The organism is Caballeronia pedi, from assembly GCF_001544915.2.
Taxonomy (GTDB): Bacteria; Pseudomonadota; Gammaproteobacteria; order Burkholderiales; family Burkholderiaceae; genus Caballeronia; species Caballeronia pedi.
The window spans coordinates 1-57,671 of record NZ_FCOE02000041.1 but is presented as its reverse complement, the minus strand read 5'-3'; the positions used below and the strand labels follow the sequence as shown (position 1 = coordinate 57,671).

Annotated in this window: 52 protein-coding genes and 3 pseudogenes (1 of these 55 running past the window's edge); 15 read left to right on the top strand and 40 right to left on the bottom strand. The window is 60.0% G+C overall.

The genetic code is table 11. The annotated features are described in order from the left end of the window. Positions 1-54, bottom strand: the start of a protein-coding gene (locus tag AWB80_RS35430) for an LssY C-terminal domain-containing protein (RefSeq protein WP_061179304.1). The gene continues 1,236 nt to the left of window position 1, outside the view; only the first 54 of its 1,290 coding nucleotides appear in the window; it begins with the start codon at positions 52-54; the stop codon falls past the left edge of the window. 511 nt (positions 55-565) lie between these two features. Beyond that, positions 566-1,810 carry a hypothetical protein gene (locus AWB80_RS35425; RefSeq protein ID WP_061179303.1) on the bottom strand — a complete coding sequence of 415 codons (1,245 nt, stop codon included), beginning with the start codon at positions 1,808-1,810 and terminating at the stop codon, positions 566-568. Positions 1,811-2,313: 503 nt separating this feature from the next. Between AWB80_RS35425 and AWB80_RS35420 the strand changes: the two genes are divergently transcribed. Beyond that, a complete protein-coding gene (locus AWB80_RS35420) occupies positions 2,314-3,495 on the top strand; it encodes a porin (RefSeq protein ID WP_061179302.1) in 1,182 nt (393 codons plus the stop codon). 266 nt (positions 3,496-3,761) lie between these two features. Here the strand turns inward: AWB80_RS35420 and AWB80_RS35415 are convergent. From AWB80_RS35415 to AWB80_RS35340, 16 genes and pseudogenes are all read right to left on the bottom strand, one after another. Further along, positions 3,762-3,962: pseudogene (locus AWB80_RS35415) on the bottom strand (chromate resistance protein ChrB domain-containing protein); the annotation flags it as partial. Next, a pseudogene (locus tag AWB80_RS35410) lies at positions 3,958-4,644 on the bottom strand (transposase); the annotation flags it as partial. The pseudogenes AWB80_RS35415 and AWB80_RS35410, both read right to left, overlap by 5 nt. A gap of 127 nt (positions 4,645-4,771) precedes the next feature. Continuing rightward, positions 4,772-5,539 carry an MBL fold metallo-hydrolase gene (locus tag AWB80_RS35405; protein ID WP_061179301.1) on the bottom strand — a complete coding sequence of 256 codons (768 nt, stop codon included), beginning with the start codon at positions 5,537-5,539 and terminating at the stop codon, positions 4,772-4,774. A 277-nt stretch (positions 5,540-5,816) separates the two neighbouring features. Continuing rightward, positions 5,817-7,346 carry a DUF1254 domain-containing protein gene (locus AWB80_RS35400; RefSeq protein WP_087131840.1) on the bottom strand — a complete coding sequence of 510 codons (1,530 nt, stop codon included), beginning with the start codon at positions 7,344-7,346 and terminating at the stop codon, positions 5,817-5,819. 38 nt (positions 7,347-7,384) lie between these two features. Beyond that, the gene (locus tag AWB80_RS35395; RefSeq protein WP_087131838.1) at positions 7,385-8,770 is read right to left on the bottom strand and encodes a DUF1254 domain-containing protein; all 1,386 of its coding nucleotides are present in this window, start codon (positions 8,768-8,770) and stop codon (positions 7,385-7,387) included. A gap of 725 nt (positions 8,771-9,495) precedes the next feature. Beyond that, the gene (locus tag AWB80_RS35390; protein ID WP_061179299.1) at positions 9,496-10,425 is read right to left on the bottom strand and encodes a LysR family transcriptional regulator; all 930 of its coding nucleotides are present in this window, start codon (positions 10,423-10,425) and stop codon (positions 9,496-9,498) included. Positions 10,426-10,492: 67 nt separating this feature from the next. Continuing rightward, positions 10,493-11,770: an MFS transporter gene (locus tag AWB80_RS35385; protein WP_061179298.1), complete on the bottom strand. Its 1,278-nt coding sequence runs from the start codon at positions 11,768-11,770 to the stop codon at positions 10,493-10,495. 351 nt (positions 11,771-12,121) lie between these two features. Beyond that, a complete protein-coding gene (locus tag AWB80_RS35380; protein WP_061179297.1) occupies positions 12,122-12,613 on the bottom strand; it encodes a PaaI family thioesterase in 492 nt (163 codons plus the stop codon). A gap of 3 nt (positions 12,614-12,616) precedes the next feature. Then, positions 12,617-13,798 carry an acetyl-CoA C-acyltransferase gene (locus tag AWB80_RS35375; protein WP_061179296.1) on the bottom strand — a complete coding sequence of 394 codons (1,182 nt, stop codon included), beginning with the start codon at positions 13,796-13,798 and terminating at the stop codon, positions 12,617-12,619. Positions 13,799-13,871: 73 nt separating this feature from the next. Continuing rightward, entirely contained in the window at positions 13,872-15,140 is a 1,269-nt protein-coding gene (locus AWB80_RS35370) for an MFS transporter (protein WP_061179295.1), read from the bottom strand. 55 nt (positions 15,141-15,195) lie between these two features. Continuing rightward, positions 15,196-15,951, bottom strand: a complete 756-nt coding sequence (locus AWB80_RS35365) for a maleate cis-trans isomerase family protein (protein ID WP_061179294.1) — start codon at positions 15,949-15,951, stop codon at positions 15,196-15,198. Beyond that, positions 15,948-16,427, bottom strand: coding sequence for an acyl-CoA thioesterase (locus AWB80_RS35360; protein ID WP_061179293.1), 480 nt, complete (start codon positions 16,425-16,427; stop codon positions 15,948-15,950). Before AWB80_RS35360 ends, AWB80_RS35365 begins: the two co-directional genes overlap by 4 nt. Further along, positions 16,424-17,581 carry an FAD-dependent monooxygenase gene (locus AWB80_RS35355; RefSeq protein ID WP_061179292.1) on the bottom strand — a complete coding sequence of 386 codons (1,158 nt, stop codon included), beginning with the start codon at positions 17,579-17,581 and terminating at the stop codon, positions 16,424-16,426. The genes AWB80_RS35360 and AWB80_RS35355 overlap by 4 nt, the downstream gene beginning before the upstream one ends. Further along, the gene (locus tag AWB80_RS35350; protein ID WP_061179291.1) at positions 17,578-18,447 is read right to left on the bottom strand and encodes a VOC family protein; all 870 of its coding nucleotides are present in this window, start codon (positions 18,445-18,447) and stop codon (positions 17,578-17,580) included. The genes AWB80_RS35355 and AWB80_RS35350 overlap by 4 nt, the downstream gene beginning before the upstream one ends. A 3-nt stretch (positions 18,448-18,450) precedes the next feature. Next, positions 18,451-20,145, bottom strand: coding sequence for an AMP-binding protein (locus tag AWB80_RS35345; RefSeq protein ID WP_244206899.1), 1,695 nt, complete (start codon positions 20,143-20,145; stop codon positions 18,451-18,453). Positions 20,146-20,178: 33 nt separating this feature from the next. Next, positions 20,179-21,435: an alpha/beta hydrolase gene (locus AWB80_RS35340; RefSeq protein ID WP_208635732.1), complete on the bottom strand. Its 1,257-nt coding sequence runs from the start codon at positions 21,433-21,435 to the stop codon at positions 20,179-20,181. A 116-nt stretch (positions 21,436-21,551) separates the two neighbouring features. Here AWB80_RS35340 and AWB80_RS35335 point away from each other — a divergent pair, with 116 nt between their 5' ends. Then, the gene (locus tag AWB80_RS35335; protein ID WP_061179290.1) at positions 21,552-22,388 is read left to right on the top strand and encodes a TetR/AcrR family transcriptional regulator; all 837 of its coding nucleotides are present in this window, start codon (positions 21,552-21,554) and stop codon (positions 22,386-22,388) included. Here AWB80_RS35335 and AWB80_RS35330 read toward each other — a convergent pair. The 5 genes from AWB80_RS35330 to AWB80_RS35310 all read right to left on the bottom strand — a co-directional run bounded on the left by AWB80_RS35330 (position 22,376) and on the right by AWB80_RS35310 (position 29,087). After that, positions 22,376-23,605 (bottom strand): porin, encoded by a 1,230-nt coding sequence (locus AWB80_RS35330; protein ID WP_061179289.1) that lies wholly within the window; start codon positions 23,603-23,605, stop codon positions 22,376-22,378. The genes AWB80_RS35335 and AWB80_RS35330 overlap by 13 nt on opposite strands. A gap of 715 nt (positions 23,606-24,320) precedes the next feature. Beyond that, positions 24,321-24,833 carry a hypothetical protein gene (locus AWB80_RS35325; protein ID WP_061179288.1) on the bottom strand — a complete coding sequence of 171 codons (513 nt, stop codon included), beginning with the start codon at positions 24,831-24,833 and terminating at the stop codon, positions 24,321-24,323. A gap of 48 nt (positions 24,834-24,881) precedes the next feature. Beyond that, positions 24,882-25,409 (bottom strand): hypothetical protein, encoded by a 528-nt coding sequence (locus tag AWB80_RS35320; protein WP_061179287.1) that lies wholly within the window; start codon positions 25,407-25,409, stop codon positions 24,882-24,884. 9 nt (positions 25,410-25,418) lie between these two features. After that, positions 25,419-27,470, bottom strand: a complete 2,052-nt coding sequence (locus tag AWB80_RS35315; RefSeq protein WP_087131843.1) for an alkyl/aryl-sulfatase — start codon at positions 27,468-27,470, stop codon at positions 25,419-25,421. 792 nt (positions 27,471-28,262) lie between these two features. Beyond that, a complete protein-coding gene (locus AWB80_RS35310) occupies positions 28,263-29,087 on the bottom strand; it encodes a GntR family transcriptional regulator (RefSeq protein ID WP_087131841.1) in 825 nt (274 codons plus the stop codon). 302 nt (positions 29,088-29,389) lie between these two features. Between AWB80_RS35310 and AWB80_RS35305 the strand changes: the two genes are divergently transcribed. From AWB80_RS35305 to AWB80_RS35290, 4 genes are read left to right on the top strand one after another with little or no spacing between them, the layout of a single operon-like run. Continuing rightward, on the top strand, positions 29,390-30,742 hold the full coding sequence (locus AWB80_RS35305; protein WP_061179285.1) for a GntT/GntP/DsdX family permease: 1,353 nt from the start codon (positions 29,390-29,392) through the stop codon (positions 30,740-30,742). A 43-nt stretch (positions 30,743-30,785) separates the two neighbouring features. Continuing rightward, on the top strand, positions 30,786-32,153 hold the full coding sequence (locus tag AWB80_RS35300) for an NAD(P)H-dependent oxidoreductase (RefSeq protein WP_061179284.1): 1,368 nt from the start codon (positions 30,786-30,788) through the stop codon (positions 32,151-32,153). A 42-nt stretch (positions 32,154-32,195) separates the two neighbouring features. Beyond that, positions 32,196-33,125: an amidohydrolase family protein gene (locus AWB80_RS35295; RefSeq protein ID WP_208635731.1), complete on the top strand. Its 930-nt coding sequence runs from the start codon at positions 32,196-32,198 to the stop codon at positions 33,123-33,125. Between the two features lie 24 nt (positions 33,126-33,149). Next, complete coding sequence (locus AWB80_RS35290) at positions 33,150-34,472, top strand: MFS transporter (protein WP_061179282.1); 1,323 nt, start codon at positions 33,150-33,152, stop codon at positions 34,470-34,472. Positions 34,473-34,972: 500 nt separating this feature from the next. On the opposite strand, the gene AWB80_RS43615 is transcribed toward AWB80_RS35290, so the two are convergent. From AWB80_RS43615 to AWB80_RS35245, 9 genes and pseudogenes are all read right to left on the bottom strand, one after another. Beyond that, entirely contained in the window at positions 34,973-35,161 is a 189-nt protein-coding gene (locus tag AWB80_RS43615; protein WP_143328196.1) for a hypothetical protein, read from the bottom strand. Between the two features lie 262 nt (positions 35,162-35,423). Beyond that, a complete protein-coding gene (locus AWB80_RS35285) occupies positions 35,424-36,278 on the bottom strand; it encodes an SDR family NAD(P)-dependent oxidoreductase (protein WP_244206898.1) in 855 nt (284 codons plus the stop codon). Between the two features lie 98 nt (positions 36,279-36,376). Beyond that, positions 36,377-37,293: pseudogene (locus tag AWB80_RS35280) on the bottom strand (LysR family transcriptional regulator). Positions 37,294-37,713: 420 nt separating this feature from the next. After that, a complete protein-coding gene (locus AWB80_RS35270; RefSeq protein ID WP_143328195.1) occupies positions 37,714-38,145 on the bottom strand; it encodes a hypothetical protein in 432 nt (143 codons plus the stop codon). 62 nt (positions 38,146-38,207) lie between these two features. Continuing rightward, on the bottom strand, positions 38,208-38,783 hold the full coding sequence (locus AWB80_RS35265; RefSeq protein WP_061179278.1) for a hypothetical protein: 576 nt from the start codon (positions 38,781-38,783) through the stop codon (positions 38,208-38,210). Positions 38,784-38,817: 34 nt separating this feature from the next. After that, positions 38,818-39,063, bottom strand: a complete 246-nt coding sequence (locus AWB80_RS35260) for a hypothetical protein (RefSeq protein WP_061179277.1) — start codon at positions 39,061-39,063, stop codon at positions 38,818-38,820. Positions 39,064-39,077: 14 nt separating this feature from the next. Continuing rightward, positions 39,078-39,548 (bottom strand): RES family NAD+ phosphorylase, encoded by a 471-nt coding sequence (locus AWB80_RS35255; protein ID WP_087131837.1) that lies wholly within the window; start codon positions 39,546-39,548, stop codon positions 39,078-39,080. After that, on the bottom strand, positions 39,545-40,000 hold the full coding sequence (locus AWB80_RS35250) for an antitoxin Xre-like helix-turn-helix domain-containing protein (protein ID WP_061179275.1): 456 nt from the start codon (positions 39,998-40,000) through the stop codon (positions 39,545-39,547). The genes AWB80_RS35255 and AWB80_RS35250 overlap by 4 nt, the downstream gene beginning before the upstream one ends. Before the next feature lie 663 nt (positions 40,001-40,663). Further along, complete coding sequence (locus AWB80_RS35245; protein WP_061179274.1) at positions 40,664-41,572, bottom strand: LysR family transcriptional regulator; 909 nt, start codon at positions 41,570-41,572, stop codon at positions 40,664-40,666. A 263-nt stretch (positions 41,573-41,835) separates the two neighbouring features. On the opposite strand from AWB80_RS35245, the gene AWB80_RS35240 reads away from it, so the two are divergent. The 7 genes from AWB80_RS35240 (at position 41,836) to AWB80_RS35210 (ending at position 48,453) form a co-directional block, all read left to right on the top strand. After that, on the top strand, positions 41,836-42,729 hold the full coding sequence (locus tag AWB80_RS35240) for an NmrA family NAD(P)-binding protein (RefSeq protein WP_061179273.1): 894 nt from the start codon (positions 41,836-41,838) through the stop codon (positions 42,727-42,729). 245 nt (positions 42,730-42,974) lie between these two features. Then, a complete protein-coding gene (locus AWB80_RS35235; RefSeq protein ID WP_061179272.1) occupies positions 42,975-43,853 on the top strand; it encodes an NmrA family NAD(P)-binding protein in 879 nt (292 codons plus the stop codon). A 76-nt stretch (positions 43,854-43,929) separates the two neighbouring features. Next, complete coding sequence (locus tag AWB80_RS35230) at positions 43,930-44,676, top strand: SDR family NAD(P)-dependent oxidoreductase (protein WP_061179271.1); 747 nt, start codon at positions 43,930-43,932, stop codon at positions 44,674-44,676. Positions 44,677-44,715: 39 nt separating this feature from the next. Continuing rightward, positions 44,716-45,276 (top strand): carbonic anhydrase, encoded by a 561-nt coding sequence (locus AWB80_RS35225; RefSeq protein WP_061179270.1) that lies wholly within the window; start codon positions 44,716-44,718, stop codon positions 45,274-45,276. 764 nt (positions 45,277-46,040) lie between these two features. Continuing rightward, positions 46,041-46,670: a hypothetical protein gene (locus tag AWB80_RS35220; protein WP_061179311.1), complete on the top strand. Its 630-nt coding sequence runs from the start codon at positions 46,041-46,043 to the stop codon at positions 46,668-46,670. Between the two features lie 148 nt (positions 46,671-46,818). Then, complete coding sequence (locus tag AWB80_RS35215) at positions 46,819-47,013, top strand: hypothetical protein (protein WP_061179269.1); 195 nt, start codon at positions 46,819-46,821, stop codon at positions 47,011-47,013. A gap of 267 nt (positions 47,014-47,280) precedes the next feature. Continuing rightward, the gene (locus AWB80_RS35210; protein ID WP_061179268.1) at positions 47,281-48,453 is read left to right on the top strand and encodes a glutamine amidotransferase-related protein; all 1,173 of its coding nucleotides are present in this window, start codon (positions 47,281-47,283) and stop codon (positions 48,451-48,453) included. A 47-nt stretch (positions 48,454-48,500) separates the two neighbouring features. Here AWB80_RS35210 and AWB80_RS44170 read toward each other — a convergent pair whose 3' ends face one another. After that, positions 48,501-48,644, bottom strand: coding sequence for a hypothetical protein (locus AWB80_RS44170; RefSeq protein WP_160147504.1), 144 nt, complete (start codon positions 48,642-48,644; stop codon positions 48,501-48,503). 107 nt (positions 48,645-48,751) lie between these two features. Here AWB80_RS44170 and AWB80_RS45105 point away from each other — a divergent pair, with 107 nt between their 5' ends. Beyond that, complete coding sequence (locus AWB80_RS45105; RefSeq protein WP_087131834.1) at positions 48,752-49,207, top strand: aldehyde dehydrogenase family protein; 456 nt, start codon at positions 48,752-48,754, stop codon at positions 49,205-49,207. 60 nt (positions 49,208-49,267) lie between these two features. On the opposite strand, the gene AWB80_RS35200 is transcribed toward AWB80_RS45105, so the two are convergent. From AWB80_RS35200 to AWB80_RS35180, 5 genes are all read right to left on the bottom strand, one after another. Continuing rightward, positions 49,268-50,260 carry an ABC transporter substrate-binding protein gene (locus AWB80_RS35200; protein WP_061179267.1) on the bottom strand — a complete coding sequence of 331 codons (993 nt, stop codon included), beginning with the start codon at positions 50,258-50,260 and terminating at the stop codon, positions 49,268-49,270. A gap of 2 nt (positions 50,261-50,262) precedes the next feature. Next, positions 50,263-51,456, bottom strand: a complete 1,194-nt coding sequence (locus AWB80_RS35195; protein WP_061179266.1) for a Gfo/Idh/MocA family protein — start codon at positions 51,454-51,456, stop codon at positions 50,263-50,265. Continuing rightward, entirely contained in the window at positions 51,456-52,781 is a 1,326-nt protein-coding gene (locus AWB80_RS35190) for a Rieske 2Fe-2S domain-containing protein (RefSeq protein WP_061179265.1), read from the bottom strand. Before AWB80_RS35190 ends, AWB80_RS35195 begins: the two co-directional genes overlap by 1 nt. A 41-nt stretch (positions 52,782-52,822) precedes the next feature. Beyond that, on the bottom strand, positions 52,823-53,797 hold the full coding sequence (locus AWB80_RS35185; protein ID WP_061179310.1) for a PDR/VanB family oxidoreductase: 975 nt from the start codon (positions 53,795-53,797) through the stop codon (positions 52,823-52,825). A 200-nt stretch (positions 53,798-53,997) separates the two neighbouring features. Next, positions 53,998-55,350: an MFS transporter gene (locus AWB80_RS35180; protein WP_061179264.1), complete on the bottom strand. Its 1,353-nt coding sequence runs from the start codon at positions 55,348-55,350 to the stop codon at positions 53,998-54,000. Positions 55,351-55,585: 235 nt separating this feature from the next. Here AWB80_RS35180 and AWB80_RS35175 point away from each other — a divergent pair, with 235 nt between their 5' ends. Then, positions 55,586-56,173: a MarR family winged helix-turn-helix transcriptional regulator gene (locus tag AWB80_RS35175; protein ID WP_061179309.1), complete on the top strand. Its 588-nt coding sequence runs from the start codon at positions 55,586-55,588 to the stop codon at positions 56,171-56,173. A 401-nt stretch (positions 56,174-56,574) separates the two neighbouring features. On the opposite strand, the gene AWB80_RS35170 is transcribed toward AWB80_RS35175, so the two are convergent. Both AWB80_RS35170 and AWB80_RS35165 read right to left on the bottom strand, forming a co-directional pair. Then, positions 56,575-56,826 (bottom strand): hypothetical protein, encoded by a 252-nt coding sequence (locus AWB80_RS35170; RefSeq protein WP_143328194.1) that lies wholly within the window; start codon positions 56,824-56,826, stop codon positions 56,575-56,577. 73 nt (positions 56,827-56,899) lie between these two features. After that, positions 56,900-57,580, bottom strand: coding sequence for a molybdopterin-binding domain-containing protein (locus tag AWB80_RS35165; RefSeq protein ID WP_061179262.1), 681 nt, complete (start codon positions 57,578-57,580; stop codon positions 56,900-56,902). Positions 57,581-57,671 lie beyond the last annotated feature (91 nt).

Sequence of the window (57,671 nt, the reverse complement as noted above, 5' to 3'; positions counted from 1 at the left end):
TAATATGCAGCCAACGATGATGGCAAACAGCATTTGCATCACGATGCGGTTCATAGACGTCTCTTCGCGGGCATTCCGGGGTGCAGTCGTGTTTGAGAGGCGCTTGCGTACCTCCTGTTGCGGGACGCAACAGGGGCGCGGCGCGCGCACAGAAGTGCGCGAAATGTACTGCAAAGTTTAGTTGATGGGGGCCGCACCAGTCATGATTCGCCTGACGTCAGGCGAGCATCATTTGGCATATGAACACCAGTAACCTGTGGATCGTGAAAGTCCGAAACTTGAACGCTGCTGCCGCTCGATGGTCCCCGTGACGTCGTTGACGAATGATGCTTCGTGGCCGAGAGCGCCAGTTCGATGAGAGTTCGAGAGAGCCGAGATAGCCGATTCGCGACATCAGCCTTCCGGCGAGTGGCTCGAACGCGAACTGACGACCCCTTGCGGACGGTCGAGCCGTCAGAGGTGCAAGGGTAGATATCAGATCTGAGCGGTCGCTCACTATGGCCGCTCCAGCCAAGTACGCAGGTCGCCACGGTTACTCATGGAACTTGGCAAGGAAGGCCAACGCCTAGAATACCAATCCGAACAGTCGCTTCAGCAGTTCTTCTAGGGACATCATCGTCAATGCGAGCGGCACGATCGGGATAAGTACCGCAGCCGCGAGACGTATGATTGCATCTTTGGTGATGGGAGCAATACGCATCGTCCGGACCACGTCGAAACTATTGGCAAGATCCGCAAGCGACTGGATGTCGGCACTGCCCACCAACGCCTCGCCCGTAGGCAAGCTTCCCCTCAACCACTTGCTGTCGAATTCGCGCACGTACCGTTCCGCCAATGCGCCGTACTCACTCAGGCCCGTCCGCTTCGCCCGGGCCAGCTGAGGCGCGAAGACCAGCAAAGGAGCGAAGACGAGGCACAGCAGGAAGAGGACCATCGCTCCCACCTCGATCTTGAATTCCGTGAGTGCCGCCCCGGCGAAGAAAATTCGATTGGCGAATTGTGCGGCGAGCATTGCGCCGTGCGCGACCAGGAGGGTCATGAACGCGTAGACCGTATTGGCAAGAAATCCCAGTCCGCCGACGCGGTCAGGGTGAGTAGGAACGAGGCTCAGTTCGATGCGCGATACGTGCCACAGAAACCGCGTCCAGATGAACAGCCGGAAGTACCAGCGGATCAAGAGGAACTGGAAGATAGGCACACTCACATAGCCATACCAAAATCCGGCGAGCGAAAGCGACAATCCGTCAGCGCCGGGTACGGCGTACCATGACGTCGTCGTTTGCATCGCGGTGTATTGGCGCCAGACAACGAAGATACCCACGCCGTACACAAAAGCGATCATCAGTAGCTCGGCGGCTACCGAATTGCGGAGCCGGAATGCCGACCTGATGGCCTCGTCGAACCGTGTGACGAACCCTTCCGGAATGATCTTCCGGTCGAGGAATGCCCGCGCGATCGGACGCAGGCGCCGGTGCACAACCAGTTCGGCGAGGATCAGCAGGGGCACGGCCACGAGAAAACGGATGTGAACTTCAAAATCAACCAAGAACGGTACTGCCACGGAATGACCGAGCAGATGTCCGTCGAGCGCAGAAAGCGCCAGCAGTGGCAGCCAGGCCACAAGCGAGATGACGAGAATCCGCTGGCGGACCAACTCCAATGCATCGTCGGCCATGTGCGCCCTGCGCAGCAATTGGAAGAGCGGGCCGCCAAGAACTAGTGAGAAATTCTGCGTATCGCGCAGGATCTCTTCTGCGGTCGGGGCGGTATGGTCTGTTCTTTCTGGTCTTAAGCCCAAATAGCGATTCATGGCCTCGGTGCCTCCATCCCCTTGATTCCGCCGGCAAGGTGACGCAGTGCTGCACCAGTCGATGGTTATGTAGCCTTGCCCACCGTCCCGAGAGAACTGCGGTACCACAAACGACTCGCGCGCGCGGGTCAGTGGCCGCACATCCCTCCTCGACTCAAATCTCATCGTATGCCGGGAGAATTCTCTAGAATTAATCTAGGTCATCTTCTCGCAATATAAGCACGGCTATGTCCAAAGAAAAAACGGGAAATCCTCCATTGCTGCCGGCCTCGGAGCCCAGACGTTAGCTGCGTGCGTCTTGCAAAGCATGGTTCGCCTGACAGCCTATGTTCGAAAGGCTTTTCTTAAGTTGCCGGATCTGACTGTGGTCGCATAAAGTGCGTGGAGCACATCGCGCCTTTTCGTATCGATGATTCGCACGGCTGCGTGCTGGCAGACATCAAGGTCTGTGTAGAAAGCGTTCCAGGAGAACCGTATCTCCCGGACTTGGCTGGAGCAGGCAAATGAACAAGATGCTTATAACCGGCGCTACGACGATCATCACACTGGCCGGCGCAGCGCATGCGCAAAGCAGTGTTGCGCTTTACGGGCTAATCGACGCGGGCCTGACCTACACGAACAACCAGATCACCGGGACGGGAGGCGGACACAGCAATTGGGAGATGACAAGCGGTGCGGTTCAGTACAGCCGCTGGGGCTTGCGCGGGGCTGAAGTCCTCGGCGCAGGGTTGAATGCCATCTTCACCCTGGAGAGCGGCTTCAACCTGAACAACGGGCAGTTCTCGTCGAGCAACCGCATTTTCAATCGCCAGGCTTATGTCGGCTTGTCGAGTCGCGACTACGGCGCGCTCACGCTGGGCCGCCAAACCGACGGCATGGTCGATTTTGTCGCGCCGCTTTCATTGACCGGCACGGAGTTCGGCGGCACGCATTTCGCGCACCCGTTAGACAATGACAACCTGAACGATTCGTTTCAGATAAACAACTCCGTGAAGTACCTGAGCCCGTATTTCGCCGGCTTCAAGTTCGGCGCGCTTTACGGCTTTTCCAATCAGGCAGGTGGATTCACGAACAATCGCGCCTATAGCTTCGGAATGTCGTATGTATCGGGAGCGTGGAGCGTCGGGGCCGGTTACCTCCAACTCAACAGTGCCGCGCGCACGCCAGCACAGCTGAACACGAATGGTGCAGTCACCGATACGACCGGCTCGTCCCTGCAGGGCGCCCTCACACCGACCGCTGTTCCTTTAGGCGTGCTGGCCAGCAGTCAGAAGACCTTTGGCGCTGGCGTGAACTACACCTTCGGCCCGGCTGTGGCGGGCTTCGTGTATTCGCACAGCAAGTTCGCCCAATTTTTTCAGAATTCGCTGAGTGGAACTTTCCAGAACTTCGAGGGCAACATCCGCTACGCGCTGACGCCGGCGGTCGAATTATCGGGCGGGTATACCTATACGCGCGCTGGCGGAAATGGAGGCGCCGGCGGAATTCCCCATTGGAACCAGGTAAGTGCGATGGCCGACTACCGCGTCTCGCGCCGCACCGATGTTTACATTCAGGGCGTGTGGCAACGGGTGAGTCCAAGCGGCAATTCGCCACTGGGTGTGGCATGGATTAACGGCGTCACCGCCCCGTCTTCCACGACCAATCAGCTTGAGGGGGCCGTCGGCTTGAGGCATCGCTTCTAATGCCTTAGGGACGTCCGAATTGCCTGCAAGTCCATAGTCACTATGGATTCGTTCGCCGGCTGAGAAAACGCATTTGTTGCGCGCGCGTCACCCTTGACGTCCGCCACCTTTCTCAGGGGCGGCTCCAGGATCGAGAGAAGACCTTCAAATGACCGAATTGCCGGATTGCTCGGCGACTGATCGTGGCCGACCACGGAAGCTGGTTGGACGCCAACGGTAGGCGTGATCCATCGATGCGCGTGCTTCCGTAGCCGACCCGTTGCAGCAAACAACCCGCGGAATTCAACGTCCTGCTCGGCATCGAGGCTCGGCGCGCGGAGCAGATAGGCGGTGCCGCCGGCCTCTCCGATCGCAACCGAGAGTTCGCGCAGCGTCGCCTCCCGCTCTACCGAATAGGGGAGCAGGTAGATACCGTCACGCAGCACGCCACAGCCCTTGGCTTTCAGTGCGCGCCAGAAGCGCGAGCGATATCTGTCCGTCGGGTGCCGCCTTGAACTGGACCTCGATCTCCTTGAGACGTTGCATCTGCTCCTTCAAGGCTGCAATCTTGTCCTGCAGTCGCTCCGTCCTGGCCTTCGCGATTGCAGGCTCCTGACGATCGGCTGTGTCCATCGCCTGAAGATATCGAGCAATACTTGACTCGATGTCGCGCATGCGCCGTTCGAGCTTGGCGTTCGTGAAGTTGCGGTCGCGATGGTTCACCGCCTTGAACTTGCTGCCGTCGATCGCGACGATTGCTTCAGCAAAAAGGTTCAGACGTTGGCATAGCATCACAAACTGACGGCAGACGTTGCGGATAGCTTTGCCGTTGTCTTTACGGAAACGAGCTATGGTTTTAAAGTCCGGAGCCAGTCGACCAGTAAGCCACATGAGCTCGATATTTCGCTGCGCTTCGCGTTCAAGACGACGACTGGACTGGATGCGATTGAGATACCCGTAGATATAGATCTTAAGCATCACCTCAGGATGATAAGCCGGTCTTCCAGTCAACGCAGGCTGGACTCCCTCGAACCCCAGATCACTAAGATCAAGTTCTTCTACAAAGACATCGATCACGCGGACCGGATTTGTGTCCGTCACGTAATCATCAAGTGCTTCGGGAAGGAGAAAGCTCTGGTTACGATCATCGCCTCGAACGAACCGCTTCATCTTGCTTGTCCTCCGCCGTCGGATAGCAAAATTTTAGCGCTCCAAAAATGCGTTTTGACACAATCTGGGCCGCGAAGGGACCAAGGGTGATAGCTTATTGCCGTTCCACGCTACGTTCCAGTAACGATCATCCGCGCTTCGCCAGATAGGCGTCGATCAGGGCGACCAGTCGGTCCCGTCCGAAGCTCGCGTCGTGTCCCGCGTGGACGACCTGCACGGGCAAATCGCGCAGACGCTTCATCGTACGCACATAGGTCGGGATATCGGCACCGCCGATCTCGTCCAGCAGCGGGCCATCGTAGATCGCATCTCCGGAAAACAACGTGCCGGTGCTCGGCTGCCAAAGACCGATGCTCCCCGGTGAATGGCCGGGCAGATGGAGGACTTCGAAATGCCGGTTACCGAGATCGACCATATTCCCTTCCTTGACGATTTCCGTGACGGACGCAGCTCGCACCCGGTAGTCAGACATCTGGTAATCGGCATTTGGAAGGGCGGTGATCAAGTCGCCATCGAACGGATAGCCCCATTCGTGGTATCTACGAATCGCGGCCTCGCCCAATACCGACGCCAAAAGCGTGCCGTGCTGGCGCGGCGAGCGCAGGTTGTCGGCCTCGAGTTCGTGGACAAGCGTGTGCTCGAACTCGTGATGCCCGCCAATATGATCCGAGTGCGTGTGTGTCGCGACTGCGATCACCTTCTTTTGCAGCAGATGCCGGGCCGCGTCACGCAGACTGGCGATGCCCATTCCGGTGTCGATCATCAGGTCCCGGTCGCGGCCCCGCACGTGCCAGATATTGCATCGCATCAGCGGTACGACATGAGGTTCCCACAGCAGGGTGATTTCGTCACTGATGCGCTTCAGTTCGAACCAGCGGTCGGCAATCGGTAGCATAGTCGTAAAAAGTCACCCCAAACTAACGGAAGCTATCGAAGGGCAGGAGATCTTGATGCATGTTCAGGACCTGCTCGAGTTGGAGTATAGCGACCTGACGTAAGCGGAGCACCTCTGCAAACCGCCGGCTGTCCGACGCGGAGCGACCCTCGGCGGCCGCTCGGGTTAAGACCACCACGACGTCGGAAAACAATTTAGCAACAGACATTGAATCGTCGCAATCTGCGTCGTACTAGCGTTCTGGTGTACTGCCGTCGTGTGCGGTTGCGTCGAGGGCTCACCCCGACTTCCGAACCTTCGGTGGCTTCCACGAGCCGTTCAGAATCGGCTGTTGCCCCCAATACGCCCGGATATACAGCGAGAACGTGCCGGCTGGCGCGGGTAACCAGTTGGATTCGCGCTCGGTGCCCGGCGACTTCGAGCCGGCGTAGAGCGTCAGCGAACCATCCGGATTGCGCTTCAGTGTCGTATTTTTCGTGCCTAGCGAATAGCGCTTGAGGTCATTGGGGTGGAAAAGATGCTTGTCGTTATAGAGCGTCAGCGACCAGAAGCCGTTGACGGGAGGCTCCTGCTCTTTTGCGAATTCGATCGCGTACGTGTTCGCGCCGTCGAGGGCCGCGCCCGTATCGTCGAAGTCCGTGTAGAAGTATTGCGTCTCGTTGGGCCGGTTGTCGAACATGTTGGACTTGGCGGTGCCCGTCCGATCGAAATAGTCGAAGCCGGTCTGCGCATTGTTCGTCGAGCGGTTCCAGTTGTTTCCCGCCTGCAGTCCGTTATGCCGCCATTCGAAGAAAGGCGCGATGACATTCCGTTCCGTATCGACGGCCGTTGAAACCAGGAGCTTCTGGATCTCGGGATCGCGCTTCGCCGCCTCCATCATCGACCTGAACTGAGCGTAGAGCGCTTCCTCTCCGGGCAACGGCGCAAGGGTATCGAGCACCTGATCTAACTCATCGAAAAACTTCTCCGGAATGACCCACTTCGTTTCCCCGCCGCCATCGCCTTGCGGTCCCGGGATGGTGGGTGCCTGGCTCCAGTCGATCGTCTTCTTGCGGCCATCGAATTGCTTCAGCGGATAGAAGACGATGTGGTTGAGCACCGCCTGAATCGCCTGCTTATCCTCTGGCGTGTCGTTCTGGAACACGCGCGGAATGGCGTTGGCAAGCGCAGTCGGGCATCTGATGACCGACGTGATGCCCGCAGGCTTCGAGCCTTTCCAGTTGGGTCCCACGAGCAGATAAAAGCCCGGCCGTGACTTGTAGGGCTTGCCGAGATGCCCGAACTGGTTGGTCCGCGCGTCGTACAGTGCGTAGACCCAGAAGCGGCTGCCGAAATCGGGCACCTGCGCGACCACCGGTTCCTCGTCGAGCGAGAAAAAGCCGAGCCCGTAGACCACATCTTGATTCGGGCAGGTCACGAAGGTTTCGGCGGGATCGATGTAATCGTGCAGCATGCCCACCTGTCCGCGCGGCGCCGCCGGCAAAACGCCGTTGATGAGCCCGGGGTGCGGCGCCTGCGTGATGCGTGCGTTGCGGTTCAGCATGTTCACCATCGGCCAGCCCCACACATAGGCCATGCGGGCGATCACCTGAACGTATCCGGGGTGCATGAGCAAACCGGGTGGCGGCATCGTTTCGGACTCAGCCGGAATCGCGGTCGAATCTGTTTTCGCCGCTGCACCGCCCTTCGTGTTCGCAGCGGCTGCACTCCGCGGCAGCGTCGACAGTGCTGCACAGGCGAGCGGCAGAGCCGCGCCCATCAGCGTGAGGTTGCGTCGGGAGGCGTTCACGTCGTCCTGATCGCTCATTTTCCTGTCTCTCCATGCATACCGTGTCGGAGGTCCGGCTACTTCACGCGTGCGATATCGTCGGGCTTCCAGGTCTGGTCGTAGAAAGCGTCTTCGGCGCCGTACAGCCGCAGCGCCACGAGGAAAGCCCGGCCGGGAACGGTTTGGATGAAAGCCGCATCCGCCACATCCTGCGGCTTTTGCGGACCGAACCAAATTTCGATGGAACCGTCTGTCTGCTTCGGAATGTCGTAGTAACCGTTCGTCGACGGCAGCAGTTGTGGCGTTTCCGGCATGGTGCCGTCGGTCACGTTGTAGGCCGTGACGGCCCAGAACAATGCCGCGGGCGCGTTGGGCGGCAAACGCAGCTTGTAGGTGTTCGAGCCGTTGAGAAGATTGCCGCTGCCGTCGCGCGCGGTGTAGGGATACTTCGAGCCCGCGCCCGTCGTCTTCATGACCATTGCCGGCGCGGACGAGTACGCGTACTGAAAAAAGCCGGCGCGCTGGTTTACGTCCAGATAACTTTCCTGCATCCAGTCAGCCGTGCCGCCGGCCCATGCGGTTTCCCATTGACGGTCCTTGTAATAGCGATTGCGACCGTCGTCACGACCGAGCTGACGCAGCGCGATGATCATCTTCGGCGCAGTCTGAATCGCTTTCTGGAGCGCCGTCTGTTGATGGCTGTCCGGCTTGAACGGCTCGCCCTTGACGATGCCGATCGACGCGAGCACGCCGCGCAACTCCGGATCGATCGCCGAAACCGGCTCGTAGTCGACGAACTCCTTGAGCTTGGTCCAGTACGCCTGATCGGTCGGATACATCATGTTCACGCGCTTACCGCTCGCGTCGGGGAACTCCATCGGTTTGATTTCCTTCTCCGTAGCCCACAGCGGATAGACGCGGGTAGATTCGGCCGCCTTCACGGCGGGCGTGGGGTCCGGCTTGCCGTCACCCTTAGCCATGATCGTGCGGAAGAACAGGAAGACGTTATAGGTCGATGACTTGAACGCGAAGTAACTGGCCGGAATCGGCCCGGTGTAGTCCGGCGGCAGCAACAGGTACAGCCCGCCGCGGGCGCGGTCCGGGCCAATCGCTCCTACGTCGGTGATCGTGCGCTGGAAGAAATCCGTGAACATGCCGATAACGTTCGGCGGCGCTTTCACGACAAGCGGACCGGTCTTCTTCAGGTCGAGATAGCTCATCGAGTAAATTACGTCCGCGTTCGGCGTGGGCACCATGGTGCGCGAGTCCATGCGCTGCTTCCAGATCGGCAGTACGTTGTACCCGCCGCCAAAAGCCTTCTCCGAGCCATCGCGCATGCCGATCACGTTGAGGGCCGGCAGCATCGTCATGTAGGCATAGACGGCGCGCTGATAGACGAGTTCATCGCGCAGGCTTTCGGCCTCTTTGGCATCGAGCCAGTTGCCGTTGTTGATCTGCTTCATGAGCGGCGAGGTCGTTGCGTCGCTCTGCGCCCAGGTCAGAGGTGCAACACACAGCGCCCGCCAGGAGGCAAGTCGCCATCTGCCATTTCATCGCTGCAAACATGTTGTTGCTCCAAGGAATGGTTTCTCCTGTTGAGAACTCCCGCATCAACTCTATGCAGCTATTAACCGCCCTACCGATCGTCGCGCTGAAACGCGAACGTGAAGCATCTCCAAACCTGAAGCGATAATCGAAAAATCGCGACATCTACAGATGTTTAAATCTATCGATATGCGGTTAAAATAGATAATATTAATTGGTGGGGAGTTTGGCGTGAGGCGTGAGATGAGGGCCAGCACCGCTTCGAAAGGCTTGGCGCAAGGGCAGAGGCATACCTCATCGGAACCACCTATCGTGCATGATGGGCTCCTAGGGTGCAGTTCGGACGCTGGTCAGTCACTGAAAGCGCGCGAGATGTGCATTCCCAGGAATCGGAAACGCTGACTTGCGTCGATGAAGCCATCTAGCCGATCGGGCGCGGCTTTATCCGCTATAAGGCGACGCCGTTGTATCGTGTTTGAGTGTCCGTTGGCGTTGAGGAGCCGCCTTCTGAATGTCCACGCGACACTGCAGATGAAGGTTCCTTCTTGGCCGAGAGCGTCAGATCGATGAATGTTCCACAAAGGTGACGTTCTTGGTCACCGTCGCCGTGCCGGCTGCCAGGGAATCGGTTGCTCGATGTAGCCTACTTCACCCATCCACGCTCGATCAGCGGCACGTCCCACGCGGGCTCGGGGCTCACCTGCTCAGCGAGGAACTCGACCAGCGCCTTCACCTTGAGCCCCTGACGTTGCGTCTCGGGATAAACGGCGGCGAAGTTCATCGGGGAGAGCACATAGTCCGCGAGAATGGGCACGAGCGAGCCTTCCAACAACGACGTGCTCGCCACAAGCGTCGGCAGGCAGACGATGCCGCCGCCGGTCAGCGCATAGTCGTGCAGCAGATGAACGGAATTGGAGCGTATGATGCCGGGCAGTTCGAGCGCGACGACTTCATCGCCGCGCGTCATCGTCCAGCGATTGCGCGACGGATAACCGGAATACAGCGCCGTCCTGTGCGCGAGGAGATCGCGCGGATGCTGCGGCGCACCGTGCTCGCTCACATACGAAGGCGCGGCGCAGAACAGCCGCCGCACGGTGAAGAGTCGCCGTTCGATCAGCGAATCGGAGATGGCCGGGAAGATTTGAAACGCGACGTCGAAGCCTTCTTCGATAGGATCGACGACGCGATCATTGACGATCACGTCGAGCTGGATGCCGGGATATCGCCGGTTGAATTCGGCCAGCGACGCGCCGAAGTGGCCGAGCGCGAAGCCCGGCAGCATCTGGACGCGCAGGCGCCCGGTGGGCGTCGCGCGCAGTTCGCGCATCTGGTCGGTCAGTTCGTTGACCCGCCCCACCACTTCGGCGCAGTCGCGATAGAACGCCTCGCCGACATCGGACAGCCGCACGTGGCGCGTGCTGCGGTGAAACAGCGGCGCATTGAGGAACCGTTCGAGTTGCTGGATGCGGTTGGTGACCACCGACCCGGTGACGCCGAGCTGCCGTGCCGCCTCCGCGAAGCTGCTGGTTTCCGCCACCCGCACGAAGGCCTCGATGCTGAGAAAACGATCCATGCTGGTTCCTTTCGAACGGGTCCAGCATGTCAGTGTATCCGCAGCAGCGGCGCGCACGGCGCCATGCTTACTCGGGCTGCTCGCTTCCGCTCAGCGCCATCGTCTGCGCATTGCGGCGCACCTTGGCGGGCGCGGTTTCTTCCAGCAGCAGGCTCACGCCGACACCGAGCAGCACCGCGAAAATCGGCAACCATATAATATTATGGATTCCGAACTTAGTGGCGACGAGCCCGGCGAGCGCGGGCGCCACCCCGCCGCCGAAGATTTCGCCCGCGCCCACCACGATGCCGATGGCCGTCGACACCATGCCGATGGGCGCCGCCTCCGTCGCGATCGGTCCCGAGAGCAGCGCGACGAGACCCAGCGTAAAGAACGCTGCGACGAACAGCACGATGAACAGAATGAGGGGCTGCGCACCGAGGCCGCGGAACACGTACAGCATGATCGCCGTGCCCGCAAAACCGGCGATGCTCGCGAAACGCCGGCCGATGAAATCAGAGAGTCCCGGCAGGCCGAACTGCCCGACGAAACCGCCGAAGCCGATCGCCGATAAGACGATGCCCATGCGCTGCGTATCCAGCGAAAGGTAATCGGTGAGATAGAGCGGCAGCATCGCGCCGAGCACGAAGACGCCCGTCATCGCGCAGAAGAGCGCGACCATCGCGACGGGAATGTTGCGGCTTTTCAGGACGTCGCGCCAGTTGTCCTGCGCGGGCCGCGCGGCGCTTTGCGCCGGCCGGTCGTCGAGGGACGCCTCACTGGTCGTGCGCGGTTCGCGAATCACGAAGTACATCGCGAGCCCGAGAATCAGTCCGGGAACGGACACGAGCGCGAACACCCAGCGCCACGTCACCACAGTGAGCAATTGCGTGGCGATGATCGGTGAAAGCGCGAGTCCGAACAGCGCGAAGCCGCTTTGCTGCAGACCGAGATTGAAGCCGCGCCGCTTCGGATGGGACGCGTCGGCGGTCGCTGCGAAGCTCGTCGGACAGAACGATCCTTCGGCCACGCCCATCAGCGCACGAATGGCGAGCAGGCTCGCGAGGCCACCGGCGACGCCCGAGAATCCCGACAGCAGCGAAAACGCGAGAATCGCGGGGATCAGCACCTTGCGCCGTCCGATCTTGTCGGAGATGCCGCCCATCAGCGCGGCAAACACGCCCCATGACAGACCCAGTATGCCGATGCAGTTGCCGACATCCTGCGCGGTCAGATGCAGATCCTTCATGATCGATGGGAAGAGCGGCGCGATCAGCCACCGGTCGAGACCCACCAGACCGAATCCAAGCCCGAGCAGTGTTACGGCTCTCCATTCGTAGGACGTATCCCACCGGTTCGATTTCATCCTTGTCTCCTGAGTCAGAATCCGCGGCGGCCGCGCAAGGTGGCGCCGACGGAAAGGAGATTGACTCAAGCGTGAATCGAACAGAACGGCAGATTCGGCAAATGCGACATTCGCGATCTGCAAATAATGGCGCAGCGGGCGTTGGCGTCGGCCTCAAATAACGTGTTGGGCGTGCTTGCGAGTCGCGCGGCGAGGCTTTCCGCGCGCACTAGGGATTACTTCGGATGGACACACACGAAGGCACGGCCATGGCGGCGTCGACAGCAGGACTGCAACTGCCTGCATTTTGGCGAACTAGCACTTCCGACCCTTACCGGTCATTGAACTTCAATGACGCTATCCGGCCGTTTACTACGTCACTTTGGACGTCCTTGGTTGCATGTGATCAACGGCTGGCGTTCTTTTGATATACCTGAACGTGCCCAGAGCTTTGGCGACCAAGCGCCCCTCTCCGTCAACAATCTCGCCTTCGCAATCCGCGATCCTTCGAAAACGATGTAGTACGCGCCCTTTCGAATAGAGGATTTCGCGGCCCGGTTGGAGGAAGCTTACCTTTAGCTCCATGGTGACGACGCCAGTATCGGAGGCGGCCCCACTACAGGCCGCAAGCGCGAGGGCGACGTCCGAAAGGGTCATACTAATTCCGCCATGTGCAATCTCCCATGTATTCAGATGCGCCTGTTTGAGGGGCAGTACGATCTCGCACTCATCCGCTGAGCGTTTCACGCGCTCGATACCGAGACCATCTACGAAAGGACTGTCGAATTGATTCAATAGATCCTTAGTATTCCTCGATACATTTCTTGTCTCGACGATCGCGTCTGTCTGGAAGGATGGCATCATGAGTCAGTAAACCTCAAAGAGACCTGCGGCGCCCATCCCACCGGCGATGCACATCGTGACGACAACATAGCGAACCCTCCGGCGACGGCCTTCCAACAGCGCGTGTCCTACCAAACGTGCGCCGGTCATGCCGAAGGGATGGCCGATTGCGATAGCTCCCCCGTTGACATTCAATCGTTGCGATGCAATTTCAAGTCGACGCTCGCAGTACAACGCCTGCGACGCAAACGCCTCGTTCAGTTCCCACAACCCGATGTCATCGACTTTTAATCCATGGCGAGCGAGCAGTCGCGGTACCGCGAACACTGGACCGATTCCCATCTCGTCCGGTTCACAGCCAGAGAGTGCGAGCCCGCGGAAAGCGCCCAGAGGTCGTAATCCCAATCGTTCGGCCTCGCGTGCTTCCATAAGCACACACGCTGACGCGCCATCCGACAGTTGAGATGCGTTTCTGGCTGTCACGAAGCAATCCGGACCGTTCACCGGAGCAAGCTTCGTCAGCGATTCTGCGGTGGTATCGGGCCGGTTGCACGTGTCCCTCGACACTGTCACTTCGCGTTTTTCGACAGCTCCAGTATTCTTGTCCGTGACAGCCATCGTGGTCGTCACCGATACGATTTCTGCGTTGAAGCGCCCTGCAAGTTGTGCTTCTTCAGTTCGTTTCTGACTCTGCGCCGAGAACGCATCCTGATCTTCACGGGAAATCCCGTAACGCTTCGCGACTACATCTGCCGTCTCGATCATCGACATGTAAAGCGCGGGCTTACGCTCTACGATCCACGGATCCAGACCCGTTATTCCGTCTTCGCGCGTGCGAATTGCCGAGATACTTTCGAGACCGCCAGCGATCACGGCGGATGCGCCGTCCACGACGATCCGCCCCGCCGCGACTGCTACCGCCTGGAGCCCAGAGGCACAGAAGCGGTTGATCGTGGTCCCCGCGATGGACAGCGGTAGTTCCGAGCGGATCACAGCTTGGCGCGCAATGTTTCGTCCGGTAGTGCCCTCAGGGTAGCCGCATCCAAGGATTGCGTCCTCAATGAGCGAAGGGTCAATGTTCGCCCGTTCGACCGCCGCGCGTACAGCGAACGACGCGAGAGTTGGCCCCGGCGTGATGTTGAATTCGCCGCGATGAGCTTTGGCGATCGGAGTGCGTGCAGTTGAGACAATGACGGCTTCGCGCATTCGAAGATTCCTTAAAGCGTCAGATTTGGCGGGGCGTTCCAGCAAAGATGCAACGCCCGCGCCTCGCGAGGATTTACTTGCTTGCGACGGCGACCGTGCTCAATGACTCGTTCGCGTGACTCCCCGGCTTTGCATAGCGGCCGAGGCTCAAGAGGAGAACTCCCGCGACGAGCAGAAGCACGGGGGCAATCTGCATCGGAAGCACATAGGACTTGGCGGCGTCAAAGTAATGCCCTGTGGCCATGGGACCGAAAACCGCACCAAGCGAATACCCCGAGAAGACAATCCCATAGAACAGTCCGAATTTTTCCATCCCCAGATAGGCACGGGTCAAATAGGAAAGAAGGTCACCTTCCGCACCAATGGCAAGCCCGACTAGAACCGACGCCAACAAAGCTCCCTGATAAGATTCGATCTGCCGAAGCAAGATGAAGCCAATTGCACCGGAAGCGAAATAAAGACAGGCAACGAACGGTGCGTGTATGCGATCGACGAGAAGGCCGGACGTGAGTCGACCAATCAAAATCCCAAGCCCGACCAGCGATGCACATCGTGCCGCGTCGGAAGCCGGAATTCCACGATCCATCAGAAGCGCAGGCAGATGAGGAACCAAGGACAAAACCGCAGTCGAGGCGCAAAGAGCGCCGGCCCAAATCAAGAACACCTTCAGCTTGCGATGCCGTACCGGACCGACGCCTGCCATCGAGGCACTGGTTGCTGCGTGTCTCTGCAGTTTGCGTTGAAGGCCGGGCTTCTCGCGCAGCAAAAGAAATGCGACCGCCGCGCCACCGAGAGAAATTACGGCGAGCACCTGATAGGCGTGGCGCCAACCGATGTGAGCGATCAACCACGCTGACAGCGCAGGCATGACAACCGTTCCGATGCCAAATCCAACCATCGCAATCCCGATCGCGAGCCCGAGCCGTCGGTCGAACCATTGCGGGAGTATCGCGAGATAACCAAGCACGGACGTAGCCGCCCCAGTCATACCGATCACGAGAGAGAGCGCGATCCAGCTGGCCGTATTTCCAGTCTGGAACGCCATGCACGACATCGCCATCGTGAAGACAATCGCAGATGAGAACACGACCTTCCTGACTCCAAAGCGGTCCATCAGTACGCCCACGAGCGGACTCACTAGAGCAAGGCCAAGCATCGACGCAGAATATGACTGGGCAGCTTGAGCACGTCCCCAATGAAAATCACGCACTATCGATGGGATGAACACGCCGTTGGTCGCAATGAAGACGGCGGCAAACCCGACCGCCATCCCCAGAGCACCACCGACAACGTTCCGGACGTACGTACCTTTTGAGCGGCGCGCGTCCTCTGTGGTTTCCATGCCTGTCTCCTTGAGTTCTGTATATGACTAGATGCGTTGCTGCCTTCAATCAACCCTATAGACCGCCTCGGTCACCGAGATAGGCGCCCGCGCCGGGCGCCGACGGATCGAGGCTAAGGAGCTTCAGCATTTGACGTACGGTACATACCGCGGTCGACGTAACGGGGATGCCGAGCATTTCCTGTGCTTTCTGAATGGCCGGCAGTGATGGCATCTGCACGCAGGCTGACAGGACCACCGTGTCGACACCCGTCACGTTCAGCTTTTTTACGTCATCGAGCAGAAGCATCGGATCGCGTGCGCCAACGTCGAGGTTGTCTTCGATGGAGAAATTAATCGCGTCGTGAACTTGGATACCCTCAGCTTCGATGTAATCGACCACACGCTTTGTCAGGGCATCAGAGTACGGCGCCATCAGCGAAATGCGCTTTGCGCCAAAGCTCTTTAGCTCGTCGACCAGCGCGCCAGCGGACGTCATCACGCCCGGCGATGCGGGATGCTCCTTTAGCGCGTCATTGAGTGACTGCGCCGCGGTCCGGTGATAGCCGGGCCCCATGCACATGATCGCGACGAGGCAGGCGGTGCTAAGTACATCCACGCGAGCGTCGGCTAGCTCAACCGCACAACGCCCTGTGTCACGATTCATTCGCTCTAATTCCTCCGCAACAACCCGGTGCATCCTCACCCGACTCGCATGAAAGGAAAACTGATGCTCCGGGTGAGCACGCATATATGACGCGAACAGAGCCGGAATCTCCTTCTCCATCGTGATGTTTGAACTAGGCACGATTTGCCCGATGCGAAAATTCATGTCAACTCCGTTTGCTGAAGCGGATTTTGCGAAAATTGTGCGAGCGCCCTTCTCATCGGATCGGGAATATCGGTCCCGACACGCGCGTCGGTGCGAACACAGATAGGCGAGAATTTAGCCGTGAAGATCGGCCGACTGTCCGGTGACTTAGCGTCGAGAAGAATGTCGAAGGAGCGCGTCCGAACCTCGCCAATGCTGCAACGAATATCGATGCTGTCGTTCGGCCACAGCGTTCCGTGAAAATCGAACGTCATGCCGCGACACGGCAATCCGACGTTGAAACGCTCACCCAGAGATTTTCCTTCGCCACCAGTTGACTCCGCAATGAACTCCTTGAACAGAGCTACCGCGCTCAGAACATAATCACCGAACCGCCCGGTGAATACCACGCCAGCCGGATCGCAATCGGCCCAGCGCACTGTACGACGCACGATGAACGGATCTTCCCGCAGAACGTACTCGTAGCTGTGAATCATGAAATGGCCTCGTTGGCAGGTATCGCACCGGCGCTTTCCAGTTCGCGAACGAGTTCTGGGTATTGTTCTCGCAAACGTGCTACATCGACCCGCCCAGTACGAGTCATAAACTGATAGACGAACTGATGCGGCGAGAAAGTCGTCATCCACTCGCGGATGTTCTCGTACCAAAGATATGAAGCCTCGGACGCGTGGATCAAACGATCCTTGGACTCGCGGCGCAGTTCCACGTACCCATCAAGCGCACGTTGAACGTCTTCGCCACTGGAGGCGATCGCTTGGGCGAGCGCGATCGAATCTTCCATGGCGATGCGGGTTCCCGATCCGATGGAAAAGTGCGCACTCGCAAGCGCATCACCGATCAAAACGCGGTTTCCATTGAACCAGTTTGCATTTCGGATAACAGGGAACTGCCGCCAAGCCGAATTGTTTGAGATCAGCTTGTGGCCATCCAGTTCTGCCGCGAATACCGTTTCGAAAAGACTCTGCCTTTCGTCCAGCGACAACTGTTCCAAACCCAGGTCGATCCAGGTCTGATGATCGCACTCAGCGACGAACGTGCTCATCGTCTCGGAATACGGATAGTAGTGCGCGACGAAATAGCCACCGTGGTATTCTCGAAAAACCAAAGCGGGACATTCAAATGCTTTTCCGACACCGAACCAAGCAAAGTGATTGCTCAATTCCCTCTTAGTAGTACCAAATCCGATCTCGTCGCTTGTGCGCACACGCGAATTGACACCATCTGCTCCCACGACGATGTCCCCAGTTAGCGACTCGATATCGGAGACACGCGACGAGTAGGTCACGGGAATGTTCAGGCGCGCGGCGTGGTCCTGCAGAATATTCAGGAGTTTGAGTCTGGGAATGGCGCCGCCGCCTTGTCCTGGACGCTTGACGGTGATCGGCGTGCTGCCGCTGACGATCGTTTGCTGCGTACTGAACTTCATGGCCGCCATGAGATCAGCGCAGACTTCGGGCGCAGCATCGTTCAGGCGCGACAAACCTGTGTCGGCAAGGACCACGCCGAAGCCGAAGGTCGCGTCGGCTGCGTTCTGCTCGATCACTTCCGTCTTGACGTGTGGCGCGAGACGGGCAAGAAGGATCGCGAGGAAGAGACCGGACGGGCCGCCTCCAACAATGTCGATTTTCATGATTGCACCGTCGGGGTGATTACCAGTTTGTCGGTGTCGAATTGTTCGATGGATCCGACGAGGCCTCCGGTCAAGGCGCCGTACCAAACCGCGGGCTTGAGGCCCAACGCTTTGCGCTCGAACGTGATTCCTGGCGCTCCGTCGATTCGGATATAGCCGCCTTCCACTCGTGTGGCCTTGTAGCCGTCGGCCGCGTCAACGGCAGCAACGAGAGCGCTGAATTCTGGGACGTCCAGAACGAAGACGGACGCGACGTCCGATCGCACAGCCTTGTTGAGATGGTCACCTTTGCGCTGCCATACCGGTTCGATGCTCTTAAACGACGTACCCTCGTGGCTTGCACGCTCCAGTTCGATTGCGGCCTCGATGGTACGAGTAGCATCGCCTGCGTCTTTTTCTTCGAACGGCCGGGTTTGATACGTGATTTCGATGGGATAGCCGTTGGGATCGACGAAGTAGATCGACTCGATTACTTCATGCCGTACCTGATAGCGTAGCGGAATACCTGTCTCTTCCACGCGTGCTCGCCAGTCGGCAAGCTCATTAGCATCCTTGACGAGCCATGCGGTGTGAGTGGCCCGCTCTTGATAGTGTTCGGTCGGGACGAGCTTTTCGGGACGCTCGGTGCCGATATAGTAGAAGAAAGCAATTGTGCTGCCATTTCCACTATCGAAGAAAAAGTGAAGGAAGTCGGCGTGGTCTGCCGGACCCCAGCCGCGAGCCGAGATGGCGTGAACCAGCGGCAGTCCCAGCAAGTCGCGATAGAAATGCACGGTCTCTTCGAGCTTCCATGTCGGACGCGCAGTGTGATGCACCCCGTGAAGCACAGGATTTGAGAGGAAGGTTGCTTTTTCTGAACAGTTCATGACTTATCCCTGTGTGACAGTTCGTTGAGTGCGCTCTTGATCAAGGCGCTCCATCACCTGCTTGCGCAGCAGGACTTTGCTCAGCTTGCCCGACGCGGTAACGGGGAACTCAGAGATGATTTCCACGCGCTCTGGCCATTTGAACTTCGCAAGCCCTTCGGCTTGCAGAAACTCCGTTAATTCGCGTAACGTGAGCGGCGCTTGTCCCGGCTTAGGAACAATAAATGCACACACTTTCTCGCCGTAGACGGGATCGGGCATGCCCACAATCGCCGATGCGTGGACGCGCGGGCACGTGTTGATCAAGTTCTCCAATTCCTCAGCGTTGATCTTTTCGCCACCGCGATCCACGACGTCCTTTGTGCGACCGCGGAAATAGAAATAGCGCTTCCCGTCAATGACCTTCGCCATCATCAGGTCGCCTGAGCGGTAGAACCCATCGGCAGTAAAGCGGTGCACGTCTTCTTTCTCGGACTTGAAGTAACCGCGGATGGTGTAAGGGCCGCGAAACAGCGCCTCACCGATTTCTCCGTCTGGCACTTCAGTATCAGTTCCAGGTTCTACAATCCGCACTTCGTCATAGGCTGAAACAGGGCGTCCAACAGACTCGTCGAGCACCGCCTGCGGGTCCGAAGGGTGCGCGAACATGATCACCCCTTCTGTCATTCCGAAGATGTGGTAGCAAGGTGAGCCCAGCATATCCCTCAAGCGAGGAGCGTTTTTCGGCCCGATAAGCTTGCGGCGTTGCTTCTCCTCGTCAGTTGCAAGACGCATCGTTTCCGTGATACGCGATAGGATCGGGCCAGCTAGACCAAACCAAGTCGGTTTGTATCGTTCGACTACACCGCAGAGCGTTTCCTGCCGAATGTCCGGGCACACCGTTACGCTCGCACCGACTAGCATCATCGGTCCGAAGAAGCAGGCCATGTTCATGTTGTGCATGAAGGGGGTAGGCATGAACAGGACATCGTCCTTGTTGTAGTCATTCCACTTCGCGACTTCGCGCATGTTCAGCAGATAGTCGTTTTGGAAGCGCGGAATGATCTTGGGTACTCCGGTCGTCCCCCCCGACAACTGGAAAACGGCAACCTGAAAGGGATCATCGGGGATCGCGTCCAGCATGCGACGTGCTTCAGCGCGATCCACGCTGTCGGCCAGCGACCACAACGTCTCTGCCTTGCCGCGTTTCTCTCCTCGTGCCTGCACGATAATGCGCAGCGAAGGGACGTTTTCCTGCATCTCTTCCGCAAATGCCACGTCGTCGAACTTGGCGTCGTCCCCTTGAACGATGTGCACCGCGGCTTCACACAGGTTGCCCAGATACGAAATCTCGTGCTTGCGAAATGCCTGCAGTGCACAAAGGGGAATCAGCGCTGCCTTCAGGCAACCGACAAAGGCAATCAGCAGCTCGTTGCAGTTGCCGCACTGGAGAATGACGGGGTCAAGCGGACGAGCTCCTTGACGCAGCAATGCCGCGCCGAACCTATCCGTGAGGTCGTCAAACTGCTCATAGGTGAACTCCCCCTCGGGACCGACAAGCGCATTGCGGTGAGCATTGTCTCGAAACGATTCCCGCAGCGCTGCGCGCAGCGACTGGCTCCCGAGAATGCCTTCCTCCATGTAGCGGGCCAACCGATCGGCATCGGGATAGCGAACTCCTTGCAGGAGCTCCTTAGGCCTGAATTTGATCTCGTTCAACTGTGTCTCCATCTTCATCTGTGAGATGCGGCGTCAGGACGCAAAAGTCCTGTCCAGCCAGGTACCGATATGTTGACCCGCCACTTCTCGACCTGATGGGTCATCACGCTTGAGGGCCATGCCATGATGGTTGCCGCGCACCTTGACTCGAGACTTGTCTTTGGCGGCGATATCGCTGTAGATGCGCTCGAAATCTTCCGGATATGCACACTGATCGCCGGTATATTCGAGGAGTAACGTGGGCGCTTCGATCGACGACGCACATTTCGCGAACGACGCGTTGCTTGAAAGCCCCGACCATGTCGACAGCCACGACTCCGGCGTGACGACGCGACCGAACGCGACGCTTCCCCAATTCGAAGTGAAGGGATCATTACCCCACAACGAGCCGACCTTGCGGTCCGAGGGGTCGATCGATGTGTCCCAAGCACGAAGATCGGCATCGGTTCGCCAGACTTGGAAGATGGGAGCGTACCCGGCCACACGACGCTCGCTCGCGCTCGCGATCCCATCTTTTACCCGTTTGCGCGCTTCCTGTTTGCGGGCGATCAGTTCGCGCGAGTGCGCGTCAAGTTTCTCTGCCCGAACGATTTGGGCCGCTTTGTAGCGCTGTACAAACTCCTGCGAGTAGTGACCTCTACGAGCTTCAAGGTCGTACCCGTTTTCCGCGCTGAACGGATCGAGCGCCGAGTCGACGGACATGGGGTCATTCTCGTCAACGACGCTGGGATCCAGGCTGTTCAGGAGAATCGCGCCTTGGCCAGGATGAGGCGACACCAGGATGAGGCCGTCAGCGGTCGGCATTTCCGCTTCCGACAGTCCCGTCGGACGGCCACCCGGTGTGCGCCGGATGCGAGCTTCTGGGGCCAGATTGGACTGTTGATTGTAAAAGGCATATAGCGCCCCGCCGCCCGAGTTGCCGAGAAGGACAATGTTCTTAAAGTCGAGTGCTCGCAAATGGCTCATGCCAGCGGCCACGTCAAGCAGCGCGATCTCGTGTTCCAGACGGAGGTCATTGCCGATGGAGCGCGGACCTTGCACCCAGCATGCGCAGCCAGCATCAAGCACCGAAGGGACAAGATAGTGCGTCACCGACATCTCGCGCGGATGCATGATCGATACGACGGTCTTCTCTGTTCCCGTCCTGCTGAAGAGAAATCCGAGCGTCTTCTGGCCGTCGGCCGTCTGAAGCGCATACGGCACTACCTTGTATGGGCGGCGCATCAGGGCCGGATCCCAATTTGCCCCGCGAAGTCCAGCGGTCACCACCGCCTTCTCGATTTCAGCCACGTTGCCTCCTTCAAATATTGAGAGCCATTGGAAGCATGGTAGAATTTAATTGCGATGGGTGTCAATTAAATTTTCTAGGTAGACTGTCAGTACTTTCCCGAGACCGCTTGCACACCATGACGGCTGCATCCAGAAAAACAGATGAGGTGATTGCTGAGACTGCCCCGCGGCGACGCGGCCGGCCGCCGAAAGCCGCTTCGGCCATTGGTGCCGAACCGATCTTGTCACGCAACGTGATCATCGATCGCGCGAGTGAAATGGCCCGCACGATGCCGCTCGATCAAGTGTCGATGGTTCAGCTCGCGAAAGAGATGGGGGTCGCGCCTGGGTTGATTCACTACTACTTGGGCAGTCGAGACGACCTCATCTCTGGCGTGCTTAACAGCTACTACCGTCGGCGGCTCGAAGCGCTTCCGGCGCTCACCGGAAATTGGCGTTCGGACGTAGAAAAAATCGCTCGAATTTCCTATTCCCTCGCGCGTGATATGCCCGGAGTGAGCCTATATATTGCGTCCCATAATCGGTTTCGACTGTTCCAGTCTGTCGGTCCCGGCGAAATTGACTATGGGCTTGCGCTTTTCAATCACACTACGTCCTGCTTCCTTCAGGGGGGATTTTCTGCAGATCAGACGGCGCTTGCCTATCACCTGCTCGCGCAATATCTGTTGTCGTCGAGCATCTCGGCGGCGGGACGCCAGTCGCCAGCAGAGCACTCGGCGTATATTCGCGGGAAGTTCGATGCCGCCTCGGACGACAGGTATCCGGCGGCAAAGCTGGTAGGTAAGGCGTTTTCTGAATTGAGCGCGGACCGCGCCTTCGATGAGGGGCTGCGAGTGCTGCTAGAGGGCTTCGAGCAGTGGCTTGCGCGACAGAGCAAAGAGTCCGCCAGGACGGCGCCGCGCGCTGCAAGACGCAAGCGCGCGACAGAGCCAAGTAACGATCAGAACTTGTGACGGATGCCCAGGCGGACGCCGACCTGCTTGTCAGTCGATGACGGGCTGAATCCAGCGATCGACGCGACAGCCGGTTGGCCCAGGGAGTCGCGACCCATCGCGCGCTGAAGGACCGTCAGCGCGTACAGGTCTGTTCGTTTGGACAGGTTGTAGTCGACCCCCAGATCCAATTGGAGATATTTCGCCCCGTCATCGCCCTTCACCGAGTTGCGATGCGTATAGTCGATTCCCGCGCCAAATTGCAGCGACGGGGTCAACCAATACCGAGCGTTAAGATCGATGCTCGTGAAAATCGCGTCTCCGGTATAACCCAGCGGGTTAGGGCCAGACGATGATCCCAGCGATTCGAAACGTACATTCGTCCCGACGAGCGAGACCGTCGTGCTACCGAAGTTATAGGACGCGCCACCGCCAATGATTTGCAAGGTCTTGGCGGACGCATAGCCTGCGTAGACCGGATTGGATTCCGGCGAAGTGGCGCTCCCTGCCGAACCGATATTGTTCGCTGTGGCTGTCCCCTTGTTGGGCGTGTTCCCGTAGAACGATACATTCGGGTCACGGGCGTTCATGTATCCGACTCCCGCTGCGAAGCTCGTTCCCGTGTACCCCGCACCGAGTCCCCATATTTGATTTTGAGTGACACTACCGGCAACACCGCCGAAACTGTAGAGCGCGCTGGCCTTAAATCCGCCATAGGTCGCCGACTCGTACTTGATGGAATTGTTGATGCGGTTCGTGTTCGTCAGGTTGTCTAAATCGTCCGGATGGGAACCCATGTAGCCCGCAAACGTGCCGGAGGCCGCGAACTGCTGCACGTAGTTCACCAGCGGATCATATTGTCGGCCAGCCGTAACTGTTCCCCAAGGGCTGGAAATGCCAACCCACGCTTGACGTCCAAACTCGGCACCGCCCTGAGCGAGGGCTCCAGTGTTGGCGAGGAAGCCATTTTCCAGGGCGAAGATTGCCTTCAGGCCGCCTCCAAGGTCCTCGGCGCCTCTCAAGCCCCAGCGACTTCCGCTCATGCCCGTACTGTGTGCGTCTGTCATTGCAAACTGCGATTTACCTTGCGGTACTCCTGCGACTCTCGAAGTCTGAGCGCTGTTTGCGTACTGCAGGCCCAGATCCACAATGCCGTATAGGGTGACGGTACTTTGCGCATGGGCTTGCGCCGCCATCGCGGCAGCAATCGAGAAAGCGGCGGCATATCTTCCCTTCATTTTTGCGTCTCCTTAGGTAGTTATACTAATTAATAGATCTGGTCTCGAGTTTTTGTTCAGGAGCTCTCTGGCTGAGAGCAGAGTCCATAGACCTCAAGTGACGCCAAAATCTACCATATTTGCTAGGGGTGTCAATAAATATGTGAGAAACAGTGGCTCACGTTTACCCGATATGTAGGGTCAGCTGGTTGTCGTGGGAGACCTCCCACTGAGGCGTTGCGTGGGCAGCGAAGTACCACGCCACAGGCTAGCGAGTGCCGGCCCGCGGGCGTTAAAAGTCGACCGAAAGTTTGAATCGCGTAATCCGAATGTGGTCGTGCGCCAAAGATCGGAATTCTGAGCGGGTGCTCGGCTGATGTCTTTGACGCTGTCGACTATGGCGCGCTCGTGAAAGAGCGTTGCTGCCCCAAGACGTCCTGCGTCGTCAGTGCGAACCGTTTCGGCGCTAGGACATCATCGTGACGACTCGACCTCCATTCCCCTTTCCCCTGTCTGGCAACCGTGCGTCAACGTCGGCTACCTGAACCGAATCGGCCGCTGGAGCGGCAAAGTTCCGCGATCGACGAAGGGCTGTTCATGGCCGATCCCGGCAGTTCGTCGCTCGCCGTTGATCGCGCATCGCAGAGCCGCATCGCGACTTCCGTAGCCGACCCTTCTCGGCCGTCCAAGTTTGCGGAACTTCAATGCCCGGTTTTGAAGTGAAGCGACCGTTCGACTACTTCGTCTGCGTGGGAAGGGGACCGAAAAACATCGACTTGAGCGTCTTGCGGCCAATCACGCGCGCCAGTTCCGCGATGTCGCAATACATCAGGATCAGCGTGAGGAGCAATATCTGGACCGCCCAGAAGCGCGGCCAGTTAATTCCCATCATCAATTCGTGATTCGCCGCGGCAAAACCGGGCGTCGCTTTCCAGTACTCGTAGAGCCGCTCCAGATAGTGCAACAACAGCGCAACGAGCGTGTACATCAGCGTCTTCCAGCCGACGTTCCAGATGAGTGGCTTATCTGGAAACCGATTAATGAACGGCAACATATCCGCGATCAGCACCGACTTTCCGAGTATCAGAGCCGCGATCAGTGCCGACGCCGAACCCGGAAACGAAATTCCCGTTCCCCTGACCATGAGCGCACGAATGAGCGCGACGATATGCAGAATGACGAAGAAGAATATTGTCGGCGGCAGCACTTTCATAAATTCATGCTTGAGCTTCTGCGTCAGAGTACTCATGATGCGCCCCTCTCGGCCCGCCGATCCAATCCAAACTCCCGATACGAGTCAGCAGTTGCCGGTTACGGTCGACTCCGCAACAACGAGCATTCGCGACAGCGAGTCGGTCGGGCCGGCAGACGCGTCAATCATGAACAGCGATTCGCGCAAAGCCTGTTCGATATTGAAGCGTTCATCCAGCCATGCTCGCAAGCCGCCCTCAGACATGATGACGATGTTGCTGCGCTTCTCTTCGTCCGTGGCCGTGACGTCAGGAATCTCGGGGACGATGTCCGGATCGAAGCCGTTCGTGGTCGCGTGAAAAAAGCCCCACGTGTCGTTCTCGATGAGCAGCACGTAAAAGTCCGGAAGCGCCAGCAGCGCGTCTTCGCTATGAGCGCCTTCGATGCGTGCTTGCAGCAGGTTCAACGCGTCGACGGAGGACATTCGCCTACGAGCGGCGGAGAACGCACCTTCGGCCGCATCGACCGGCTCGATCAGGCCCGCCTCGATCGCCTGCCGCGCTGCCACCGCGACCGTCAGCGCAAGCGGGTGACCGACGCCGAAATCGATCTTGAAGTTGCAGATTGCGCACATGGACTCACCTCAAGGCGTGACGATGTTGAACCAGAAGTCGAAGTTGTCGAGCCACGACACGAACTCGCCAAGCTTCTGGCTGTTGCCGTCGATCTTGGCGCTGCCGGCCATCACGAGTTTCTGCATGTTGGTTTGGCCCATCATGATGCTGTTGAGGTCGGCGCGCGTCATAGTGACCGTTGCATCCACCGGATTCGAGGTCTTTTCCGAGTAATGCAACGCGCTGTTCTCGACGCCCAGAAGGCGGCTCTCCTTCGTATCGGTCAGCACGAGATTGAACGACGCTGTTTTCCCGTTCGCGCGCTCAGCGTTCAGCCGGATGCCGACGTAGTCGAGGAACATGTCGAGCGGCATCGCCTGGATGGTGTCGGGGCTTTGCGGCGCTGGTGCTTGTCCCTTCCTCACCCCGTTGCGCAATTCCATCGCACCCGTTAGATAGAAGTTGCGCCAGGGCGCCGACTCCGACTGATACCCCAGTTGCTCGTAAGCGTCCGCCAGCAGTTGCTTCGCCGCGGTGTTTTGCGGGTCCGCGAACACCACATGGTTGACGACCTCCGCCACCCATCGATAGTCGCCCTGGTTATAGGAGTCGTGCGCCTTTCGTAGAACGGCCGCCGCTCCACCCATGAACTCGACGTACCGCTTGCCGCTTTCGGTCGGCTCCAGCCGGTGCAAGTTGGCGGGAACACCGTCGAAGAATCCGAGGCGCAGGTTGTACTGCGCGACGGCGTCGTGGTAGACCGTGCCGTAATAGCTTCGGCAATACCAATGTTTCGCCAGGCTATCCGGCAGACGGATCGCCTGACCAATCTCGAGCGGCGTCTGGCCCATATTGGCCATACGCATTACCTGATCGTGCAGGTAGCGATACATGTCGCGCTGCGCGCGCAGAAACGAGTTGATGCGATCGTTGCCCCAGGTCGGCCAGTAGTGCGAGGCGAAGAGGACCTGCATATCGCCTCCGAACATGTCGAGCGTTGCCTGGAGGTACTTGGACCACAGCAGGGCGTCGCGAACCTTGGCGCCGCGCAACGTGTAGAGATTGTGAAGCGTATGGGTCGCGTCTTCCGCCGCGCAGAAGGCCTTGAATTTCGGCAGATAGAACATGAACTCCGACGGCGCCTCTGATTCCGGCGCCATCAGCACCACGATTTCGACGCCGTCCAGCGTCAATTTCTGCCCAGTCTTCTCGGCGAACATCGTAGGCACGGCAAGCGTAATGGTGCCGACCGAGGTCGTCTTGCCGAGACCGCCATCGACGATGCCCACCGGACTGCGTGGTAAGAGCGACCCGTACATGTAGCTCGCGCGCCGTCCCATCGCGTTGCCCGCGATGATGTTTTCGCCGACGGCAGCCTCCGTGAAGCCGACCGGCGCGACGATCTGAACCTTTCCCGACTTCAGGTCATCGTCGCTGACGAGACCGCGCACACCGCCGTAATGATCGACGTGGCTGTGCGTATAGATGACATGGGTAATCGGCATGTCGCCGAGATTTGGGATGACGAGTTGCTTCCAAACCGTGGAGGCGACTTCGGTTGTAATGAAAGGATCGACGACGATATAACCGTGATCGCCCCGAATGATGCTCATTACAGAGAGGTCGTAGCCACGCACTTGCCAGATTCCGTCGACCACCGTGTAAAGGCCATGATTCATGTTGAGCTTGGCGTTGCGCCAAAGGCTCGGATTGACGGTCGACGGCGCGTTGTTCTCTGGACCGCCTTTCACGAACGCGAATTGCTGAAGATCCCATGCCGGGAATCCGCCTTGCCCCTTGATGACGACCGGCTCCGGAAGCGTGGCAATCAGGCCGCGTTTCGCGTCCTCGAAGTCCTGGGCGTCAGCGAAGGAAAGGTACTCGGCGTACTGCCTGTTGAGCGCGATCGTGGTCGGTGTAGCGGGCTTTGGCGCCGGGCCTGTCGCGGAGAGTGCTGCTCCAGTTTGCGCGAACGTCTCACCGACTACGCCCGACAAACCGGTCGCGGCGCCTGCAACTGCCACGTTCTTGAGAAAGGCCCGGCGTGCTCCGGTTTTTGCTCCATCTTCCGATTGAGACATCATCCCTCCGGTTACGTGTCAAACGGCGGGCACAAGACAGCCCGTCCGAAAAGCTCAAACAACTCCAGAGGAAGGCCGCGCCACGCCTTCCCCCTGCGCTGGATTGCCCCGCAGATTGCCGCCGCTCACGAGCAACTAATAAGCGAATGACGTGCACATTTCAAGGTTTTCCTAGGTGATCGAAAACACGAGCTTTAGGCTCACCTTTCATTCAAGTATCGCGACCCTGCCGACTACCTGACCGACTCCCGGTCGTGGTTTTAACCCGCGTGCGTTGGCCGTGCTATTCAAGTTCGGCGTCTCTCAAGCGGGCAAGGCGAGTTGTCTAGCGTTACAAAGCCAACCTGTGGACTGCACGCAGATGCAACCGATTGAGTAACAGAGCCAATTGACCGTTACCATTAATGAAAGGGCCGTCCGAACGTCGCCCCGGGGTTGTAGCCAATGGCCCTTAATGGCCGCTTTCTGTCTGTCGACCGGCCGAATTGCTCCCCCGCTTTATCTGTCACGGCGCGGCCGCACCCTGTCCCGTTGAACTAGCTTCAAACTGTCTCGTTAATGTCTTTTGGAAAGCGGCGATCCGCCAAGCCCCGGAGCTTCACGAATACTCGAAGACTTATTTCCTGGTGCACGGGGAGTGTCTGTCACTCGGAATTTCAATTCCATACGCGACAATTGGCTCGGCTCTAGATAGTTCATTGGCCATGCAAAATTCAACGATAGCGGAACGAGCCGAGCCCGCATCCGCCAGGATCGCCCGCGCATTTCCCGTCGCCTGCCTTCGACATCCCTCTAATCGTCCGTCGTATTCGATTTCTCCTCGACTTCATCGCCTTCCTCCTGCGGCAATTGCTCCCATGTGCTATGAACATGCCGCCTTAAAAACGTCCCCAGTTTCACGCCGTCTCGCGCCGACAGCAGTCTCACTATCTCCTCGTGCTCATCGATCGCGGTATGCCACGTCTCCGACGTCACGCTTCCCTGGAACCGATAGCGGTAAAGCTGGCGGTTCAGCCGTTCATGAACTTGCTGTAGCGTCGCATTCTTCGCTGCGGCGATGATGCTCGTGTGAATCGCCTGATTGAGGCGGAAGTAATTCATCCGGTCACGCCGTTCATATGCGGCGTGCATCTCGTGATGCAGCGCGCGTATTTCAGCGATTTCTGCGTCTGAGCCTATCCGACACGCCGTCTCGCCGCCAAACGCCTCAATCACGCCGAGAACATCCAGTTTCTCGGCAATCTGCGCCGGACTCAGTTTCGCTACGACCGCGCCGCGCTTGGGCAGCACGACGACGAGTCCGTCGCCCGCCAGTTCCTTCAGCGCTTCCCTTAGCGGTGTCCGGGACACATCTAGCCGTTCGGCAAGCGTGCGTTCGCGCAGACGTTCACCGGGCTTCAATTCGTCCGTGGCGATCAGCGTGCGCAAGCGTTGGGCGATCTGCATCGACAGCAGTTCGTCGGTCGGATCGTCGCCCCCGAGTATCTCTTGTTCGTCTTCGGAATCTGTCATCTGGTCATCCCGCTTCTCTCTGATTTCTCCAGCTACCGTAAATCGGTATGCCACTTTACCAAAGGGTCGCGAGGCGTCGACAGGCCCCACTGCGGCTGCTGTCATGGGTGTTATCCCGTACTTGACCCTGATCCGACATCCCGTTAAGTTTTGGTATACCAAATCGAATGAGAGCTAACAAGCGGGCCTTTTTGCCGGGCGATCGGAATAAGAGCTAGGCATGGAGACATCCGTAAGAATGCTCTATTCGCTCGGAGATGCCCGTGTTTAAAGGGACTCGTGACGCATCTGCGATCCCTCTGATCCGGTTTGCCGAACAGCCGATACCCGCTCGCACTCTTTCAAGTTGGTATGCCAAACAAGCACTGCCTTCAAAAGGCGGCCATAGCCAACCCTGACGAGTTTCCATGCAGCCATCGCTATACCCGTTGATCGCCCCGGCCATTGCCATCGTGCTGCTTGTGCTGCTCATCACGCGGCTCAAAATGCATCCGTTTCTCGCGCTGATCCTCACGGCCGGCTTCCTCGGCAGCGCAGCCGGACTCGCGCCCACCGCCGTCATCAAGAGCTTCGAGAAAGGCTTCGGCGGCATCCTGAGTTCGGTCGGGCTGGTCGTCGGTCTCGGCACCATGCTCGGTGGCCTGCTGCTCGAATCAGGCGGCGCTGACCGCATCGCCAACACCTTCATCGGGCTCGGCTCGAAGCGCTGGATTCCCGCTGCGATTTGCGCGGCCTCGCTGCTGATCGGCCTGCCCCATCTCTTCGATGTCAGCTTCGTGATGCTCGTGCCGCTCGTCTACGCGATCGCAAATCGCACAAAAAGTCCGCTGATGGCCGTTGGCATTCCGATGGCCGCCGGCCTTTACGTTTCTCACGGGCTCCTGCCGCCGCATCCGTCGCCGACGCTCGCGCTCGCCGCCTTACACGCTGACGCAGGCCGCACGATCTTCTACGGCCTGATCGTCGCCGTTCCCATGGCGATTCTGTCGGGCCCCGTCTTTACCGCGTTCGTGATGCGCTTCCTGCCGGTCACGCCGGGCGACGCGTTGTTCGGGCCCGCAGCCGCGGCCGAAACGAAGCAAGCGCGTCCGGTGCCGCCGCTAGGCCTTGTGCTGATCACCGTGCTGTTGCCGCCGGTGCTCATGATGATCCGCACGTTCGGGCGCAACTACGTGCCGAACGGCACCGCCGCGCGAGAGCTGTTAGAAACGGTCGGCGACCCGATCGTGTCTCTGCTTATCGCCGTGCTGTTCGCGATCTGGTCGCTCGGTCTGAAGAGCGGCCTGACGCCGCCGCAGATTCAAAAGCTGCTCGGCAAGAGCGTCGCGCCTGCCGCCGCCGTGATCCTGATTCTCGGTGCGGGGGGCGGTTTGAAGGAGATGCTGCTCGCCACGCATATCGGCGATTCGATCGCGCACTGGGCCGTGCACTGGGCGATTTCGCCACTGGTGCTCGGCTGGGCGGTGGCGGCATTAATTCGCATCGCCATCGGCTCCGCGACGGTCGCGACCGTTACGGCCGCCGGCATCGTTGCGCCGATCGCGGCCGCTACGCCCGGGGTAAATCTCGAATTGCTCGTGCTCGCGGTCAGTTCAGGCGGCCTGATGCTCTCGCACCTGAACGATTCCGGCTTCTGGCTCTTCAAGGAGTATTTCCGGCTGAGCGTCGGCGACACGCTCAAGACCTGGACGCTCCTCGTTTCCTTCCAGTCGCTCGTCGCGCTGGTGGTGATCCTGCTGCTCAACGCGCTCATCGGCTGAAACCAGCAGTTGAACTCCCTCTCGCTTCGCAAAGGACAGACACATGAACTATGAACATCTCTTCAAGGCGCTCGGCAACCGCACGATTCGAATGGCACTCGTCGGTCCGAAGGGCGGCTTCGGCCGCTCGCTGCTCGTGCAATGCCGCGCGCTGCCGAGCATCGACATCGCCGCCCTGTGCGACCTTGACATCGACGGCACGCTCGCGACACTGGCCTCGCTCGGCTTCGGCGCCGATGCGGCTAAAGTCTGCAACAACGCCGACGACATCAACGCGGCGCGCGCTGCGGGACGCATCGCCCTGGTCGGTGATCACGCGCTGCTGAACGCGGTGGAATTAGACATCGTCGTGGAAGCGACCGGGCAGCCCGAAGTGAGCGTGCAGATCGCGGAGAACGCGCTGAAGCGCGGCGTGCACGTCGCAATGGCAACGAAGGAAACCGACTCGGTCGCGGGCCCGTACCTGAACCGGCTCGCGATCGAGAACAACGTGGTCTACACGACGCCCGATGGCGATCAGCCGAGCAACCTGATCGGCCTCGTCACGTGGGCGCGCGTGCTCGGCTTCGAGGTGGTGGCTGCGGGTAAGTCGAGTGAATACGACTTCATTTACGACACGGCGGCGCAGACCGTCGACTACCTGGAAGAGCGGCACGCCGTCTCGCTCGACGGGTGCTGGACGCTTGGCGAAGATATTCCCGCGACGCTCACCAAGCGCAGCCAGGCGCTCTCGATGCTACCGCAAAGCGCGACGCCGGACTATTGCGAACTCAACGTGGTGTCAAATTCGACCGGCTTCCTGCCTGCCGCCGATGCACTCAACTACCCGCTCGCGCGCATCAGCGAACTGGCAGACATCTTCGTGCCCAAGGAAGACGGTGGCATCCTCGAGCGCACGGGGGTGGTCGACGTCTTCAATTGCTTACGCCGCCCCGACGACGTGAGCTTCGGCGGCGGCGTGTTCGTCGTCGTGCGCTGCAAGGACGACGAGACATGGCAATTGCTAAAGCAAAAAGGTCACGTGGTCGGCAGGACCGGGCGCTATGCGTGTATTTACCTGCCGTATCACCTGATGGGGCTCGAAACGCCGACGAGCCTTTTCTCGGCAGTGCTGCTCGGCCAGCCGACGGGCAGCGCGGACCAGATGCCCTACGCGCAGATGGTCGCGCGCGTCACGCGTGACTTCAAGGCGGGTGAGACGCTCGCGATGGGCGGCCATCACCACACGATCGACGGCGCGACGCCTCTACTGGTCGACCGCGTCAAAGCAGGCGATGCCGCGCCGTTCTATCTCGCCGCGAACAAGCGGCTCCTCGCCGATGTCGCGAAAGGTGAACTGGTGCCGCTCGCCGCGCTCGATCTCGACGGCTCGGCGCTTCATGCCGCGTGGCAGCGTAATCCGTCGGCTTGAGCGGCTTTCAAAAGCCCGCTTCCAATCATGGAGGATATTCTGATGACCGCGGCACCGAATAACGACCTTGGATTCACGCTTCCTATTCTCGACGCGCATCACCATTTCTGGGACCTGTCAGACGGCACGTTTCCCTGGCTCACCAACGAATACGACGACACGTTCTTTCTTGGTGACTATCGCCGCATGTGCAGCGACTTCTTGCCGGAGCAATACCGCCGCGCAACCGCTGGGTTCGACGTGATTGGCACGGTACACGTCGAGGCCGAGCGTTCGCGCAAGGAACAGGTGCGCGAAACCGAATGGCTCACGCAACTGAACGCGAAGACCGGTCTGCCGAGCGCGATCGTCGGGCATGTTTATTTTGTGCAGCCGGACTGCGCGGCGATTCTCGCCAGCCACGCGAAAAGCCCGCTCGTGCGAGGCGTGCGCTCGAAGCCGGAGATCTCGGCAGGGCCGGGCCATTCGGTGCGCGGCCAGCCCGGCACGATGCAGGACGACGCCTGGCTGCGCGGCCTCGCCCTGCTCGACGGCCACGGTTTCTCGTGGGACCTGCGCGTGCCCTACTGGCATCTTGAGGAAGCGGCGGACATCGCGCGCGCGTTCCCTCGTACGCCGATCGTGACCAACCACCTCGGCTTGCCGCTCGACCGTTCGGACGAAGGCATCGCGATCTGGCGACGCGGGATGGAAGCGCTCGCCGCCTGCCCGAACGTGTACTTGAAAGTGTCGGAACTGGGCCTGCCGGACGGCAAGTGGGACAGCGCGAGCAACCGGCGCGTGATCCGCGAAGCCTTGGAGATGTTCGGCTTCGACCGCTCGATGTTCGCGAGCAACCTCCCGGTTGGGAACTTGTCAGCGAGCCTAACCGCAATCATCGCCGACGTGCTCGCCGCCGTCCCGAAAGCCGCTGAATCCGATCTTTGCAAGCTCTTCGCCGGCACGGCGCAGCGTTTCTACCGCATCGACTGACACTGCGTCCACGCAAAAAAAATCATGGAGACAAGCATGCAGACCATCGACGAAAACTCCCTCTTCCGGAAAATATCCGTGCGCATTCTGCCGGTCCTGATGCTCGGCTTTTTCTTTTCCTACCTCAATCGCGTCAACGTGGGCTTTGCCAAGCTGCAAATGGCAAATGACCTGCAATTCAGCGATGCCGTCTACGGCTTCGGCGCGGGCATCTTCTTTCTCGGCTATTTCCTGCTCGAAGTGCCGAGCAACGTGATCCTGCACAAGGTGGGCGCGCGCCGCTGGATCTCGCGCATCATGGTGACGTGGGGTCTGCTCTCCTGCGCGACCATCTTCATCCGCACGCCCACGCAGTTCTACGTGATGCGCTTTCTGCTCGGCCTGGCCGAAGCGGGCTTCATTCCGGGCGCGATCTACTACATGAGCCAGTGGTATCCCGCCGCACGGCGCGGCCGCGCCTGGGGCGTGTTCTATATCGCGCTCGCGTCGTCAGGCGTGATCGGCGGGCTCGTCTCTGGGTCTATCCTGCGCTTTATGACGGGCCTCGGCGGCATGCGCGGCTGGCAATGGCTGATCCTCGTCGAAGGCATCCCGACGGTGTTGCTCGGCATCTACATCTTCTTTCGCATGAGCGAGGACATTCGTCGCGTGAAGTGGTTGTCGGAGCCCGAAAAGGCTCACCTCACGAGCGTGCTCGCCGCCGAAAACCGGGACAAACTCGGCCACGGCTTCGCCGGGCTGCTGTCAAACTCGCGAATCTGGGCGCTCGTCGTGATCTACTTCGTCTACAACATGGGGCTCTACGCGATCAGCTTCTGGATGCCCACGCTCGTGCAGAAGATGGGTGTGACCGATGCGTTCACCATCGGCATCCTGACCGCCGTCCCCGGTGGGTGCGCGATCGTCAGCATGCTCGCGTTCGGCTTCAGCGCGGACCGGCACAACGAACGCAAGTGGCATCTGATCGTGGCATTCTCGATGGCCGCCATCGGCTTTGCGCTATGTGTGCTGTGGCAGAACCAGCCGGTGCTCGGGGTAGTCGCGTTGTGTCTCGCGAACATGGGCGTGCTGTCGATCCCTGCGCTGTTTTGGAGCCTGCCGACGGCGTTCCTGACCGGCGTGACGGCAGCGGCTGGCATCGCGATGATCAACTCGATCGGCAATCTCGCGGGTTTCGTTTCGCCGTACATGATCGGCTATCTCAAGGACCTAACCGGCCGCACCGATACCGCGCTCTTCGTCGTGGCGGGCGGATTGGTGCTGGGCGCGCTGCTCGTCGCGGCTGTGCTGCGCGCGAACCGTCCTGGCAACGGGCGCGCCGCACAGGTCCGCGCGGACGTGCGCTAGTCGCGGCATTTACATCGGAGCGAAAGAGGCGCCTCATTTGCGTGCTTGCCGCTCCTTTGTCTAAATTCTCAGCCTCTTGAGCCTGTCGATTCCGGCCATCGCCTCGTCCTGATTGCGCGACGCACATCGATGAACCCCGTCGCCAGTCGCTCACGCCAAGCGGACTTCCTTTTGGTGCACGGCACTGGTTCAGTCGGAAGAGGAGCATAACCTTACCGTGCGCTTCAATAAGAAGGGTGTGGTAACCGCCGTGGGGCGGGGCCAGCACAACATGTGACCTCGGGAAATCGAGGGGAAGCATGGAGCCTGCAGCCGCGAATGGTCGGTTGCAGGCTTTTTTGTTGTCCCGGCGTGCTCGGCGTCGCCGCACGCCGCCGCCAATTTCTTCCAACTGACGGCGTAAGCCAACGCGCAGGGCTCTTGCGCTTACCGATGTTCAGCAATCTCGGAATCAACGTCGAGCGTCCGAAACTGGCCGAACCCCGTTCAATGGCGACGGACTAGCGCAAAGCCAATGGGAAATAAGTGCTCCCGTACGCGGCCACTAACTTGCGTGCACGCGAACGGCGGGCGACGCAATTCGGACGGGCGTCGAAGACAGTCGCGCCGTTGCATGAAAGAGAATAAATGCCCATCGGGCAGAACGTGAGCAGCCATTGCGGATTGAGCATGATGAGTTGTTGCTGCACCTGGCCATTCGTCGGTCAGGGCTTCGTGTAACGGCCGATCGCCTCAGCGGCGAGGGTCTCTGGTCGACCTTGGGCGGTCAACCACTGGCACCGACATCGAAGCAAAAGCGGTCGCACATGCGACGCGCAGCCGCTCCTGATACTGTCCCAATCGGTTCCGTCAACTGTGTGCGAGTCCCTCGACTGACACCGCGCGGTAGGTTGCACCCCTAAACCGATCACGGCGCCGCTGCAGTGCCAGCGACATGCTTGGCGGCCCGGGTCAGGCAATCCATCCGCCGTCGACTGTCAGGCTCTCCCCGGTCGTATAGCCTGCTTCAGGGCTGGCTAGATAAGCTACGGCCGCTGCGATTTCTTCCGGTTTTCCGAAACGGCCAACGCTTGCGAGCTTCGTCATCGTTGCGTGGTCTTCCGTGCCGGGTTGCGGAGCGAGTTCTGTATCGATCGGGCCGGGTTGGACGGCATTCACGGTCACGCCGAATTTCCCGAGTTCACGCGATAACCCGCGCGTAAAGCCTCTGAGGGCGAACTTCGAGGCGATGTAGAGCGTCACGCCAGGCAAGGGCGCAGCTTCGCCGAAAGCCGAGCCCACGTTGATGATGCGCCCCCAGCCTGCCGCGACCATGCGCGCTGTCGCGTCTTTTGCCAGTTCGATCGGCGCGCGGACATTCAGGTTGAAGTGCGTGTCGTACGACGTGTCCGACGAATCGAGGAACGGACCATATTCGACTGTGCCAGCGTTGTTGACGAGAATATCGAGCCGCCCTTCGAAGCGGCCGCCGAACGCACCGTTCAGCGACCCAATGAGGCTCTTGACGTCTTCTGGCTGCGACAGATTGGCGCCGACAGGCTCAGCCTCGCCGCCGGCATCGCGGATTTCCTTGACGACGGCTTCGGCCCGCGCCGCACTCGATGCGTAGTGAACGATGACGGACGCGCCGTCGCGCGCAAGACGCGCCGCAATAGCTGCGCCAATTCCACGCGAAGCGCCCGTCACGAGGGCGAGTTTGCCTTTCAGAGCTTGGGTCATGCTTTTCCTCAACAGTAGGTTTTGAAGCGGTCCTCCGGCTTGAACAGCCGGAAGGGACTGCTGCATCGGAGCCAATGTTTCGTGCATTGGTTGATGCGTATCCTCCGCTGAGGAGGAATCGCCCGGTAGCCGCGGGCAGGGAATAGCGCCTATTCCTGCTGCGAGGGGGCAAAGGTGCGCAGCATCTAGCCGGTGAGCCCCGCGCCAGAGTTGCGCTCATTGAGAAGGTGCTCGACAAACGCGATGAAGGCACGCGCCTTCGTGGTTGCCATGCGACCGGACGGGAAAACCGCCCACAGGTCGATCGGCGGCAACGTCCGGTCAGTCAGGACGGCCTGAACCGTCCCGTTTGCGAGTTCGGGGGCGAACATCCATTCCGAAGCGACGGCAAAGCCCATGTGCCCGAGTACCGCCGTGCGCATGCCTTCAGCCGCGTTCACGCTTATCCGGCCGGACAAGGTCACGGTCGAGTCGGAGCCGTCACCTCGGCTGAACAACCACGATTCACCGCCGCCTCGCAGAGAGTAAACGACTGCCTGATGCCGGTTAAGGTCAACAGGTGTTTGAGGAATGCCGGCTTCGGCGAAATATGACGGTGTGCCGACGACGAACCGCCGCGCGCTGGAGATGCGACGCGCGGTCATGGTCGAATCGTCCAGCGTGCCCATACGCAATGCGACATCGACGCCCTCTCCAAGCAAATCGACGGACCGATCGTCAAAGACGATGTCGATGCTCAGATTGGGGTGCTGATCCAGGAAAGACTTGAGGGCTGGCAAGACATGCAGCCGGGCGAACGTAACGGCTGCGCCGATGCGCAATCGTCCCGACAAGCCTTCCGACGACTCGCGCACAGCCTGCTCGGCCTGATCGGCCTCATCGATGGCCCTCAGTGCGTGATCGTAGAAACGCTGACCGGCATCCGTCGGCGCGAGGCCGCGTGTCGATCGCAACAGCAGACGGGCGCCTAGACGTTCCTCCAGCTGTGTGCGACCGCCTTTGAGACGGCTGGCTGGCCGAGCTTCAAGCGGCGTGCGGCGGCAGAAAACGAACCCGCATCGACAACTGTTACGAAGGTCTCCATCGCCACCATGCGGTCCATGCGCCTTCTCCTAGCAGATTGTCAGCGAAAAATGCGCAGTGTAGCGATACGACGACCTCCTTAGACAAACGCGGGTGGGCGTCGCTGATCGGCCGCTTGCCGAAGTTCGCAGTACCTACATTCCGCAGCAAATGCGACCGTCGCGCGAACTTCCATAGTCGACCCTGCCTCGTCAATGGCCAGTGCTGTGGTTTCAGCGGTGGAGGCCGGTAACCCATCAATCGCTCGGCTCGAGCTTGAAATGGAGCTCTGCATATCCCGCGTTGCACCGCCAGACCTCCTTCCCCTCTCGCAGAAAAATAGCCACGCCCTTCACCACCTTGCACGGAGCCTGAGGGTAAACAGGACCATGCCCATTGACCGCAGCGGCCAAGGCACTGCGCTCCTTACAGACCGCCATGTATCTTCCATCTCGCAGTGTCATTCAGTCCGCCAAAATCTGACACGCCTGCTCGCCGCCAACGCATCGCTGGCCGATGAGCAGTTCGTCGGGCCGATGTGTTTCACTGTTCGCCGTCCGTCAGTGTCTCGCCCAACCCGAACGAGTGGCAGCGTGTAGGGTGGCTGCACGGCACGTGGCAGACCGCGCTTTGTCGCGTCCGAGATGACACGCTCACCATCTTCAGTGATCCACGCCACGACTTCTTGCGCGGACCACTTTTTGAACGCGGCGCGCACGGCCAGTTCGAGCTTTTCGTCGCAGCCCAGTTCATCCCATTGGTTGTGCTCGTCGGCCTGCGCGTTCCATGTCGCCCTCGCAGCCTCGATCACTTCGTTCTCGCTCATCCCGATTCCTTCTTGTTCAAATTTCAGGCGTCGCGTCGCTTGATCTCGGGCGCCTGATGAGTTCATGTCCTTGATCGCCGCACCGTTGAAGATTTTCCATGCTTGATCGACAAGTCAAATTAATGCGCTCACGCATCTGCGGCGACTTCTTGCGTCCAGAAATTCAATTGCGGCCAGGCGGCCTGATCACCTCGCTTGCGAATTGCACAGAAGCCCGCGTAAGCGAGACCATGAATGCCAATGTATGCATTCATCTGCAAAGCGAGTCGAATATCTGCCCCTTCGCCGTCGTATTCATCGTCGCGAATAATCTCCCTGTCTGGGAGACCAAGGTTCACGCCGGCGGCCCACGCCCATGCTGTGGCCTTTGGGTCCGAGCATTGAATGACGGCCCGATACAGTGGCGCATCCGGGTGCAAGCCCTTTTCGTCAATGCATCTGAGAATCTCGCGCTGCCCTGCATACAGGTTGCCGTCCATCAAAGATCGGAAGCAGCGCGGGGTGATCGCCAGATGGCCCGCTTCGTGAAGCACGGTTGATATCCGACACTCGGGATCGATAACCAAGGTGCCTTGGTCGATGCGGCACCCGTCCGAAAAACCGGTAGCCCCGACCTCGTAACGTGCAAGAATGCCGAGTCCATTCAGGAACTGCAGCACCTGATCCCGGGTCGAGGAAGCATCGATTGAATAGTTGCTTAGCATGCGCCGCAATCGCTTCTCGATAGGGTTAAATTGATCACCTACCTGCCCGCGCGGCGCGCCGGATGCGTCTGACTGCTGCACCAGGCGTATCTGAAACTAAAGACCAATCGTGATGCCACCACGCGATCACCGCTGCGGCATCTCGCTCGGTCCTCGCACTGGCAACCTCCTCCACCTCCGCCGTAACCTCTTCCCACCAACTCGCTGATTCGCCGTCGCTCGCCATTGGGTCGATTGCTTCGCGATAGATGGTCTTGGCTTGCTCGATCGATATTTTCATCGGCTGTCCTCCCCTCACGGGCGCGTCAGTAGGCGAACGATGCGCGGATCATGCCGGACGTCGATCACCATCTCTATCTTGATATGGACGACGTCCGCATGTACGGGGTTGAGAATGTAGTTGTAGGCAAAAGGCATCACCGCGCTGGGGACTTTGAGCAACGCTGTTGATCCGCCCTCAAGCCATTCGCTGCCGGCGGACTGCGTGTAGGATGCGTCCTCTCTCCAATTCTCCGGCAAAACGCTCTCGCTTAATTCGGCAATCGTCACTTGGTCACCGATCGCCACGCGCAGGAGACGATATGTGTCGGGCAAATCGGCGGTGGATCGAACTTCTTGATGAACGAGCGTCTCGAGCAGAGCACCGGCCGGGTGCTCGGCCAGATAGACCACCGGCAGTCCTGCAAAGTGCCATCGACCGGGAGCGCGCAGGCCGCCGACGCCTTTCAAGTCGGCGTAGTTGCTGATCCTCCACAGAACCATCAGGCGAAATATCCCTCGTCAATCTGTACGAGCGCGTCTTCGACCAGACGCGCCCCATGCTCGGTTGTAGCCATTCCAAGGGCGCTGAGGCCATCGAAGCGCTTCTGCAGACCGCGCAACCAAACCAAGGCCTTTTCGTTGCTTCCAAATGCGGCGTTCGCCTGCGCGACGATGCGCGCCAAACGAATGGCTCGATCGGATTCCTCCGTCGACAGGCGTTCGTTTTGCTGCCGACGATGCGTGAGTGTTCGCCGCGGAATGATGAAAGCCAGTTCGTCGGCCTTCAGCCCCTGAGCGGCGAGTCGATCGATTACGTCGACGTTGACGCGATCCTGCGCCAGTCCAGCGAGATCGGCATCATCCCGGACGCGCGCGTCAAGCAGTTCACCGAGCAGCGCGAATTCCGCACGTCGTGCGTTTCCGGTACCAGTCGGTGTGAAGGCGATTGTTGTCATGACCGTCCCTTTGGCAAAATGCCCTCCAATTATAGGCGTTTTGCCGATCAGATTGCAACTCGCAGAGGGCCTTGCCCGGGCCCCTTCTGCTCCACCCTCGGGCAATCGACGTTGAAGACCTTCAACGACGTCTTCGGCCGCATCCTTCAAGCGCTTGAAGATGTCGGCGCCTGACCGCGCTCAAAGCTAACTCTGCTCATTTCCGGCTTATGGTGACGGCTACTACGCACCGGGACCCGCCATCGGCATAGGTGTCAGTGGCGGCAGTGTCGGCGGCGCAGTTGGGGTGGACACCGGTGTCGGGTTTTAACCGCGACGCAAGTCTCATGCTCCTCGTGCCCCCACCACTTCGAAGTTCGCCTCATCGAACAGCGAGAAGGAACCAGGTCGAGCGCTGTGCAGCTCTATCGCCGACGACACGCGCTCCCAGCTCAGCGGTCCTCGCCTTGCGTCCATTGACGCAAGGCGACGTGAAGAACATTCGCTGATGCCGAGCGTCGACGACCTGGTCCTGACTCGCTTTTCAACAGGGTTGTCCGCGGTTTCTGTCGGGAACGCGATGCGTGAGCGCGGATGAACCCTCTCCTGCCGTTCGCATAACGACCATCCGAATGGCGGCTCTCGAGAGGCGGATTCAACCGACCGTAAGCGGACTTCGGCGGTTTAGGTTGAACCAAACAGGTCAGGCGGCTCTCTTTTCAGTTCGGCAGCGATGAATTCGACGAATGCGCGGCCCGCGATACGGGTGGTCCGCCCCATCGGGAAATAGGCATGCACGGGCAGCTCGGCCATCTTCCATTCGGGTAGCAACTGGACGAGCGCCCCCGCCTCAAGCTCCGATTGACAGGCCCAGGAAGTGGTCGAGACGATCCCGAGGCCAGCTATCGCCGCTGCGAGCGCTCCTGCCGTGTCGTTAGTCGAAACATGCGATTGCAGATCGATCGATGTGGTCTGGCCATCTCGCTCGAATTGCCAGGAGTTCAAGTGCGCGCCCGCTGGTCCGCCGACGACGCGATGCGTCGTGAGTTCCTCCGGCAATGCCGGTGAGCCATGCCGGTCAAGATAGGCAGGCGAAGCCACGACCACACGATGCATCCTCCCAATCAACCTTGCCGTGCCCGCAGAGTCTGGCAGACTGCCGACGCGGATGCCGACGTCCACGGCTTCGCGGATCATGTCCTGCCACCGGTCGTCGAGCATGATGTCGAGCCTGAGCAACGGGTGACGCTCGATGAAGGCCGACAGGCGCGGCATGATCACGCGAATAGCCATCGTCGAAGGCATGGCGAGGCGCAACACGCCGCGTAGTTCTCCTGTCTCGCGGACGCTGTTCTCCGCGTCGTCGATCGCCGCCAGTATCGGCTCCATGCGGGCAAGAAACTCCAGTCCCGCTTCAGTTGGCACGACTGCGCGAGTCGTGCGCGTAAGCAGGCGCGCGCCGAGCCCCGCTTCGAGTTCGGCGATCATCCTCGAGACCTGTGATTGCGCCAGCCCGCTTTCCCGCGCAGCGGCCGAAAAGCTCCCGAGCCGTGCAACCCGGGTGTAAAGCCTGAACGTCAGAACGTCTTTCAAGCTCTCTCCTCCCTATCCGGCGGCAAAGTCAGTGACGCGTGACGAACCTGCGAAACCTTTCATGCTCGATCAGCATAAATGTTAGCCGAACTCATGGGCTACCGAGATATGCGGCGTCACGTCACATTACGCACGTGGTCCGGCAGCGATTGCCGGACCGTGATCAGACCCACGTGAGGGAACCGGTTCTGATGCCCTGACAGCCCTCATCGAAGCCGGGCGCAGCTTGCCAGTCGCGGCTTCATCCATCTGGAGAATTGAATATGGCCATCGTCCTCGTAAGCGGCGCCGCAGGTGATACCGGTCGTCCGACCGTCGAACGTCTGCTCGAAAAAGGCTTTCACGTCCGCGCACTAGTCCGCAAAGACGACCAGCGCGCGCAGCGGTTGCGCGATGCAGGCGCCGAAGTCGTATTCGGCGACATGTCCAGCCTGCGCGACATCCGCATTGCCATGACTGGCGTTCAGCGTGCCTATTTTTGCTTTCCACTCGCCGAGGGACTGGTGGAAGCAGCGGTGATCTTTGCGCAGGCCGCGAAAGAGCAGAATCTGGAACTCATCGTCAACATGTCCCATAAGCAGTCGCGCCCGAACGCACGCAGCAAGGCGACGCAAAACCACTGGCTCTCCGAGCAGATTTTCAACTGGTCCGGTGTGCCGTCGGTGCATCTGCGCGTCACGTTCTTTGCCGAGTGGCTGCTCTATATCGCACCGCAAATCCGCTACGGCCGTTACGTGATGCCGTACAACAAGGAGAGCCGCTTTGCACCCATTGCGGGCAGCGACATCGCACGCATTATCGCCGGCATTATCGACAATGCGGCTCCTTATGTCGGAAAGGCACTGGCGCTTCACGGGCCCGTCGAATACAGCCACGAGGAACTGGCGGCCGAAGTAAGCCGCGTCCTTGGTAAAAATCTGCCCTACGAGCATGTCACGGTATCGACGTTCCTCGATCTGTTCGGCCTGCAGGACGCGGACGCCATGCGGCGACATTTCGAGGCCGTCACGATCGACCAGCAAGAAGGCCTGCTGGCGGGCACCGACAGCACCGGCACGGAGATCATCGGCCAGCCATTGACGACGGTGGAGCAGTTTATCAAGGCGAATCTGTCGAAGTTCGTTGTTGAATACCCGCTGGAACCGTCAGCGCGTTGATCGTGACCAGCGTGGGCAGGTACCGACCACCCTCTGACAAATTTCCCTCGAATCTGTCCATGCTGTTCTGTGATAAGTCATAGAGCGAAACGAGGGCTACCGACCAGATCCGCAATCAACGATATTAGTCACAACGAAAGCGCAGCTGATTCCCAGATGCGCTTCGCCGAAGTGGCTTTTGTTATCCAGGTCACAACGGCATCATTTTCGAGCCATTCAAGAACATTTACTAAGGAGTATTTACCATGTCAAAGAAAGTGTTAATTACGGGCGCCACAGGCGATACGGGTCGCGCAGCGGTTCGCGAATCAATCGCGCTTGGCCTCGACGTACGTGCGATGGTGCGGCGCCGGGGTGCCCGGTCAGAAGCGCTCGAAGCGCTGGGCGCTGAAGTGGTCATCGGCGATCTGCTTGAGATCAACACCATCCGCGATGCCATGAAGGGTGTCGACGCCGCCTATCTGGTGTGGCCTGTTCAACCCGGTCTGATCAATGCAACGGTGAACTTCGCACAAGCGGCCAAAGAGACCGGCTTGAAGACGGTCATCAACCTCTCGCAGCGTTCGGCCAACCGTGAGTCCAGCAGCGATTCCAGCCGCGACACGTACATTGCTGAGGAAATACTTAACTGGTCGGGCCTGGCGGTCATTCATCTTCGTCCTACCTACTTCCTGGAGTGGCTGCTTTATCCGTGGCAGCTGCCGTATCTGCAACAAGGTGTTTTGCGCATGCCGGTTGGCAAGGGCCGTCACTCGCCGATCGCCGCCGACGATCAAGGCCGCGCCATCGCCGCATTGCTGAAAAACCCGGAAGCGCACATCGGCACCACGATCCCGCTCTCAGGTCCGATCGAAATGGACCACGAGCAAATGGCGGCCGAATTGTCCGAGGCGCTCGGCCGCAAGATCGTCTTCCAGGATTTGCCCATCGACGAATACTGCAACTCGATCGAGGCAATGGGTGTGCCGCCGTATATCGTTCAGCATCTCGGTGGTGCCATGGTCGACTACCAGAACGGTCATATGTCTGGCGCGGATAACAACGTCGAAAAGCTGACCGGCCGTCGCTCCATGACGGTCGGCGAATTTGCTCGCCTTCACGCCGACAAACTCAACGGCGCATGACATTCGCGGGTTTCGGCTGGCTTGCACAGCACCGGAACCGGCACCGACCTCATATCGAACTCGGAAGGACATCATCATGAAACTTGCTCATTCCGTCGCACTCGTCACGGGCGCAAATCGCGGCATTGGACGTGTATTCGTCGAAGAACTGCTCAAGCGCGGTGCTTCAAAAGTCTACATCGCGGCACGAGACACCACTTCGCTCAAAGAGATGCTCAAGGATCGCGACCATCGCCTGGTTCCTATGCCGCTCGACGTCACTGACGCCGATCAGGTCGCCGCAGCCGCAGCGATTGCATCGGACGTGACGCTGCTGATCAACAATGCGGGCTACGCCGCGTTCGAAGGCGCCATCTCTGCATCCGACATTGACAATGCACGGCGTGAAATGGACGTCAATTATTTCGGCACCCTGGCGCTGACCCGTGCGTTCGCACCGGTACTCGCCAAGTCGGGCGGTGGCGCGTTGATCAATATGCTGTCGATGCTCTCACTGATCAGTCTGCCCGTCGCGGCAACTTACTCGGCATCCAAGGCTGCGAGTCTGTCTCTCACTCGCAGCGTGCGCGCCGAACTGGGCGCACAGGGCACGCAGGTGGTCGGCGTACTCGCGGTTCAGACAGAGACCGAAATGGGCGCGAAACTCCCCGAGCCACGCATGACGCCGCAAGAGGTCGTTACTGAAGCATTGGACGCGATCGAGACCGCCGTCAACGACGAGATCGTCGCTGGCGATCAAACGCGCGCCATTTACGCCGCGTTCACAGCCGACCCGAAGGGCCTGCAGGCGAAGATGTCCACCCGCCTGCCGCAACGCGCCTGACCCATTTCCCATTCCTCACGTCAAATCGTAAAGGTAATCATGGACTTTCTCGAAACACTCGCCAGCCGCAATGTCGAATTCGCAAAAACTGGCTTCAACGCCGATCTGAAAATGTTGCCGTCACGCCGCACGATGATCATCGGTTGTGTCGATCCTCGCGTCGATCCTATGGATGTGTTGAAGCTCGAGCCCGGCGAAACGGCTGTCATTCGCAACGTCGGCGGACGCGTGAATCCCGCGCTGCTCGAAACGATGGCGATCCTCGGCACGGTATCGCGAGCGGCTGGAGAAGCAGTCGGTGCTGGCTGGAACCTGGTCGTGCTTCAGCACACCGATTGTGGAATCAACGGTTGCTACCGTCACGCGCCGAAGTTGCTGTCGAAGTACATGGGCGTTAGCGACGACAAGCTCGACGATCTCGCCATCACCGATCCGTACAAGGCGGTCGCGATCGATGTGGCGGCACTCAATGCCAACCCGAATCTGCCGGGCGGGTTCGCGGTGACAGGTCTCGTTTATGACGTCAAAACCGGCCTTTTAGAGACAGTGGTCCCACCCACAGTGCTGCGGCATGAACTGACTCAGGGGCGGTCGACTTGAGCCGATTTCTGCCACGCGTGTTCACATGCCACGGCCGCGCCGGGAGTGCGCGCCGTTTCAAAACCTGTCGCGTTCCCAAGAACACGCACCACCGGTCGCGCTTGGAAGGTTCTCTCGGATCCGAGGAAGACACTGACGATCATGCGCAGAATGTCTCCGGTTGACCCGTCGCGGAATCGCTGCTCGAGCGCCGTACATCCGAAGTGCGAACTTCGGCAGTCGACCCAGAGTTGCCTTTCAGGCATACACAAAGTCGGCGGCAGCCTACAGGGTGCAACTGTCATCGCCGCTTTGTGTTGCCGATTTCTAAGACCTCCGTTCGCGACATAGTAAGAGCGCACTATTCGCGCCGCTCGATTTTCGACACGCCTGTCATTTGGTCCGAATTCTACCTGGCACGTGGGACGATCGTGGATTACACTAATTCTGCCAAGCGACCTTAATGCATGGCCGACTCACGAAGTCACAAACGCGCGGACTTTCGTGCACCTCTTCTGCGCGGGTCTACCGACACCAAGCGAAAATAACTGCTCGGTGAAGCGTTTCGCCGTTTATTACTTCGCCCGCACCTCCGCTTTCTCGCCTCACACTCCGGAACACCCGGGCGCATTGACTCCCACTCAATCTCTGCTTTCTCCGCAAGCGACGGTAGTCAGGATTCGCTGCAGCCTTTTTTGAATTTCATTCTGAATTGGGTGCTCTATTCAGCCATAGGCCCATGCGCGCCGTGATGTTGAGTGCCCGATTCGCTGAAGGAGATGACCGTGAAGATCAAGCATTCAAGCATTGCGTCGGCGGCAGCCGTTGCACTTCTCTTGCTCAGCGGTGCCGCGCAGGCCGGCGACTCCGGCGACTCCGGCGACTCCGACGACTCCGACGACTCCGGCGGCCACGGCCGCCACGGTGGGTTGTGCTCGAACGCAACCTTAAAGGGACCGTTTGGATTTATCGGTCATGGAGAAATTCTTGGATTGATTGCCGATGGCACATTGCATCCGTACGCAGCCCCGGTGATCCTCGATGACGTCGCACTGGTGACGTTCGACGGCACAGGCGGTTTTACACGCACCGACTTCGGAGTTATCGGCGGGCTTCCGAAAGGGGGGCAGACGACTTTCAATCCAAATCAGAAAGGCACCTACAGGGTGAACTCCGATTGCACCGGCACCATGAAAATCGTCTATGAGGCCGGTAGAGCCGTGCCGGCTGGCGTCGAAACAGATCTGAACATCGTCGTCGCTGCCGACGGGACGCTCATCGAATCCGTTGTCTACAGGGCGGTCACCGCGTCAGGCGCGAGTGCGGACCTTATGGCAAAGTGTCCACCAACTTGCGAGCAAGGTGTGCAGGAAAGCTTTGAGGGGAAGAAGGTCCTGGTCTACGGCTTCCATTAGTCGGATCCTGGATGGGCTCGCGCGCGAAACGCGCTTCCCATGTGCGTTCCTGAGCCCAACCTTCCGCAGGGTTTTCGGTCCTTTAATCTCGGCGCTTTCTTCCTGAAGATTGCGCCACTTCCCCGACCTATCGCGATCCGGGGCGCCGATGTACGTGATGAACACCGGCGCCGCCAACGTGATCGGGCAACCGAGGATGCGGGTGTCGATCGACATGATCGCGAGCGTGGGTCGATCGTTGCTGCGGAAGCGGACGTTCGAACGTGCAATTGAACGTCAGGTCGAGCGTCTCCGACTGGCAGAAGCTAGCCGGTTGCCGAAGATACCCCTTCGGGCGATGTGATGGCTATCGATCTCGACTTCGCCAACTATCTGCTGGAGGCGGCGTATGTCGGCGTGGTGTACGGTAGCGCGTTCGGCATGGAGACCATGTGCGGATCGGGTATGCTGTTCCGATGACCACGACGTGCGACGCGTGCCGGCGCATCGAGACTGCGTGTGCGGCGGTGACACCCGCTGTCGCCGCGGTCTGAAGCGCCTAGGCACTAGACGCCACGCCCGCGACACGTGTGCTTTGTCGCGGGTTTTTCTTTTTATCGGATGGCCTTCCATGCTCTATCTCATCGAAGACGCTACCCCCGAGCCGGCGCAATTCGGCGCCCTTCCCGCGCTGTTCGCCAAGACGTTGAATGCCGAACTCCGCTGCGCAGGCGTGCATTTCGACGAACAGCGATTTCCCGATGCGCATCAGCACGTCACAGCGGAGGGACGGCTAATCGCGAGCGGTCTGATCTGGCGCACGCGCACCGGCCTGCCCGATGCTGGCGAACCATGCCATGAGATCTTTGCGCTGGCGCGCACGCGCGATATCGTGCTGCTCGTGCAATCGTTCGATGCGTTTCCTACGCAATGCGCCGAAGACGTGGAGATGTTGCGCGTCGTTCATGAAGCCGATAGCGCACAGCTCGTCGAAGATGGTTCGGGCGTGGTTTTGCAAGCGCATCGGGATCGCTATGGCAGATGGCGATCCACGCAAGAAGCCACATCGCGCGCGAGCGGGCCGTCCATGACGATTGCGCTGATAGGCCGTGAGTGCGACCAGCATCAGCAATACCCAGCGACGCTCGCCGCCCTCGGTGACGCCGCCGATGCGCTCGGCTTCGCTCTCGACGTACGCTTCATCGCGGCGCAGGACATCGACCGCGACAACGCACAAACTTTGCTCGCCGATGCACACGGCATTCTTTTGCCAGGCGGCGCGAACATGGCGCACGTGGCGGGACAGATCGAGGCCGCGCGTTTCGGCTGGCTGGCGTCGATTCCGGTCGTGGGTTTATGTCTCGGCATGCAGTCAATGGCGACGGCCATCGCGCGGCTCGCGATGAAGAGCGATGAGATCGGCATGAAGGAAGCGCAGCCCGATGCGCGCGTCGCCAGCTTCGAGCCGATTCATGTTGGCGAGGATGGCATGTCGTTGCATCGCGTAGACTTGCGGCCGATAAGCCTAGTGCCGGGATCGCGTATCGCGGCCATGCTCGGCGCGCAGGCGAGCATTCTCTGCAATCATCGCTACAGGCTCAATCCAGCGCTCGAAGCGCCGCTCGCGACGCTCGGCGTGACCGTCAGCGCGCACGACGAGACCGGTTCGATCGCCGATGCCATCGAGGCCGATAAGCATCCGTTCTTTGCGGGCATGCAGGGGAATCCCGAACTGTCGTCGCGTGATGGCGCGCCGCATCCGTTGCTGATTGCGTTTCTGGAAGCGGCAGCGCGCCGTTCATAAGCGTAAGCGCCCGCTTCGAAAGCGGGCGCTTACGCAAAAGCTCAAACTTAACTGATAGCCGATGCGAACAACGCGGCATCGACATGCCCGCCCGATGCCACGATCAACACACGCTTGCCGCGCAACGGCGCCGCGGCCTGGTCCGTCATCAGGTCCGCCAGCGCGACCGCGCCGCCCGACTCCACGACCACGCGTGCTGCGCGAGCGTGCTCGCAAGGTGTGCGCACAGTAAAACCAAAAAGTGCAATTTACAGTGTGCCGGTGACGGGGTATAGCGGACGGTCCGCACAGTCAGTCTTTGCCGGCCTTGAATGGCGGCAACTTGGGGAGCGACGGCTACTCGGTCGCGGTATTGAATCCGGCGACGGAAGAATCGATCGGACGCGTCGCGCATGCGTCGATCGCCGGTCTCGACCGATCGCTTGCCGCCGCCGATCGCGCGTTCCGCACCTGGCAGGGCACGCCCGTGCTCGGGCGTTACAAGCTGATGCGGCCGCGCTATTGCGCGAGCGCTGATCTGCAACGTTCTGCAGTCGCTGCACGTTCTCGCCGATTCCTCCAGCGTTCTTGCGACGCTGTGTTCGCAGTATCGATGTCTATCATGAGTGACTTGCGGCCAACCTTGACCGGTCGCTGCTCGTCGTCGCCGCCCTCAATCCGATACTCGGCTACCACCGCGTTACACAAATCACATCGAAAGCGTTGTGAGGCGGTCCCGCACCACGCGCCGCAGCGATCGGGCTGGGGTTTCTAGACGTGGGTGGATACGACCGGCTAGTCATACCTGCTGCGCTCGCCACGGGCAACGTCACGCTCAGATCTTGAAGCTCTCCAGCGTCGCAGGATGAAAGAGCTCCTCGGGCTGCAACAGTCGACTGGACAAGCCTTCCTTATGATGCCGTTCGAGGAAGCGCGACAACACGTGCCGGTTCGGCTCGAAGCCATAAGACCAGAAATCGTGTCCCATGAGACGCCGCGCATTGCGCAACTGTTCTTCGACGAACGGCAACGTCACCTTGGTCGCAGAGGTGTCGCTGAGCCTGGCGAGCGCCAGCGCCTTACTCTTCTCGAAGGCCTTCGCCACCGCGCCGGGCAGCCACGGATGCTGCTCGGCAAGCGTGCGGCGCACGCCCAGCAGATGCATGATCGGGAAGAGTTTGGTGCGCGTGTACCAGTCGGCAGCGGCCTTTTGCGGATCGTCGAATAGGTATTTGACGTTCGGATGGCCGTTCGTGAAGCACGACGGCGCGCGCGGGCCGATGAGCGCATCGATCTCGCCGGATGCGAGCATGCCCGAGATCGTCTGGTTTTCCGCTGCGTTCTCGAGTCGCACGTCGCCGGGCAGCTTCAGACTGATCTTTTCCAGCCGGCCAGCTTCCTCGTAGCCGCCGCGAACCCACGTGACATCGGACGGCTTCAGGCCGTGGTCTTCCTCGAGGAACAGACGCGCCCAAACGTTGGCCGTCAACTGATATTCCGGCACGCCGATGCGCTTGTCCTTCAGATCGGCAGGCGACTCGATGCCGCGATCGTTGCGGACATAGATCGACGTATGGCGAAACGCACGCGACGGAAAGATCGGCACGCCGATATACGGGCTCGTGCCCGCCGCCGTCTTGACGCTATAGCTCGACAGCGACAGTTCGCAGATATCGTAGTCGGCGTGGCGAAACGCGCGAAAGAATATCTCTTCCGGATCCTGCAGCATGAAGGTCGGATCGACACCATCGATCTGCACTTCTCCATCGACCAGCGGCCGCATGCGATCGTAATTCCCCACCGCGACCGACAGATTGAGCTTGCCCATATTCAACATTCCTTTGTGATTGACGTTTCGCCGCCGATGAGCACGTCACGCTGTTCAGCGCTTGAACGCAGCATCGCGAGGCAGATTTCCAGGGTGCCGCGCGCCCAGACACCGTCGTGCAGCGGAGCGGTGTCGCAGTGAACCGCGGCCATGAGCTCGTCGATGACTTCCGCCCGCGGCACTTCGGGCGCATCGAGTTCGATGCGCTCGCGCCGTTCGTCTCCATACACGACGATGCTGTCGGGCATCGGCCGAAGATCACCGCCCTCGCACGACACGATCAGCGGCCCGAAGTGCTGATGCCTGCGGGCATCCGGAACTTTCGCGGCGGGTGTATAGGCGTTGCCGCCGTAAGTGCCCGCAGCCTTGAGAAGCGCCTCTTCTTCGCGGGACGCCACTTTCAAAAGCTTGCGTCGCGCGACGCCATACTCGTCGGCGCTGCGTGTCTGACCCATTTCGCCGATCCAGCCGGTCCACTCGTCGGAATCGAAGTGTCCATAGCCGTTGTAGGCAAGCGTCGCGAATGCTCCGTTCTCGAACCAGAGCGTCGCGGTGTACGCGCCTTCCGTCGGACGCGCCGGGTCCCAGTTGCCGACAGCAGCCCGGATGCGCGTAGCACGACTTCCCGCGAGCATGCGCACGATATCCACCTGATGCGCCGCCTGGCTGAAGACCGCGCCGCCGCCCTCTTCCGTCTTCAGCTCCTCCGGACGGCGCGGCCGGTAGAGATAGTCGGTGTAGTTGAGCGCCTGGATCATCTTCACGTCGCCGAATGCGCCCGATGCGATCAACTCGCGCGTACGCAGATACGGTGTATCGAAGCTATGGCAGTGACCGACGATGAGATGCACGTTTGCCGCGCGGCACGCGGCGATCATGTCGTCGCACTCGGCGAGCGACAGCGCCATCGGCTTTTCGACGAGCACGTGCTTGCCGTGCAAAGCCGCGATTCGAGTATGTGCCGCATGGAACTGATGCGGACTGGCGATGTAGAGTGCATCGATGTCAGCGCGGCGCGCGAGCGCTTCGACATCACCGAAGGCCGGCGCGTCGAAGTCCGCTTCGAACTGCGCCCGCGCCGTCTCGCGCGGATCGCACGCCGCGGCGAGCTGCACGCGCGCATCGGCGAGAAAGGTCGGCAGCATCAGCGAGAAGGCGCGGCCGAGGCCAACGATTCCGAGTCTGATCTGCTTCATCAGACCTGAACCTGATAGTTCGACTCGAGTTCCGGCGCGGCCTGTCCAACCGGCTCTATCGAGACCGGATGCGCCGCGTATTGCTTCCAGTCTGTGTCCTTCGGCACCATCGCCTGAAAGGAACAGACGCTGCGTGGAATGGCCTTGTCGCCCGTACCGATGGCGGCCTCGCCGGACTTGAACGCCTCGAGCGCATCGAGCATGCGACGGCGGAACTCGACCACGGCGACATCGCTCGCGCCCAAGCGCTCCTCGGTGCGATCCGCGATCGCGCCCATCGTCACCCACATTGCGATGTCCTGATTTGGGAAGCCCTTGATACCGGTGAAGTTGCCGGCCTTCATGGCTTCACGATCCTGCCAGAAACGGTTGTCGTGATTGCGCAGCGGCCGATAGTACTCGTCGAGATCGATGCCGACCTGCTGCCCGAGGAACTTGCGCCACGTCTCGGTTTCCGGCGTCTTGTCTGGATGGCCCCACGCCATGAAGTAGAACGCGGTGCTGTGATCGTCGCAGGGCACGTTGATATTCGCCACGTTGTAGAGATTGTTCGGCGGAATCAGCGCGGTTGCGGGCGCGACGAACACGGTCGACCGCACATAGTCATGCGTAGCCGCGTTCTGTATCGGCCGACGCAGTGCGGCATAGCGAAAGCCGTACTCGGTGCGATGCACCTGGAGGCGAGGCGCCTTGTCCGTCGACGGGCGCAGCCAGTTTTTCGAGGTTGCTTCCGCGCCGCCAACACGCGCCGGCACGAAGTCCGACGAGTGCAGGCTGGAGCTGTGCGCCGAATCGATCGCGCCTTCGAGAATCTGCGCCCAGTTGCACGGCAGGATCGCCTTGGCGATGCTCACGCGCGTGTCCTCGGTCGGCGCCCATGCCGGCGGCACGAACTCGGGAATGGCGTCCTGCGGGCCCATGTACGCCCACACGAAGCCACCCCACTCTTTCGTTTCATAGGCTTTATGCTTGACCTTCTTCGTCATGTCGCTGCACGAAGGCTCCGAGACCATCTCGATCACATTGCCCTTCACATCCATCTTCCAGCCGTGATAGAGACAACGCAGACCGCAATCTTCGTTGCGCCCATAGACGAGCGACACCCGGCGATGCGGACAGTACTCGTCCATCACGCCGACGTTGCCGTCGGTGTCGCGAAAGACCACCAGATCCTCGCCGAACAGACGCGCCTTCACGGGCGCCCCGTCCGGTTCGCTGACTTCTTCGATGAGGCACACCGGCGTCCAGTGACGGCGCATCAACCGACCCATCGGCGCATCGCCTTCGACGCGGCACAGCAATTCATTTTCTTCATGCGTGAGCATTTACGCTTCTCCTGACCAACGTATGCAGTGGGGATTGTTCTTCAGAGATCCAGCACCAGTTCTTCGCTTTTCGCACGCGATACGCAGATCATGATCTGATCGTGCTTCTCGTCGTCGCCGAGCACCATGTCGCGATGGTCCGCTTCGCCTGCGCACAGCGTCGTGCGGCACGATCCGCAGGTGCCGCTCTCGCATGAACTCGGCGCGCGGATACCGTTGTCGCGCAGAATTTCGAGAATCGAGCGGTCCTTCGGAATCTGGAAGCAGTGGCCCGAGCGTTCCAGCTTCACGCTGAAAGGCGTGTTGTCGGCCACACGCGTCTGATCGACGCCGAAGCTTTCGAAGTGCACGCTGCCGGTGGGCCAGTGGCCGGTCATGTCACGCACGCCGTCCATCAACGCGCGCGGGCCGCAGCAATACACATGAGCGCCGCTCGCGGCCTTCTCGAACACGGGCCAGAAATCGAACGCTTGCGCAAGGTCGCCGTGGTCGTGATGGATGACGACATGCGGCTTCCATTCCGAGCTCGACAATTCGTCGATGAATGCCGTTGTCTCTGGGCCGCGGGAGACGTAAAAGAGCTTGAAACGCGGGCCGTCGATGGTTTTGAGATAGCGCATCATCGAGAGAATCGGCGTGATGCCGATGCCGCCCGCAACGAATACGAAGCTGCGCGCGCGCTCATTGAGCATGAATTCGTTGCGCGGCTCCGAGACGTCGATGCGGTCACCTTCCGCGACGTCGTCCGCCATGCTGATCGAGCCGCCGCGACCCGCCGCGTCACGCTTCACGGCGATCACATAGCGGTCCGTTTCGGCCGGGTCGTTGCACAGCGAATAATTGCGGTTCGCTCCGTTCGGCGCGCGCACCGTCAGATGTGCGCCGGCCGTGAAGGGCGGCAGCTCGCCGCCTGCGTCGTCACGCAACTCGAAACGGAAGATGCCTTCCGCCACCTGATCCTTCTTCGACACCACGAGCGTCCTGAATGACATTTCGTTGCTCGCCGACTCGTTCATCACCTGCTCTCCCCGCGTATCACCTGAATCGATCGCCCCCGCTGCGGCATCGATCACCATGACGTTTATATTAGATATCTAATCATTATAGGACAAGGGGGTTTTCCCTGAAGCGGGTCGTTCGCGTGCCGGCGCAGGCCTAAAACGAAAACGGCGCCTTCATGCCGAAGGCGCCGCTCAAGCGATGCGATCAACGATGCTTACGCGTGCTTTTCCGCGTGCTCGCGCAGCGTGTTGGCCGGCACACCGATCAGTACGGCGAGTCCCCCCAGCATGACGATCGCCGCGATTGCGGACAGTCCGATGGCGAGACTGCCCGTCATCGTTTTGATCCAGCCGAGCGCGATGGGTCCGCAGAACGCGCCGACTTGCCCCAGGCAACTGATCGCGCCGATGCCCGCAGCGGCGGCGTCATCGGAGAGATAGGCTGGCGGAATCGACCAAATGATCGCGGCCGCGCCGAAGTACGAGATGGAGATCATGCCCAGACAGATAATCGCCGCCGTCGTATTGCCGGACAGCACGGGCAGCAGAAAGCCGCCCAGCGCGCCGACCGCCGTACACAGGAAGAAATGCCAACGGCGCTCCAGCGTCACGTCGGAGCTGCGCGCGACGGCGAACATGCCGAGCGCGCCGATGATGTACGGTAGCGCGGACAGCAACCCGACATTGAGCATGTCCGACACGCCAGCCTGACGGATGATGGTCGGCGTCCAGTAGTTGAGGATCGTGCCGCACAAAGGCACCGTGCCCCAGCCCGCCGCGAGGATATACACCCGCGGATCCTTCAGAGCGGCCAGCAACTGATGGCGCGTGTGTGTGGCGGACTTCTTCTCGGCGCGGTCGGCAGCCAGCGCATCGAGGATGATCTTCTTTTGTTCGTCGTCGAGCCAGCGCGCTTCCTGCGGGCGATCGACGAGATAGAAGAACGCGACGACGCCCATCAGCAGCGCAGGCAGCCCTTCGAGAAAGAACAGCCATTGCCAGTTCTTGTACCCGAGCACATTGACGAAGTTATGCAGGATCCAGCCCGAGAGCGGCCCGCCGATGATGCCCGCGGCAGCAATCGCCAGCAGGAAGCGCGACGTGATCCGCGCACGCCGCGCACCCGGATACCAGTACGTCAGATACAGAATGATGCCGGGCCAGAAGCCGGCCTCCGCGGCGCCGAGCAGGATGCGCGCGATATAGAACTGCGCCGGCGTGGTCATGAACGCCATCGCGGTCGAGATGCCGCCCCACAGGATCATGATGCGGGAGATCGTGAGGCGCGCGCCGATCTTCTTCAGCCATAGCGTGCTCGGCACCTCGAGCAGGATATAGCCGATGAAGAACAGGCTCACGCCGAGACCGTAAGCAGCGTCGGACAAACCGAGATCCTGCTTGAGATGCAGTTGCGCGAAGCTGACGTTCACGCGATCCAGATAATTGAGCACCCAGCAGACGAAGATGAACGACATCAGTCGCCAGGTGACCTTGTGATACGTGGCCTCGACGCGCGCTGCCGCCGCGTCCGATTCTGAAATGAATTGCGTGACTGTGGATTTGGACACCAGGCGTCTCCGATTCCCATGTTCATGAGGACGATGTCCCGGCGCGGACAGGTGTCTCACGTGTTCCGGACATGCGTGATTTTTATTCGATATCTAATCATTATGGTAAGGAGGCCGGCGCGCGCGGACAAGTTCGGGTTTGCACCGAGAGCAGCGCGCCTTGCAACGGATGCAGGCGGGACGGCCGCGCGGCTATGATGTCGGCAAGACCAACTGCATTTGGGAAAGAACCGCCATGACACGAAAGAAGACTGTGGAGGGCGCGCCACGCGAGACCGCGGAGATGCTGCGCCATTGGCACGAATCGGTGCCCAACGATCGCCTCGCGCACCTCGTGAAGGACGCCACGCGCTCGATGGTGCGCGCATTGCAGATGCGGCTCACCGAGCATTCAGTGTCGTTCGGGCACTGGACCTTCCTGCGCATTCTGTGGGAGAACGATGGCCTGACGCAGCGCGAATTGAGCGAACAGGCCGGCGTGATGGCGCCGACGACCTTCGCCGCCGTTACGGCGATGGAAAAGCTGGGACTCGTCGAGCGTCAGCAGCGGCCGGACAACAAGAAAAACACGCACGTGTTTCTCACCGCCGAAGGTCGCGCGTTAAAAGACCGACTGGTTCCACTTGCCGAAGAGGTCAACGAGATCAGCGTAACGGGCTTGACCGACCGCGAAATCAAGACCGCGCGCAAGGTGTTGCTAACCATTATCGAGAATCTTGCGGATGACGAATCGGATTCGACAAACCCCATGCGACGCGTTTTATCGACTCGCGAGTTGGGCAAGTTGATCGCTGAGCGTGGCGAGAGTCTAGAAGACGCTTGACCTTTCCTGACGACGTCGAGTATCCGACCAGCCTGCAAAAAGCCGAAGCTCGATTGCAAGCTGAACAATCGTCATCGCGCCAGGTCGTGAATCAATCCGGCACCCGGCCACACTAATTTTCTGCCCGGCACGCGTCATGTCGGCGGGCTGAATGCTGCCAGCGTCAGAAACCGGATCCCCTGACGGCTTTCCGGAGGCCACTCGCCACTCGAACGTCGAAGCGCCGGCAGTGGCGACCGCCCCTTCCTGTCCGGTTTAATGCCCTTGGGCGGTCAGCCGGCGATCCAGCACGATGAATGGTTCCATAGTGCCGCCCCGTGATACAGGGATCGTGCGAAAGCGAATGGGAACGTCCACGGAAGTAGCAGCCGCGATCGCTTTCCGATCGCGCGTCGTTCGCATCAGCGCGGCATCGCGTTCACGCGCACCGGAATGGCCTTGGCCGCCGGCACTTTGCTGCGCTTCGCGTGATGGGCCAGGGGAATCAACGGATTGCATTCAGGGTAGTAGCCTATCGCGCAGCCGGCGGGAATATCGAAAGCATGTGCCCGCAGTCCTTCGATGCAGCGGGTAACCCCGTCGTTTGAGACTGCGGTGACCGTCAGCGCCTGATCTTCGGCGATGTTCAGCCGCATCATGTCATCGCGATTCATCAGCAGCACTTGGCGCGTATTGAAAACGCCGCGAAAGCGATCGCCGAGTCCGTAGACGGTGGTGTTGAACTGGTTATCGCCGCGTCGTCATCAGACGCAAGGTTCGCTCACCATCGAATGACATGTCCGGGTCCTCGCCCATATCTTCCGGCGCGATGAAGTTCGCCCGGCCGTTCTTCGTCTTCCACTCGCGCTTCGCCGCCGGAATCGGCCGATGAAACCCGCCCCGCTGTGCCATGCGCGCGTTGAAGTCCTTGAACTGATCGGGATACGTCTTTTCGATGGCGCCGCGCACCAGCGAGTAATCGGCAATCCACGCATCCCAGTCGACCTTGCCCCGACCCTGCAAGGTCTCCTTCGCGAGCCCCGCGACGATTGCGGGCTCCGACAGCAGTGTGTCGCTTGCGGGTTGAGCGAAGCCTTTCGATGCATGGATACACGCGGTGCTGTCCTCGACCGTGACGCTCTGCGGACCGCTCGCCTGCTGATCCACTTCGATCCGGCCGATACACGGCAACAGATAAGCCGCGCCCCCATGCAGCAGATGGCTGCGGTTCAGGTGCGTCGCGATCTGCACCGTGAGTGGTACCTTCTTCCACGCCGGTTCGAGCACATGATGATCGGGCGTTGCGCGCGCGAAATTGCCACCGAGACCGATGAACGCATCGAGCTCTCCATCGCGCAGCGCGGCGCACGCATCGACGGTGGCCATGCCTTCATCACGCGGCGGCTCGAACGCGTAAAGTTCGGCCAACTTGTCCAGTGAAAGCGAGTGGAATCTTGAGGCCGAGTTTCATTGCGGATTTGAAGGCAGAGACGCGCGGCGACACCCTGTTATCGACGGA

Excerpts from the sequence above, each read along its gene's own strand:
- AWB80_RS35425 (WP_061179303.1), bottom strand. The coding sequence starts at position 1,810 with ATGAATCGCTATTTGGGCTTAAGACCAGAAAGAACAGACCATACCGCC.
- AWB80_RS35420 (WP_061179302.1), top strand. The coding sequence starts at position 2,314 with ATGAACAAGATGCTTATAACCGGCGCTACGACGATCATCACACTGGCC.
- AWB80_RS35405 (WP_061179301.1), bottom strand. The coding sequence starts at position 5,539 with ATGCTACCGATTGCCGACCGCTGGTTCGAACTGAAGCGCATCAGTGAC.
- AWB80_RS35400 (WP_087131840.1), bottom strand. The coding sequence starts at position 7,346 with ATGAGCGATCAGGACGACGTGAACGCCTCCCGACGCAACCTCACGCTG.
- AWB80_RS35395 (WP_087131838.1), bottom strand. The coding sequence starts at position 8,770 with ATGAAGCAGATCAACAACGGCAACTGGCTCGATGCCAAAGAGGCCGAA.
- AWB80_RS35390 (WP_061179299.1), bottom strand. The coding sequence starts at position 10,425 with ATGGATCGTTTTCTCAGCATCGAGGCCTTCGTGCGGGTGGCGGAAACC.
- AWB80_RS35385 (WP_061179298.1), bottom strand. The coding sequence starts at position 11,770 with ATGAAATCGAACCGGTGGGATACGTCCTACGAATGGAGAGCCGTAACA.
- AWB80_RS35380 (WP_061179297.1), bottom strand. The coding sequence starts at position 12,613 with ATGATGCCATCCTTCCAGACAGACGCGATCGTCGAGACAAGAAATGTA.
- AWB80_RS35375 (WP_061179296.1), bottom strand. The coding sequence starts at position 13,798 with ATGCGCGAAGCCGTCATTGTCTCAACTGCACGCACTCCGATCGCCAAA.
- AWB80_RS35370 (WP_061179295.1), bottom strand. The coding sequence starts at position 15,140 with ATGGAAACCACAGAGGACGCGCGCCGCTCAAAAGGTACGTACGTCCGG.
- AWB80_RS35365 (WP_061179294.1), bottom strand. The coding sequence starts at position 15,951 with ATGAATTTTCGCATCGGGCAAATCGTGCCTAGTTCAAACATCACGATG.
- AWB80_RS35360 (WP_061179293.1), bottom strand. The coding sequence starts at position 16,427 with ATGATTCACAGCTACGAGTACGTTCTGCGGGAAGATCCGTTCATCGTG.
- AWB80_RS35355 (WP_061179292.1), bottom strand. The coding sequence starts at position 17,581 with ATGAAAATCGACATTGTTGGAGGCGGCCCGTCCGGTCTCTTCCTCGCG.
- AWB80_RS35350 (WP_061179291.1), bottom strand. The coding sequence starts at position 18,447 with ATGAACTGTTCAGAAAAAGCAACCTTCCTCTCAAATCCTGTGCTTCAC.
- AWB80_RS35335 (WP_061179290.1), top strand. The coding sequence starts at position 21,552 with ATGACGGCTGCATCCAGAAAAACAGATGAGGTGATTGCTGAGACTGCC.
- AWB80_RS35330 (WP_061179289.1), bottom strand. The coding sequence starts at position 23,605 with ATGAAGGGAAGATATGCCGCCGCTTTCTCGATTGCTGCCGCGATGGCG.
- AWB80_RS35325 (WP_061179288.1), bottom strand. The coding sequence starts at position 24,833 with ATGAGTACTCTGACGCAGAAGCTCAAGCATGAATTTATGAAAGTGCTG.
- AWB80_RS35320 (WP_061179287.1), bottom strand. The coding sequence starts at position 25,409 with ATGTGCGCAATCTGCAACTTCAAGATCGATTTCGGCGTCGGTCACCCG.
- AWB80_RS35315 (WP_087131843.1), bottom strand. The coding sequence starts at position 27,470 with ATGTCTCAATCGGAAGATGGAGCAAAAACCGGAGCACGCCGGGCCTTT.
- AWB80_RS35310 (WP_087131841.1), bottom strand. The coding sequence starts at position 29,087 with ATGACAGCAGCCGCAGTGGGGCCTGTCGACGCCTCGCGACCCTTTGGT.
- AWB80_RS35305 (WP_061179285.1), top strand. The coding sequence starts at position 29,390 with ATGCAGCCATCGCTATACCCGTTGATCGCCCCGGCCATTGCCATCGTG.
- AWB80_RS35300 (WP_061179284.1), top strand. The coding sequence starts at position 30,786 with ATGAACTATGAACATCTCTTCAAGGCGCTCGGCAACCGCACGATTCGA.
- AWB80_RS35295 (WP_208635731.1), top strand. The coding sequence starts at position 32,196 with ATGACCGCGGCACCGAATAACGACCTTGGATTCACGCTTCCTATTCTC.
- AWB80_RS35290 (WP_061179282.1), top strand. The coding sequence starts at position 33,150 with ATGGAGACAAGCATGCAGACCATCGACGAAAACTCCCTCTTCCGGAAA.
- AWB80_RS35285 (WP_244206898.1), bottom strand. The coding sequence starts at position 36,278 with ATGCACGAAACATTGGCTCCGATGCAGCAGTCCCTTCCGGCTGTTCAA.
- AWB80_RS35270 (WP_143328195.1), bottom strand. The coding sequence starts at position 38,145 with ATGAACTCATCAGGCGCCCGAGATCAAGCGACGCGACGCCTGAAATTT.
- AWB80_RS35265 (WP_061179278.1), bottom strand. The coding sequence starts at position 38,783 with ATGCTAAGCAACTATTCAATCGATGCTTCCTCGACCCGGGATCAGGTG.
- AWB80_RS35260 (WP_061179277.1), bottom strand. The coding sequence starts at position 39,063 with ATGAAAATATCGATCGAGCAAGCCAAGACCATCTATCGCGAAGCAATC.
- AWB80_RS35250 (WP_061179275.1), bottom strand. The coding sequence starts at position 40,000 with ATGACAACAATCGCCTTCACACCGACTGGTACCGGAAACGCACGACGT.
- AWB80_RS35240 (WP_061179273.1), top strand. The coding sequence starts at position 41,836 with ATGGCCATCGTCCTCGTAAGCGGCGCCGCAGGTGATACCGGTCGTCCG.
- AWB80_RS35235 (WP_061179272.1), top strand. The coding sequence starts at position 42,975 with ATGTCAAAGAAAGTGTTAATTACGGGCGCCACAGGCGATACGGGTCGC.
- AWB80_RS35230 (WP_061179271.1), top strand. The coding sequence starts at position 43,930 with ATGAAACTTGCTCATTCCGTCGCACTCGTCACGGGCGCAAATCGCGGC.
- AWB80_RS35225 (WP_061179270.1), top strand. The coding sequence starts at position 44,716 with ATGGACTTTCTCGAAACACTCGCCAGCCGCAATGTCGAATTCGCAAAA.
- AWB80_RS35215 (WP_061179269.1), top strand. The coding sequence starts at position 46,819 with ATGTACGTGATGAACACCGGCGCCGCCAACGTGATCGGGCAACCGAGG.
- AWB80_RS35210 (WP_061179268.1), top strand. The coding sequence starts at position 47,281 with ATGCTCTATCTCATCGAAGACGCTACCCCCGAGCCGGCGCAATTCGGC.
- AWB80_RS35200 (WP_061179267.1), bottom strand. The coding sequence starts at position 50,260 with ATGGGCAAGCTCAATCTGTCGGTCGCGGTGGGGAATTACGATCGCATG.
- AWB80_RS35195 (WP_061179266.1), bottom strand. The coding sequence starts at position 51,456 with ATGAAGCAGATCAGACTCGGAATCGTTGGCCTCGGCCGCGCCTTCTCG.
- AWB80_RS35190 (WP_061179265.1), bottom strand. The coding sequence starts at position 52,781 with ATGCTCACGCATGAAGAAAATGAATTGCTGTGCCGCGTCGAAGGCGAT.
- AWB80_RS35185 (WP_061179310.1), bottom strand. The coding sequence starts at position 53,797 with ATGAACGAGTCGGCGAGCAACGAAATGTCATTCAGGACGCTCGTGGTG.
- AWB80_RS35175 (WP_061179309.1), top strand. The coding sequence starts at position 55,586 with ATGACACGAAAGAAGACTGTGGAGGGCGCGCCACGCGAGACCGCGGAG.
- AWB80_RS35170 (WP_143328194.1), bottom strand. The coding sequence starts at position 56,826 with ATGAATCGCGATGACATGATGCGGCTGAACATCGCCGAAGATCAGGCG.